Origin of the sequence: Mesorhizobium sp. M0522, assembly GCF_040321085.1 — a bacterium.
GTDB lineage: Bacteria > Pseudomonadota > Alphaproteobacteria > Rhizobiales > Rhizobiaceae > Mesorhizobium.
The window spans coordinates 1-56,656 of sequence record NZ_JAMYQW010000012.1 but is presented as its reverse complement, the minus strand read 5'-3'; the positions used below and the strand labels follow the sequence as shown (position 1 = coordinate 56,656).

General features: G+C 62.2%; 52 protein-coding genes, 1 tRNA gene, 2 pseudogenes and 1 riboswitch (1 of these 56 cut by a window edge). Of the genes and pseudogenes, 23 read left to right on the top strand and 32 right to left on the bottom strand.

Going from position 1 to position 56,656, the window contains the following annotated elements:
- The 4 genes from NKI58_RS15520 to NKI58_RS15505 all read left to right on the top strand — a co-directional run.
- Positions 1-111: the 3' portion of a hypothetical protein gene (locus NKI58_RS15520; protein ID WP_023678909.1), read on the top strand. The gene continues 411 nt to the left of window position 1, outside the view; only the last 111 of its 522 coding nucleotides appear in the window; its start codon lies off the left edge, out of view; it ends in the stop codon at positions 109-111.
- A 212-nt stretch (positions 112-323) separates the two neighbouring features.
- Positions 324-677 (top strand): c-type cytochrome, encoded by a 354-nt coding sequence (locus NKI58_RS15515; protein ID WP_502898825.1) that lies wholly within the window; start codon positions 324-326, stop codon positions 675-677.
- A gap of 146 nt (positions 678-823) precedes the next feature.
- The gene (locus NKI58_RS15510; protein WP_023678907.1) at positions 824-1,756 is read left to right on the top strand and encodes a heme o synthase; all 933 of its coding nucleotides are present in this window, start codon (positions 824-826) and stop codon (positions 1,754-1,756) included.
- Positions 1,757-2,072: 316 nt separating this feature from the next.
- A complete protein-coding gene (locus NKI58_RS15505; protein ID WP_023678906.1) occupies positions 2,073-2,885 on the top strand; it encodes a DUF2189 domain-containing protein in 813 nt (270 codons plus the stop codon).
- A gap of 66 nt (positions 2,886-2,951) precedes the next feature.
- Here the strand turns inward: NKI58_RS15505 and NKI58_RS15500 are convergent, their stop codons facing one another.
- From NKI58_RS15500 to NKI58_RS15455, 9 genes are all read right to left on the bottom strand, one after another.
- Positions 2,952-3,425, bottom strand: a complete 474-nt coding sequence (locus NKI58_RS15500) for an aminoacyl-tRNA deacylase (protein WP_023678905.1) — start codon at positions 3,423-3,425, stop codon at positions 2,952-2,954.
- Between the two features lie 144 nt (positions 3,426-3,569).
- Positions 3,570-3,974, bottom strand: a complete 405-nt coding sequence (locus NKI58_RS15495; protein ID WP_023678904.1) for a cytochrome C oxidase subunit IV family protein — start codon at positions 3,972-3,974, stop codon at positions 3,570-3,572.
- A 10-nt stretch (positions 3,975-3,984) separates the two neighbouring features.
- Entirely contained in the window at positions 3,985-4,707 is a 723-nt protein-coding gene (locus NKI58_RS15490) for a heme-copper oxidase subunit III family protein (RefSeq protein WP_023678903.1), read from the bottom strand.
- Between the two features lie 13 nt (positions 4,708-4,720).
- Positions 4,721-5,425, bottom strand: coding sequence for a cytochrome c oxidase subunit 3 (locus NKI58_RS15485; RefSeq protein ID WP_023678902.1), 705 nt, complete (start codon positions 5,423-5,425; stop codon positions 4,721-4,723).
- The gene (gene ctaD / locus NKI58_RS15480; RefSeq protein WP_023678901.1) at positions 5,422-7,191 is read right to left on the bottom strand and encodes a cytochrome c oxidase subunit I; all 1,770 of its coding nucleotides are present in this window, start codon (positions 7,189-7,191) and stop codon (positions 5,422-5,424) included. The genes NKI58_RS15485 and ctaD overlap by 4 nt, the downstream gene beginning before the upstream one ends.
- 91 nt (positions 7,192-7,282) lie before the next feature.
- Positions 7,283-8,098 carry a cytochrome c oxidase subunit II gene (gene coxB / locus NKI58_RS15475; RefSeq protein ID WP_023678900.1) on the bottom strand — a complete coding sequence of 272 codons (816 nt, stop codon included), beginning with the start codon at positions 8,096-8,098 and terminating at the stop codon, positions 7,283-7,285.
- Positions 8,099-8,464: 366 nt separating this feature from the next.
- Complete coding sequence (locus tag NKI58_RS15465) at positions 8,465-9,811, bottom strand: PQQ-dependent sugar dehydrogenase (protein ID WP_352635477.1); 1,347 nt, start codon at positions 9,809-9,811, stop codon at positions 8,465-8,467.
- Complete coding sequence (locus NKI58_RS15460; protein WP_352587915.1) at positions 9,811-10,260, bottom strand: DUF2231 domain-containing protein; 450 nt, start codon at positions 10,258-10,260, stop codon at positions 9,811-9,813. The genes NKI58_RS15465 and NKI58_RS15460 overlap by 1 nt, the downstream gene beginning before the upstream one ends.
- Positions 10,261-10,391: 131 nt before the next feature.
- Positions 10,392-10,748, bottom strand: coding sequence for an SPW repeat protein (locus NKI58_RS15455; RefSeq protein ID WP_023678896.1), 357 nt, complete (start codon positions 10,746-10,748; stop codon positions 10,392-10,394).
- A 495-nt stretch (positions 10,749-11,243) separates the two neighbouring features.
- Here NKI58_RS15455 and NKI58_RS15450 point away from each other — a divergent pair, with 495 nt between their 5' ends.
- The 3 genes from NKI58_RS15450 to NKI58_RS15440 all read left to right on the top strand — a co-directional run bounded on the left by NKI58_RS15450 (position 11,244) and on the right by NKI58_RS15440 (position 16,368).
- Positions 11,244-12,338, top strand: coding sequence for a glycosyltransferase family 4 protein (locus tag NKI58_RS15450; RefSeq protein WP_352786491.1), 1,095 nt, complete (start codon positions 11,244-11,246; stop codon positions 12,336-12,338).
- A 236-nt stretch (positions 12,339-12,574) separates the two neighbouring features.
- Complete coding sequence (locus NKI58_RS15445) at positions 12,575-13,441, top strand: class I SAM-dependent methyltransferase (protein ID WP_352697791.1); 867 nt, start codon at positions 12,575-12,577, stop codon at positions 13,439-13,441.
- A gap of 347 nt (positions 13,442-13,788) precedes the next feature.
- Positions 13,789-16,368 carry a bifunctional diguanylate cyclase/phosphodiesterase gene (locus tag NKI58_RS15440; protein WP_352697849.1) on the top strand — a complete coding sequence of 860 codons (2,580 nt, stop codon included), beginning with the start codon at positions 13,789-13,791 and terminating at the stop codon, positions 16,366-16,368.
- Between the two features lie 73 nt (positions 16,369-16,441).
- Here NKI58_RS15440 and radC read toward each other — a convergent pair whose 3' ends face one another.
- Together radC and map are read right to left on the bottom strand one after the other, a co-directional pair.
- Entirely contained in the window at positions 16,442-17,188 is a 747-nt protein-coding gene (gene radC / locus NKI58_RS15435) for a RadC family protein (protein ID WP_352786492.1), read from the bottom strand.
- A gap of 52 nt (positions 17,189-17,240) precedes the next feature.
- Positions 17,241-18,068 (bottom strand): type I methionyl aminopeptidase, encoded by an 828-nt coding sequence (gene map / locus NKI58_RS15430; RefSeq protein ID WP_352697789.1) that lies wholly within the window; start codon positions 18,066-18,068, stop codon positions 17,241-17,243.
- Between the two features lie 297 nt (positions 18,069-18,365).
- Here map and NKI58_RS15425 point away from each other — a divergent pair, with 297 nt between their 5' ends.
- The gene (locus tag NKI58_RS15425) at positions 18,366-18,662 is read left to right on the top strand and encodes a DUF982 domain-containing protein (protein WP_023678889.1); all 297 of its coding nucleotides are present in this window, start codon (positions 18,366-18,368) and stop codon (positions 18,660-18,662) included.
- A gap of 126 nt (positions 18,663-18,788) precedes the next feature.
- Here NKI58_RS15425 and NKI58_RS15420 read toward each other — a convergent pair.
- The 3 genes from NKI58_RS15420 to phaC form a co-directional block, all read right to left on the bottom strand.
- Positions 18,789-18,863, bottom strand: a tRNA-Glu gene (locus NKI58_RS15420).
- A 174-nt stretch (positions 18,864-19,037) separates the two neighbouring features.
- Positions 19,038-20,144: a YcbK family protein gene (locus tag NKI58_RS15415; protein WP_352697847.1), complete on the bottom strand. Its 1,107-nt coding sequence runs from the start codon at positions 20,142-20,144 to the stop codon at positions 19,038-19,040.
- Positions 20,145-20,471: 327 nt separating this feature from the next.
- A complete protein-coding gene (phaC, locus tag NKI58_RS15410; protein WP_352786494.1) occupies positions 20,472-22,307 on the bottom strand; it encodes a class I poly(R)-hydroxyalkanoic acid synthase in 1,836 nt (611 codons plus the stop codon).
- Between the two features lie 97 nt (positions 22,308-22,404).
- Here phaC and NKI58_RS15405 point away from each other — a divergent pair, with 97 nt between their 5' ends.
- The 5 genes from NKI58_RS15405 to recJ all read left to right on the top strand — a co-directional run bounded on the left by NKI58_RS15405 (position 22,405) and on the right by recJ (position 28,434).
- Positions 22,405-22,791 carry a hypothetical protein gene (locus NKI58_RS15405; RefSeq protein ID WP_352786495.1) on the top strand — a complete coding sequence of 129 codons (387 nt, stop codon included), beginning with the start codon at positions 22,405-22,407 and terminating at the stop codon, positions 22,789-22,791.
- Between the two features lie 40 nt (positions 22,792-22,831).
- Entirely contained in the window at positions 22,832-24,049 is a 1,218-nt protein-coding gene (locus NKI58_RS15400; RefSeq protein ID WP_352647807.1) for an LL-diaminopimelate aminotransferase, read from the top strand.
- 40 nt (positions 24,050-24,089) lie between these two features.
- The gene (locus NKI58_RS15395; RefSeq protein ID WP_352454459.1) at positions 24,090-25,403 is read left to right on the top strand and encodes a homoserine dehydrogenase; all 1,314 of its coding nucleotides are present in this window, start codon (positions 24,090-24,092) and stop codon (positions 25,401-25,403) included.
- A 202-nt stretch (positions 25,404-25,605) separates the two neighbouring features.
- The gene (glpX, locus tag NKI58_RS15390) at positions 25,606-26,589 is read left to right on the top strand and encodes a class II fructose-bisphosphatase (protein WP_352786496.1); all 984 of its coding nucleotides are present in this window, start codon (positions 25,606-25,608) and stop codon (positions 26,587-26,589) included.
- Positions 26,590-26,649: 60 nt separating this feature from the next.
- Positions 26,650-28,434, top strand: a complete 1,785-nt coding sequence (gene recJ, locus NKI58_RS15385; RefSeq protein ID WP_352697785.1) for a single-stranded-DNA-specific exonuclease RecJ — start codon at positions 26,650-26,652, stop codon at positions 28,432-28,434.
- A gap of 19 nt (positions 28,435-28,453) precedes the next feature.
- Here recJ and NKI58_RS15380 read toward each other — a convergent pair whose 3' ends face one another.
- The 3 genes from NKI58_RS15380 to folE all read right to left on the bottom strand — a co-directional run bounded on the left by NKI58_RS15380 (position 28,454) and on the right by folE (position 30,653).
- On the bottom strand, positions 28,454-29,425 hold the full coding sequence (locus NKI58_RS15380) for a patatin family protein (protein WP_023678882.1): 972 nt from the start codon (positions 29,423-29,425) through the stop codon (positions 28,454-28,456).
- Between the two features lie 84 nt (positions 29,426-29,509).
- Positions 29,510-29,980 carry a phosphoribosyl-AMP cyclohydrolase gene (gene hisI, locus NKI58_RS15375; RefSeq protein WP_352568834.1) on the bottom strand — a complete coding sequence of 157 codons (471 nt, stop codon included), beginning with the start codon at positions 29,978-29,980 and terminating at the stop codon, positions 29,510-29,512.
- A 10-nt stretch (positions 29,981-29,990) separates the two neighbouring features.
- Positions 29,991-30,653, bottom strand: a complete 663-nt coding sequence (folE, locus tag NKI58_RS15370; protein ID WP_023678880.1) for a GTP cyclohydrolase I FolE — start codon at positions 30,651-30,653, stop codon at positions 29,991-29,993.
- 240 nt (positions 30,654-30,893) lie between these two features.
- Here folE and NKI58_RS15365 point away from each other — a divergent pair, with 240 nt between their 5' ends.
- The gene (locus NKI58_RS15365; protein WP_023678879.1) at positions 30,894-31,340 is read left to right on the top strand and encodes an iron-sulfur cluster assembly scaffold protein; all 447 of its coding nucleotides are present in this window, start codon (positions 30,894-30,896) and stop codon (positions 31,338-31,340) included.
- Here the strand turns inward: NKI58_RS15365 and NKI58_RS15360 are convergent.
- Positions 31,337-32,252 (bottom strand): annotated as a pseudogene (locus NKI58_RS15360) (LysR substrate-binding domain-containing protein). The gene NKI58_RS15365 and the pseudogene NKI58_RS15360 sit on opposite strands and share 4 nt — an antisense overlap.
- A gap of 91 nt (positions 32,253-32,343) precedes the next feature.
- Between NKI58_RS15360 and NKI58_RS15355 the strand changes: the two are divergent.
- The 4 genes from NKI58_RS15355 to thrS all read left to right on the top strand — a co-directional run bounded on the left by NKI58_RS15355 (position 32,344) and on the right by thrS (position 36,069).
- On the top strand, positions 32,344-32,511 hold the full coding sequence (locus NKI58_RS15355) for a hypothetical protein (protein WP_352568832.1): 168 nt from the start codon (positions 32,344-32,346) through the stop codon (positions 32,509-32,511).
- Between the two features lie 79 nt (positions 32,512-32,590).
- On the top strand, positions 32,591-32,965 hold the full coding sequence (gene yidD / locus NKI58_RS15350; protein ID WP_352454656.1) for a membrane protein insertion efficiency factor YidD: 375 nt from the start codon (positions 32,591-32,593) through the stop codon (positions 32,963-32,965).
- A gap of 146 nt (positions 32,966-33,111) precedes the next feature.
- Positions 33,112-33,927: a class D beta-lactamase gene (gene blaOXA, locus NKI58_RS15345; protein WP_352786497.1), complete on the top strand. Its 816-nt coding sequence runs from the start codon at positions 33,112-33,114 to the stop codon at positions 33,925-33,927.
- A gap of 168 nt (positions 33,928-34,095) precedes the next feature.
- Positions 34,096-36,069 carry a threonine--tRNA ligase gene (thrS, locus tag NKI58_RS15340; RefSeq protein WP_352786498.1) on the top strand — a complete coding sequence of 658 codons (1,974 nt, stop codon included), beginning with the start codon at positions 34,096-34,098 and terminating at the stop codon, positions 36,067-36,069.
- A 151-nt stretch (positions 36,070-36,220) separates the two neighbouring features.
- Here thrS and NKI58_RS15335 read toward each other — a convergent pair whose 3' ends face one another.
- Positions 36,221-37,186 (bottom strand): RgsD C-terminal domain-containing protein, encoded by a 966-nt coding sequence (locus NKI58_RS15335; protein WP_352853554.1) that lies wholly within the window; start codon positions 37,184-37,186, stop codon positions 36,221-36,223.
- Positions 37,187-37,342: 156 nt separating this feature from the next.
- Here NKI58_RS15335 and NKI58_RS15330 point away from each other — a divergent pair, with 156 nt between their 5' ends.
- The gene (locus NKI58_RS15330; RefSeq protein WP_352786499.1) at positions 37,343-37,927 is read left to right on the top strand and encodes a nitroreductase family protein; all 585 of its coding nucleotides are present in this window, start codon (positions 37,343-37,345) and stop codon (positions 37,925-37,927) included.
- Between the two features lie 20 nt (positions 37,928-37,947).
- On the opposite strand, the gene NKI58_RS15325 is transcribed toward NKI58_RS15330, so the two are convergent.
- A complete protein-coding gene (locus NKI58_RS15325; protein ID WP_023678872.1) occupies positions 37,948-38,829 on the bottom strand; it encodes an HpcH/HpaI aldolase/citrate lyase family protein in 882 nt (293 codons plus the stop codon).
- Between the two features lie 3 nt (positions 38,830-38,832).
- On the bottom strand, positions 38,833-39,324 hold the full coding sequence (locus tag NKI58_RS15320; protein ID WP_502894602.1) for a MaoC family dehydratase: 492 nt from the start codon (positions 39,322-39,324) through the stop codon (positions 38,833-38,835).
- Positions 39,325-39,434: 110 nt separating this feature from the next.
- On the opposite strand from NKI58_RS15320, the gene NKI58_RS15315 reads away from it, so the two are divergent.
- Entirely contained in the window at positions 39,435-40,556 is a 1,122-nt protein-coding gene (locus NKI58_RS15315) for a DUF2336 domain-containing protein (RefSeq protein ID WP_023678870.1), read from the top strand.
- Here NKI58_RS15315 and NKI58_RS15310 read toward each other — a convergent pair.
- Entirely contained in the window at positions 40,553-42,619 is a 2,067-nt protein-coding gene (locus NKI58_RS15310; protein WP_352786500.1) for an FUSC family protein, read from the bottom strand. The genes NKI58_RS15315 and NKI58_RS15310 overlap by 4 nt on opposite strands.
- A 42-nt stretch (positions 42,620-42,661) precedes the next feature.
- Positions 42,662-44,713 (bottom strand): DNA topoisomerase IV subunit B, encoded by a 2,052-nt coding sequence (gene parE / locus NKI58_RS15305; RefSeq protein WP_352647821.1) that lies wholly within the window; start codon positions 44,711-44,713, stop codon positions 42,662-42,664.
- A gap of 273 nt (positions 44,714-44,986) precedes the next feature.
- Here parE and NKI58_RS15300 point away from each other — a divergent pair, with 273 nt between their 5' ends.
- Entirely contained in the window at positions 44,987-46,156 is a 1,170-nt protein-coding gene (locus tag NKI58_RS15300; protein WP_352697768.1) for a GGDEF domain-containing protein, read from the top strand.
- A gap of 72 nt (positions 46,157-46,228) precedes the next feature.
- Here the strand turns inward: NKI58_RS15300 and gcvP are convergent, their stop codons facing one another.
- From gcvP to gcvT, 3 genes are read right to left on the bottom strand one after another with little or no spacing between them, the layout of a single operon-like run.
- Positions 46,229-49,039 (bottom strand): aminomethyl-transferring glycine dehydrogenase, encoded by a 2,811-nt coding sequence (gene gcvP, locus NKI58_RS15295; protein ID WP_352824422.1) that lies wholly within the window; start codon positions 49,037-49,039, stop codon positions 46,229-46,231.
- 16 nt (positions 49,040-49,055) lie between these two features.
- Entirely contained in the window at positions 49,056-49,424 is a 369-nt protein-coding gene (gcvH, locus tag NKI58_RS15290; protein ID WP_352587970.1) for a glycine cleavage system protein GcvH, read from the bottom strand.
- 5 nt (positions 49,425-49,429) lie between these two features.
- Positions 49,430-50,548 (bottom strand): glycine cleavage system aminomethyltransferase GcvT, encoded by a 1,119-nt coding sequence (gene gcvT / locus NKI58_RS15285; RefSeq protein WP_352697764.1) that lies wholly within the window; start codon positions 50,546-50,548, stop codon positions 49,430-49,432.
- A 148-nt stretch (positions 50,549-50,696) separates the two neighbouring features.
- A riboswitch (glycine riboswitch) is annotated at positions 50,697-50,783 on the bottom strand.
- A gap of 204 nt (positions 50,784-50,987) precedes the next feature.
- Between gcvT and NKI58_RS15280 the strand changes: the two genes are divergently transcribed.
- A complete protein-coding gene (locus tag NKI58_RS15280) occupies positions 50,988-51,986 on the top strand; it encodes a hypothetical protein (RefSeq protein ID WP_352647828.1) in 999 nt (332 codons plus the stop codon).
- A 12-nt stretch (positions 51,987-51,998) separates the two neighbouring features.
- Here the strand turns inward: NKI58_RS15280 and NKI58_RS15275 are convergent, their stop codons facing one another.
- The gene (locus NKI58_RS15275; RefSeq protein ID WP_352647830.1) at positions 51,999-52,826 is read right to left on the bottom strand and encodes a transporter substrate-binding domain-containing protein; all 828 of its coding nucleotides are present in this window, start codon (positions 52,824-52,826) and stop codon (positions 51,999-52,001) included.
- An 86-nt stretch (positions 52,827-52,912) separates the two neighbouring features.
- Here NKI58_RS15275 and NKI58_RS15270 point away from each other — a divergent pair, with 86 nt between their 5' ends.
- Positions 52,913-53,515, top strand: coding sequence for a DUF3011 domain-containing protein (locus NKI58_RS15270; RefSeq protein WP_023678860.1), 603 nt, complete (start codon positions 52,913-52,915; stop codon positions 53,513-53,515).
- Between the two features lie 23 nt (positions 53,516-53,538).
- Here the strand turns inward: NKI58_RS15270 and NKI58_RS15265 are convergent, their stop codons facing one another.
- The 5 genes and pseudogenes from NKI58_RS15265 to NKI58_RS15245 form a co-directional block, all read right to left on the bottom strand.
- Positions 53,539-54,348, bottom strand: a complete 810-nt coding sequence (locus NKI58_RS15265; RefSeq protein ID WP_352786503.1) for a molybdopterin-binding protein — start codon at positions 54,346-54,348, stop codon at positions 53,539-53,541.
- A gap of 1 nt (position 54,349) precedes the next feature.
- The gene (locus NKI58_RS15260; RefSeq protein WP_352786504.1) at positions 54,350-55,228 is read right to left on the bottom strand and encodes a cytochrome b/b6 domain-containing protein; all 879 of its coding nucleotides are present in this window, start codon (positions 55,226-55,228) and stop codon (positions 54,350-54,352) included.
- A gap of 102 nt (positions 55,229-55,330) precedes the next feature.
- Positions 55,331-56,008: a DUF1345 domain-containing protein gene (locus tag NKI58_RS15255; protein WP_352620539.1), complete on the bottom strand. Its 678-nt coding sequence runs from the start codon at positions 56,006-56,008 to the stop codon at positions 55,331-55,333.
- A 5-nt stretch (positions 56,009-56,013) separates the two neighbouring features.
- On the bottom strand, positions 56,014-56,481 hold the full coding sequence (locus NKI58_RS15250) for a YaiI/YqxD family protein (protein ID WP_352786505.1): 468 nt from the start codon (positions 56,479-56,481) through the stop codon (positions 56,014-56,016).
- Between the two features lie 66 nt (positions 56,482-56,547).
- Positions 56,548-56,656 (bottom strand): annotated as a pseudogene (locus tag NKI58_RS15245) (S-(hydroxymethyl)glutathione synthase); the annotation flags it as partial.

The window sequence follows — 56,656 nt, the reverse complement described above, 5'->3', positions numbered from 1 at the left end:
TCCTGGCGGTTCGGGCTGCTGTCGGGGCGCGGCAAAGCCGAGTTTGACCTCACCGGAGTTGAAGAGGCGATCGGCCGGATCGCCGCCAGCTGCAACACCAAATTGCCTTGAGCAGATTGTCCGCATTAAACCTTTGCATGGCCGAACTCTACCTGCCGGCCGGGTTCTGTGGTATGTAGGTGCCGCAACCCCAGGCATTGGATATCCGTTCTGCCATTCAAGAGCGCATGCCAGCGGACTAAATGTCGGCCTGTGCAGGTCAGCCAGGGCAAATTGGCGATCAGGGAGGAAATGCCATGCGTGCCATTGTGTTTTTCATCATCATGTCCGTCGCCACCGTCATTGCCGGCCCCTCGCGGGCACAGGATGCCGCGGCGGGTGAGAAGGTCTTCGCCAAATGCAAGGTCTGCCATATCGCGGACAAGGATCAGAACAAGATCGGTCCGTCCTTGAACGGCGTCATCGGCCGAACGGCCGGCACGCATCCAGGGTTCAGCTATTCCAAGGCTATGACCGAGGCCGGAAAATCCGGCGTTAAATGGGACGAAGCCACGCTGACGACCTACCTTCGCGATCCCAAGGCGATGGTCAAAGGAACCAAGATGGCGTTTGTCGGCCTCAAGAAAGACGAGGACATCGCCAACGTCATTGCTTATCTGAAGCAATTCTCCACATAGCCCGGCTCTTCCGCCGGATCTTGGCATAGCAAACAGGTCGAGGCATAGCCTCGGCCGCAATCTGCCGGCAGTGTCGGTGGGAGGGCGGCTCGTTGCAAAAAAGACATTGGCCGGCTAGGCTGCCATTCCCATCGGTGGTCGTCTGAATGTCGACTGAAGAAAGCCGTCTCAAGGATACCGGCATCCGCCTCTCGGAGGCGACGGCGGGTGATTTCTTTGCGCTTTTGAAGCCACGCGTCATGGCGCTTGCCGTGTTTACTGCCTTCGTCGGCCTGATGATGGCGCCCGGCGTGATGAATCCAGTTATCGCCGTAATTGCCATCGGCGCAATCGCGGTTGGAGCGGGAGCCGCCGGCGCGCTCAATATGTGGTACGACGCAGACATAGACGCCTTGATGTCTCGCACGTCCAAGCGACCAATTCCGTCCGGTCGCGTCACGCCTGGCGAAGCTCTCAGCTTCGGTCTGGTGCTTTCCGCACTGTCGGTCATGACGCTCGGCGTGCTGGTGGGGTGGCTCGCCGCATCGTTGTTGGCGTTCACCATCTTTTTCTATGTTGTTATCTACACGATGTGGCTGAAGCGCTCGACGCCACAGAATATCGTCATAGGCGGCGCGGCAGGCGCCCTTCCTCCGGTGATCGGGTGGGCTGCTGCAACCGGCGCAATCGGCATTGAAAGTCTCATCCTGTTTCTGATCATTTTCCTCTGGACGCCGCCTCATTTCTGGGCGCTGGCCCTTTTCAAGGTCGGTGACTATGCCGCGGCGGGGGTCCCGATGATGCCGAATGTGGCCGGCCAGCACTCGACCAGAAAACAAATCTTCGCCTATTCGCTGCTCTTGGCGCCAATCGGCGTGCTTCCTTGGGGCTTCGGCTTCGCGAGCGGATATTACGGCACCGTTTCAGCCGCGTTGGGTGCAGGTTTCATTTGGCAGGCCTGGAAGGTTCTCGTCGCCGACAAGGAGATGAAGCCGGCAAAGGCACTGTTTGCGTATTCGATTGTCTATCTTTTCGCAATATTTGCGGCGTTGCTTGCCGACACCATTGTAATGCGAGTGATCGCTTCAGCCGACTATTGACCCCGGCTCAAAACATCACGTTGGCAGAGCACAAAATCCCAGCAACAGCAGAATAATGACGCCAAGGCCGAGTATGAGAACTGTCCTTCCGTCCATGACCTTCACCTTCGACTAGAAGAGCATATCGAAGAACGGCGTCCGTAGCTAGTCAGGCTACCCGGGAGCTCCTACTCCCGGGCCTTCCTACAAAGCGCGACAAGTCCCCCGCATGAGAGTATATTGATCATGGTGCAGGTCGCGGTTTGCGTGGGCCAATCATGCAGAACGGCAGCACCGTAAAACGCGACCTTACCGGACCTGGTCTGGAGGAATGGTCATGGCAAGCTTTCACGTGATAGCAGGCGCCAGCGAGACGCTGGAACACACCAGAATTCGAAAAATCGGTGTCTCCGATCTTTTTGATGCGCTCAGGCGTGGCGTCGATGATTTCATGGTCAAACCGTCGCACATCGTTTTTCTCTGCCTGATCTATCCGATTGCGGGAGTCGTGCTTGCTGTCTGGACATCAGGTAACAACACGCTGCCATTGCTGTTTCCGCTTGTATCCGGCTTTGCACTGATTGGTCCGTTCGCGGCGATCGGCCTCTATGAGATCAGCCGGCGACGGGAAGCCGGGCTCGACGCCTCGTGGAGGCACGCCTTTGAAGTCAGGAGTTCTCCGGCACTGCCGGCTATTGCAGCGGTCGGCGTCATGCTGCTTGCGATCTTTATCGCCTGGCTTTTGACGGCCCAGATATTCTACCAGACCCTGTTCGGCCCGGCGCCGCCGCAATCGCTGTCCAGCTTCATCAGTGAAATATTCGCCACGGGACGCGGCTGGACGCTCATCATCCTGGGTCACGCCATCGGCTTCGTGTTCGCCGCGGTTGTGTTGTGCACCACGGTCGTCGCATTCCCGTTGTTGCTCGACCGCGATGTCGGCGCCTACGAAGCCATCCACACCTCGGTGCGCGTTGTCCTGGCCAACCCGATCGTGATGGCCGTGTGGGGCCTTATCGTCGCCGTCGCCCTGATCGTCGGCTCGCTGCCAGTGTTCGCCGGGTTGGCAGTCGTGCTGCCGATCCTTGGTCATGCGACCTGGCATGTCTATCGGAAAGTTGTGGAATCGCCGCCGGCCACCAGACCGTGAGCTGAAAAAAACCTGCCCTGCGCGCACCGGTGAAAGTGCCGGTGCGGGCAGGGTGGGGCAGAGCTTTCAATAGGCCGGGTGGCTGAAACGGGCCTGGCGCGCGTCCTTTGTCAGGTCGCGGAAATCCTTGCCGCTCACATGCACCAGCGTCCTATGGTCACCGCCCTCGAAATAGACTTCGGGAGCGTCGCCGAGGCTTTCATCGAGGACCACTGGCACATCATAGGCAGCGCCGATCGGCGGCACAGCGCCGACATCGCAATCGCCGAACAACGAGACCACCTCGTCTTCGGAGGCAAGTCCAAGAGGCTTGTCCATGACATCCTGCAATGTCGCGAGTTCTATCCTGTGCGTGCTTGGAACCACGGCGAGCGCGTAGCCACGGTCGTGGTGAACGACCACCGATTTGGCCATTATGCTGCCAGGCACATGTGCCGCAATGGCGGATTGTCTGCTTGTCGCCGTGCGGTGATGCTCGACGGTGTCGTAGGAAATTCCTTTTCTGTCGATGAAGTCCTTCAGTCTGTTTGCGATGGTCATCTTGGGCGCCCCTTGCTGGTGTTCGCGACGCATGTGGAAACGCCGGCATTGCCTGTCGTTTCCGATACCAACAGAAATGGACCAGCCGTGGATTGTTTCAAGGCGAAGGCTCCAGGACCGGACCGCCTGGATCCGGATTGCATGTCAGGGCCCGGCCCCGAAAAACGCCATTCGGGTGAGAAGCGTGTAGTCCGCTTCGAAGACCATCATCGTCACGAACACCAGCACCAGCACCGGCGGCAGGATGATTGCATATGTCAGCGCCAGCCGTTCCCAGGCCATGTGCATGAAGATGGCGACGATCAGCCCTGCCTTGAGGATCATGAAGATCAGGATCAGCGACCATCTGAGATAGCCGTGGAGACCGAAATAGTCGACCAGATAGGAGCAGGTGCTGAGGATGAACAACCAGGCCCAGACCACCAGATAGAGCTTGATCGGGTGCTCTTGATGAACCTCCGCCGGGGTAAACCCGGTCGTCGTCGCATCATGGGTACGGGCGCTGTCCAGCGCATGCTGTCCCAGGCCGTTTGCGGTTGCTTCAGCCATGTCCTGCCTCTCACCAAAGATAGAAAAATGCGAAAATGAACACCCAGACCAGGTCGACGAAATGCCAGTAAAGCCCCATGATTTCGACGTTCTCGTAGCGGCCCCTCCGGCTGGTGAAGAAGCCGGGCCGTCCGACGTCGTAGTCTCCGCGCCAGACCTTTCGCGCCACGATGATCAGGAAGATCACCCCGATCGTCACGTGCGTGCCGTGAAAGCCGGTAATCATGAAAAAGGATGCGCCGAACTGGGCAGCGCCCCAAGGATTGCCCCAAGGCCGCACGCCCTCGGTGATCAGCTTGGTCCATTCGAAGGCCTGCATGCCGACGAAGGTCGCGCCGAGTGCTGCGGTCAAGAGCATCAGCACTGCCGTCTTGCGGCGGTCGCGGCGGTAGCCGAAATTGACCGCCATGGCCATCGTTCCGCTGCTCGAGATCAGCACGAAGGTCATGATGGCGATAAGGATCAGTGGAATGTCGGAGCCGCCGATGCGCAGGGCGAAGACCTCGCTCGGATTGGGCCACGGCACGCGTGTTGAGATACGCGCGGTCATGTAGGAGAGCAGGAAGCAGCCGAAGATGAACGTGTCGCTGAGCAGGAAGATCCACATCATGGCCTTGCCCCAGGACACGTTTTTGAACGCCCGCTGATCCGAGGACCAGTCGGCGGCGATGCCTTGCCAGCCTGCGGGCCGCGGCTCTGTTCGGCCGATGTGGGCCAGTGTCGTCTCTGCCATCCGCCCGTTCCTCCTAGGTCAGCAACCCTCGGCAAATGTCGATTAAAGTCGAAGCCCAGCCGGCCAGAAGCGCAAAGATGGCGAGCCAGACGAAAAGCAGGAAATGCCAGTACATGGCGCACAGCTCGACACTGAGGCGAAGCCGCTGCGGCTGCGCTCCGTTCCAGGCGCCGACGCTCGTTCTGCCCAGCCCGACCAGTCCTCCCAGTATATGCAGGCCATGCATTCCCGTTAGCAGGTAGAAGAAGCTGTTGGCCGGATTGGATGCCAGAAAATAGCCGTCCGCACTCAGTTCCCGCCATGCCACAAGCTGTCCAATCAGGAAGACGAGCGCCGTGAGTCCAGCGGTGGCGAGGCCAAGCCTGACCATATCCACTTGACCCTTGCGCGCCGCGAGCGAAGCGCACTGTATCGCAATGCTGCTCAAGACCAGTACGCCGGTGTTAAGCCAGAGCAGGGGCGGGATGGGCAGCGGCCGCCAATCCGACAGCGCCATGCGCATGAAGTAAGCACTGGTGAACAGCGCGAACAGGCAGCCGACGACGGCAAGGAAGACGCCGAGACCGATCTTTGCGGTCGGCAGCGCCGATCGGTCCAGAGCGACAAAATCCCCGATCATACCTTGCTCGAGCCACGGTTTCGTCATTAGCCGCTGATGGGAAAGCCACCACCCGGCAATACCGGCGATCACGAGCAGGAAGACCAGGATTACGCTCATGCCGGCTCCCTGGAGGGCGCGAAGGAGCCCGGAACGTTTTGCGGTATGAAGTCCTCCTTGGCTCCCGGTACGCTGTAGTCATAGGCCCAGCGATAGACGATCGGCAGATCCTTGCCGAAATTGCCGTGGGCGGGCGGTGTTTCGGGCGTCTGCCACTCGAGCGTCGTTGCCCGCCACGGATTGCCGCCAGCCTCACGGCCATGGCGGATGCTCCAGATGAGATTGAACAGAAACACAATCTGAGCAAAACCGACTATAAAAGCCATGATGCTGATAAACGAGTTCAGGTGATGGGCCGATTCCGTCATGATCGTCATGTCGGTCAATTCGTTGTACCGCCGCGGCACGCCCATCAAGCCGAGATAGTGCATGGGAAAGAAGATCAGATAGGCGCCGAGGAAGGTGACCCAGAAATGGAACCGGCCCAGTGTCTCGTTCAGCATCCGGCCGGTGACCTTCGGATACCAGTGATAGATCGCGCCGAAGATTACGATGATCGGGGCAACCCCCATGACCATATGGAAATGGGCGACGACGAACATCGTGTCCGATAGCGGAACGTCGACGACGACATTGCCAAGAAATAGCCCAGTCAACCCGCCATTGACGAAGGTGACGATGAAGGCCAAGGCAAAAAGCATCGGTATGGTGAGGTGGATGTCGCCGCGCCACAGCGTCAGCACCCAATTGTAGACCTTGATGGCTGTTGGGACGGCGATGATCAATGTCGTTGTGGCGAAGAAAAAGCCGAAATAGGGATGCATGCCACTGACATACATGTGGTGCGCCCAGACCACGAAGCTCAGCGCGCCGATGCCGACGATGGCCCAGACCATCATGCGGTAGCCGAAGATGTTCTTGCGCGCGTGGGTGCTGATCAGGTCGGATACGATGCCGAAGGCCGGAAGCGCCACGATGTAGACCTCCGGATGGCCGAAGAACCAGAACAGATGCTGGAACAGGATCGGGCTGCCGCCGCCGTGCTGCAACTGTTCGCCCATCTCGACGATCGCCGGCATGAAGAAGCTGGTGCCGAGCGCCCGGTCGAGCAGCATCATCACGCAGGCGACGAACAGCGCCGGGAAGGCGAGCAGCGCCATGATGGTGGCGGTGAAAATACCCCAGACAGTAAGCGGAAGGCGCATCAGCGTCATGCCGCGCGTGCGCCCCTGCAGCACCGTCACGACATAGTTCAAGCCGCCCATGGTAAAGCCGACGATGAACAGGATCAGCGAGACAAGCATCAGGATGATGCCCCAGTCCTGGCCGCCTGGCGTACCGGTCATGATCGCCTGCGGCGGATAGAGCGTCCAGCCGGCACCCGTCGGTCCGCCGGGCGCAAAGAAGCTCGACACCAGGACCAGCACGGCGAGCAGATAGATCCAGTAGCTCAGCATGTTGACATAGGGAAAGACCATGTCGCGAGCACCAACCATCAACGGGATCAGATAGTTGCCGAAGCCGCCCAGGAAGAGTGCCGTGAGCAGGTAGATCACCATGATCATGCCGTGCATGGTGATGAACTGGTAGTAGGCTTCCGGGGTGATGAAGTCGAATGTGCCGGGGAAGCCGAGTTGCAGCCGCATCAGCCAGGATAGCACCAGCGCGACCATGCCGATCGCTGTCGCCGTCGCCGAATACTGGATGGCGATGACCTTGGCGTCCTGCGAGAAAACGTATTTCGTCCACCAGCTGTGCGGATGGTAGAGTTCCATTTCCGCGACTTCGGCCGGCGGTACCGCATCTGCAGGTGTGATATCGACCATAGGAACACCTCCGTGCCCTTTTCGGCCAGCCCGACAGTTCGGGCTTGCCACACTAATTTCAATCCCGACGGCGCGCCGTCGTTCCGGTTTCCTACTCTGCCGAGCCCATCTGCTGGGGGGCGGACAGCTGCGCAAAAGTCTGCTGCTGGCCAAGCCACGCCAGATAGTCTTCCTGAGTATCGACCATGACCACGCCATGCATCATCGGATGTCCCTGGCCGCAGAGTTCGGCACACAGGACCTGGAAGGTCCCCGTCTTGGTCGGAGTGAACCAGAAATAGGTGACCGAGCCCGGGATCATGTCCATCTTGGCGCGGAATTCCGGCACGTAGAAATCGTGCAGCACATCGACCGAGCGGAGCAGCATCTTGACCGGTTTGCCTACCGGGAGGTGCAGGTCGGCCGCTTCCACTACGACATCGTCCTGGCCGTTGGCATCGGTGGCGATGACGCCGAGTGGATTTTCAGCGTTGACGTCGCGAGTGTCGGATGTGCCGAGCTTGCCGTCCTTGCCGGGGAGGCGGAAACTCCATTGCCACTGCTGGCCGACGACTTCGACCTCGGTTGCGTCGCTTGGAACGTTAACGAACCGGCTCCAGACGAACAGGCCTGGAACGAGCAAAGCGGTGACGCCAACCGCGGTGACGACCGTCAGCCAGGATTCGAGCCGCCTGTTCTCAGGTTCATATGCCGCCTGATTGCCTTCCCGATGACGGAAGCGGAAGACGCAATAGGCCATGAAAAGAACCACGGCGGCGAAGACGACACCGGTGATCCAGAAAGTTATGATGATGGTGTTGTCGATATAGTCCCAGTTCGAGGCAATCGGCGTCCACCACCATGGGCTCAGGAAGTGGAACAACACCGAGCCCACGACTATCAGAACGAGTACAAGCGCAACGGCCATGTCCCGGTTCCTCCCGGTATTCCAAGCGGCGCAAGCCGTCCCGGGAAATACCAAGTGCATCATAACTTGATTTGCGATGAAAATTCTAGAGCCGGCTGTGGGAAGGGCGAAAATACCATTTCGGGGCTGGCGGTCCTTCGGTTCGGCGGTGATCAGCGGCAGCGCGTGGCAAACATCGTCAGCGTCGAGTAACCGACAAGGGCGGGCACGCCGAATGTGCCCGGCAGAGTCACCGGAACGGCGATCGTCGGGGATCGTCGCGCGCAGGTTCTGCAGGAACAGCAGCATGACGAAGCACGTCAGCACGATTGCTTCGACCAGTGTCCGTTCACCTGCTCGACGCTCGACGAAGGGAGTGGAGCCACTTTATTGGCCGGCAGATGTCACCCGCCAAACTGTGTTGCCGACGTCGTCGGCGATGAGCAGGGCCCCGGTTTTGTCGACAGCCAGGCCGACAGGCCGGCCGCGCGCCTTGTTGTCCTTGTCCAGGAAGTCAGTCACCACGTCGGTAGCGACGCCGCTCGGACGGCCGCCGCTGAATGGTACGAACACTACCTTGTAGCCATTGAAGCGCGTGCGGTTCCAGCTGCCATGCTCGCCAACGAAGGCGCCGCCGCGATATGCCTCGGGAAGGCTGGTTGCCGTATAGAAGGCCAGTCCCAGAGGGGCGACGTGGGAACTCAGTGCATAATCCGGAACGATCGCTTTTGCGACCAGGTCCGGACGTTGGGGCATGACGCGGGGATCGAGATGCTGGCCGTAATAGCTGTATGGCCATCCGTAGAAGCCGCCATCCTTTACCGAGGTCAGATAATCCGGCACGAGATTGGGGCCGAGCTCGTCGCGCTCATTGATCACTGCCCAGAGCGCCCCGGTCTGCGGCTCCCAGCTCAGGCCGTTTGGATTGCGCAAACCGCTGGCGAAAATGCGCGACCGGCCGGTGGCCCTGTCTACCTGCCAGATGGCGGCGCGGTTCTTCTCCGCCTCGATGCCGTTTTCGGCGACGTTGCTGTTCGAGCCGATGCCGACATAGAGCAGCGAGCCGTCGGGGCTTGCCACCAGACTCTTCGTCCAATGGTGGTCGATCGGGCCGCCGGGCAGGGCGGTTAGCGGCGTTCCGGGCACGGTGATCTTTGTGTCACCGGTGTTGTAGGGATAGCGGACGATGGAGTCGGTATTGGCGACGTAGAGATCGCTTCCCACCAGCGCCACGCCAAAGGGGGAGCTCAGGTGGTCGAGGAATACGCTGGTCAGCTCCGGCTTGCCATCGCCATCGGTGTCGCGCAGCAGCGTAATGCGGTTGCTTGGGCCGCTGTCGCCGCCCGAGGTGACCCAGGATTCGATCCAGCCCATCACCAAATCCTTGGGCCGTTTGATCGGTTCGCCACCCGGCGCCTTGGACTCGACCACCAGGACGTCGCCATTGGGCAGCACGTAAAGCGACCGCGGATGCTGCAAGCCGTGGGCATAAGCCTGGATCTGCAGCCCCTGCGCGACGGTCGGCTTTTCGTCGTTCTTCCATCCGACCACGGAAGCGAGATGCATGGGCGGGAAGAAATATTGGATCGGCTCCGGCAGGTTTGGATTCGGCCCTATCTGACTGCTGGGATCCGGGTCGTTGCCGCTGCACGCTGCAAGAGTGATCGCCGCAGTGCAAATGAGGACGGACACCGCGATGCGCCTGGTCTGACCGATGGAGCTTGCTATGCGCATCAATCCGCCACTCCGACGTGATGCCGGTACACCATGGACCAGCCCAGCCAACCAGTGAAGATGAGGATGAGCACGACAACCGCCGAGAGGATCAAGCCGGTAGGCACGATGGAGGTCCATGCATCGCGGGTGTGCACGAGCATGTTGATGATGGATAACGCCAGCGCCAGAAGATTGCCGAGCACGTGCGGCCAGGCGGGGGGCTGTGCCCTTATCAGCGGATTGGCCAGGAAATCGATCAGCCCCGCGATCGCTGCTAGGCAGCCCATGATCACGCCGACGGTAACCAGCCAAGCGGAGAAGTCAGCCCACATCATCTCCGCTGTTCGCCAATAGGCTAGATCCGTCAGCAGGATGCCGACGAAGCAGGCGATCGGAAATGGCACGAGCATCGGATGAATAGGATGTCCCGCAATCCTGGCCGTCGAACGCGGATTGTCACCGACCATAATGCGCCATCCTTCCTATTCTCGTCCAAACAAACGCCGCCTGCCCGGCCTCCGGCGGCTGTTGCCGAGAGACCGGCAGACGACCGATAGATCCGTCAGGCCCAAAAAAGGGCGCTGGCTGGCTGCGCCTGTTAGGCGGCGGACTGGGTCGGCGGGTTCTGATACATCATCCAGAGCTCGATCGCCGCCAGCACGGCGACCAGAATGCCGATCACGACATGCACGGTCATCGCCGTGGTCGCCTGGAATCCAAGCACCCAAGGCGATGCGAGAACCCACAGTCCGACGACCAGGTTCACCCACTCTTCCCACACGGCAAATGCTGCGAGGGCGGCAACCGAAAGCACGACGATCAAGATTCCGCTGCCGAGGGCGTTCTGCGTCTGCGGGCCTGCCGCAAATGCGAAGATCCAGGGAGAGAAGAACAGAATTGCCCCAAGGATCAGGTTGGCTACGTCACAGAGCCTGGCGTTTGTCCACTGGTTCATGGCATCCTCCATAAGGAGCGTTTATGGCTCCTGAGTTCGGCAAGGTGGTGCCTGAGTTCGGCGAGATGCGCCCGAAGCCGCTCACTCCGTGTCACGGTAGTGCCCTGCCCGGCTGGAATTCCGCATCTGGCGGTACTCCAGCCAAATCCAGCTATCTAACTGAATTCCGGGCTTTATGTTCCATTCGGCACCGGCACGCCTGGATCAATTGGTGGTGATCGAACAAATCCAAACCTGCCTGTCAGGGGGCGGCGGGGCGGCGGCGCGTAGCTCATTCTGTCTTTTTATCGAGCCGGTGAAACATTTCTCATGGATCTCAGTTCTTGGATGCAGAGGAGTTGAATAAGGGAAACCTGATTGCACGGGAGGAGCACGGACGGCACAACTATAAATACGCTCTGCATAGAATACTTCGCAACGGGAAGCTCTCGCTTGTCTTGGTTGCCGCCGAAGCTTGTTTGAAAGACGGCGATCGCCGCCGAAAAGATTTTCTAAATGAAAATAGCCCAGATCGCACCGCTAACCGAATCCGTGCCGCCCCGAACCTACGGTGGAACCGAGCGAATTGTTTCGTATCTGACCGAAGAACTTGTCCGACAGGGCCACGAGGTGACGCTGTTCGCCAGCGCCGATTCTCGTACCTCAGCCGAGCTGGTGCGGTGTTGCGACGTCGCGCTGCGCCTGAACCCCAGGGTCCAGGACGGTGGTCCGCACCATGTTATGATGCTTGAACGGGTGCGCCGGCGAGCCGATGAATTCGACGTTTTACATTTCCACGTCGATGTCCTGCACTTCCCCATAATTCGGGATTTTGCCAGACGAACGGTTACCACGCTTCACGGCAGGCTCGACCTGCCCGATCTGGCGCAGCTTTATGCGATGTTCGACGACGTTCCCCTGGTCTCGATCTCCTTCGACCAGCGCCGGCCCATGCCGCCCGTCAATTGGGTTGGAACCGTGCATCACGGCCTGCCCCCCGATCTTCTACCATTCCACCCGAACACCTCTGGCTATCTTGCGTTTCTCGGTCGCATCTCGCCGGAAAAGGGGCCGGAAGCGGCCATAGAAATAGCAGCGCGGGCCGGGTTTCCCCTGAAGATCGCCGCCAAGATCGACAAGGTGGACCAGTCGTTCTGGAAGGAAAGGGTCGAGCCGCAAGTGCTGCGGCATTCGAACGTGGAGTTCATTGGCGAGATCGATGAGCGGCAAAAGGCGGATTTTCTGGGCAATGCGATAGCGCTTTTGTTTCCGATCGACTGGCCGGAACCCTTCGGGCTCGTAACGATCGAAGCAATGGCCTGCGGTACGCCGGTGGTTGCGTTCCGGCGTGGCGCCGTCCCGGAGATCATCGATGACGGTGTGTCCGGATGGATCGTGGATACGGTGGAGGAAGCCGTGGGCGCGCTCCGGCGCATAGAGAGCCTCGATCGCGCACGAGTGCGGCAGACGTTCGAGAAGCGGTTCACGGTCGAGCGCATGTGCAGCGATTATGTGGCACTCTACCGAGCACTCACGAGCGGCACGGCAGACGCAGTTGCCCCCACAAACGAGCTCTCCAGAAATATCGCGATGGTGGCTGTGCCGGGCTGAGGAACCGACTAATCCACATACAGACCACGACGGCGGAGTCCGGGAGCGCCTGCGGGGTCTTGTCGCCGGGCGCGGCGACCGCGCCAGAAGCCTTTGATCAGCAGCAAGCCTTCCCGGGGCTGATGCTTTCGCGAGCGGCGGCGCACTGCCGCCGGTCCGGATTGACGCGCGCTACTTTCGCTGCAAAGGTGCTTTAACGACTTGTTTACCATGCGTCAGTCAGGGGTGGGGGGAATTTGGAACGCTTTCTGGGCGCGAACCGCCTTAATTGGGATGATCGGGCCGAACTGCACTCGACCGACACAACGGGCAGCTACCACATCGAGAATGTGCTGGCCGGCGGATCCAATCTCTATGAGCTGGAAACACGCGAGCTCGGCGATATCGCCGGCAAGGATATCGTCCACCTGCAGTGTCACATCGGTCTTGACACGATCAGCCTGAAGAATCTCGGCGCAGGCAGCGTGACCGGGCTCGACTTTTCACCGACGGCGATCGTGGCGGCGCGGGATTTTGCTGCGAAGGCAGGCACCGACGTGCGCTTCGTGGAAGCGCCACTGTTCGAGGCGGTGGAAGCGCTCGGCCGGACCTTTGACATCGCTTACGTTACTTGGGGCTCGGTAAACTGGCTGGACGACGTGTTCCGTTGGGCGCGGGTGGTTGCCGATCTCCTGCGACCCGGCGGCCGCCTCTACATGGCCGAGGGCCATCCATTGATGTTTCAGTGCGATCGAAAGGCCGCGGCCCTGGAATTGAAGCACGACTGGCGAACGCCGATAGCTCGGCCGCTCGCCTGGAACGAGGAACTGACCTACACCGGCGATGATCGCATCTTGAAGCATCCTCGCTATTATGAATGGATCCACCCGATCAGTGACGTGGTGAATGCGCTGATTTCAGCTGGTCTGACGCTCGATTTTCTCAATGAGCATGACACGGTTTCGTGGCAGCACTTTTCATTTGCCGTGCGAGCCGGCAAGGATATGCACGGCTTGCCGGAGAACTCTCCCAAGATACCGATGGCCTATTCCATTGGCGCGACGAAGCGCAGCGTCGGCAAGATACCATACCTTGTGTCTCCCAAGCCGATCGAGGGCCACTAGTCCAGGTCAACGCCAGAGTACTCGGGTCGGAGCGTCGACTTGTGCAATCGCGCTCGCGCTCCTCGATCTTCCGAGCAAGCCAGGTCTAGCTGGCGTTTCATGTTGGTCCGCATCGTGCAGCCCGCCTTCAGCATCGCTGTCGGTATCGCAGCCGGCGTCAGCCGTCGGAAAATGAAATTTCTCAGGAGTATGAAGGTCAAATTAAACATTGAAAGCTAATGTTCCTCATCGGGTCGACCCCGAGAACCTGAAAATGGCACTTGAGGAATCGCCTATTGGCTTTTTTCCGCGCTAGGTTCAACGGCATCAAGGAGGCCGTCTTTTCGTCGGCAAATATTCCGGCGGCGATCGCGTTTGTCGTCATCCTTGTCAGCGCAGCGTTCGCGGAGCACCAGAACAAAATCGTCTCGGACCAGGCCGTCCGTGCGGACGTGCTGACCAAGGTCAATCTCATCCGCGCCAAGCTCGAAGGCAATATCAACGGAAACCTTCAACTCGTGCGTGGACTGGTCGCCGCGGTCGTGACCGAGCCCTATATGGGACAGCAACGCTTCGCCTCGCTCGCGAGCAATCTGTTTGGCGCCGACTCGCAATTGAACGATATTGCCGGCGCGCCCGATCTGGTCGTTTCCCTTATGTATCCGATGGAGGGTAACGAGCAGGCGATGGGTCTGGACTACCGCAAGAACGAGCGGCAGCGTGCGGCTGCGCTAAGGGCGCGAGACGAACGCAAGCTGGTGCTTGCCGGTCCCGTCGACCTGAAACAGGGAGGACAAGGCTTCATCGGCCGCTTTCCGGTCTTCGTGCCGAGCGCTGGCAATACGGAAAGGTTCTGGGGTATCATTTCCGCCGTTGTCGACGTGCAGCGCCTTTACAGAGCGAGCGGCTTGCTTGACGACGATCTCGGGATCGACGTAGCGCTGATCGGCAGGGACGCCCTCGGTCACCGAGGTGGTCAATTCTACGGCAATGAGGAGATCAGCAAAAGCGATCCGGTGACGGCTGACGTTTTGCTTCCTTCCGGCTCGTGGCAGCTCGCGGCCATTCCCAAAAATGGCTGGCCTTCGACGCCAAGCAACGCATGGTTGCTGCGCGCGATCATGGCGACGGCCGGAGCCTTGGTTGTGTTCCCTTTCCTGGTCACAGGCCGCCTGATTGGCGAAAGACAGCGCAATTATGCGGAATTGCGCCGATTGTCACGACGCCTTGAACTCGCTCTGGAAGCTTCGGCTATTGGGGTTTGGGAACACGATCTCGCGACCAACGAGCTTACGTGGGATGATCGCGTCAACGAAATATATGGCAAACCAACCGGCGAGCACCGGGGCTACCCAGACTGGGCGGGAGCAATCCACCCAGATGATTTGGCTGGCGCCAACGCGGACTTCGACAGGGCGGTGGCCAGCGGACGACCATATTTGTCGGAGTACCGGATTGTGCGTCAGGATGGCGAGATCCGTCATGTCCGGTCCAAGGCGATCCTTTACCGGGTCGCAAACGACACCCCAAAAATGATCGGCGCGGAATGGGACGTGACTGCCGACGTCCTGCTGAACAAGGATCTGGTTCGTGCAAAACAGCTGTCCGAGTCGAAAAATGCAGAACTCGAGTCGGCCAAAGCGCGCATAGAGCACATCGCGCTTCATGATTCGCTGACCGGCTTGCCCAACCGGCGTTACCTCGACCAGGTACTGGAACATTACGCGGCAAACGCCAGGCGCTCAGGCGGGCACGCGGCACTGCTTCACATAGATCTGGATCGGTTCAAGCACATCAACGATACGCTGGGCCACGCCGCCGGTGACGCGATGTTGGTTCACGCGTCAACCGTGCTCAGGTCGAAGGTCGGCGACGAGGGATTCGTCGCCCGTATCGGGGGAGACGAATTCATCGTTCTGTGCGTGGTGCGCGACGATACCAAGCAACTGGCGCTGCTCGCCGACCGCATCATCAGCCAGATGCGCGAACCCGTCTACTATCAGGGTCATCGATGCCGTTTTGGGGTCAGCGTGGGAATCGCTGTCGATAACGCAAAAGATGTCGAAGCCAAACACCTGCTGGTGAACGCCGATATCGCGCTTTACCGAGCAAAGGGGCGGGGCCGCAATCGATACGAATTCTTCACCGACGCGATGCAAAGCGAAATCGTCGATACTAAGCGGATTGCCGACGAAATTCTCGGCGGCCTCGAGCGCAACGAGTTCATCCCCTTCTACCAGCCCCAATTTGACGCAAAGACGCTCGAAATCGTTGGGGTTGAGGCGCTGGCGAGGTGGAAACATCCAACAAAGGGTATTTTGGCGCCCGACGTCTTCCTGAGAATTGCAGAAGAACTGAACGTCGTCTCGATCATCGACCAAGCCATATTGAAGCAATCGCTTTCGGATTTCGAAGAGTGGTCCGCTGCAAAACTTCACATTCCGCGGGTGTCGGTCAATGTCTCGGCCAGGCGCCTTCAAGACGAGGAGCTCATCAAGAGCCTGCGAGAACAAAATATCAAGAAAGGAACAGTTTCGTTCGAGCTTGTTGAGTCGATTTTCCTGGACGAGAACGACGACCTTGTCACCTGGAATATCGAGCAGATAAAAGAGCTGGGGATTGACGTCGAAATAGACGATTTTGGTACCGGCTACGCTTCGATGGTCAGTTTGCTGAAGTTGCAGCCGCGCCGGCTGAAGATAGATCGGCAGCTGGTCACACCAATCGTCAAATCGCCGCAGAGAAGGCAGGTTGTCTCGTCGATCATTGAAATCGGCAAGTCGCTGGGTATCGAGGTCGTGGCGGAAGGCGTCGAGACGATGCAGCATGCACGGCTACTCGAGGGCCTGGGCTGCGACATATTGCAGGGTTATGCCTTCGGCCACGCATTCGATTCCGAGGGACTTAAGACCTTTGTCCGATCGCGACGCCTGCGCACGGCCAGCTGAGCCTCGGCGCCAGAATTTATCACGTTGCGGTACAGAGGCGCACAGCGGACAAAGCTGAAAACAACGCCAAACCTCAGATCAGCAGCAGGCCCTTCATGCTGGAGTGGCCTTTCCTGCCGATGATGATGTGGTCGTGAACGGCAATGCCAAGCGGTTTGGCCGTCTCTATGATCAGCTTGGTCATCTCGATGTCGGCGCGCGACGGCGTCGGGTCTCCCGACGGATGGTTATGCGCCAGAATGATCGCCGTGGCGGAGAGCTCCAAGGCGCGCCTGACCACCTCGCGCGGATAGACCGGTGTGTGGTCGACTGTGCCGACCTGCTGGACTTCGTCGGCGATCAGCGCGTTTTTCTTGTCGAGGAACAGGATGCGGAACTGCTCGCGCTCCTCGAAGGCCATCACCGACCGGCAGTATTCGAGAACCTGCGTCCAGGTCGACAACAGCTCGCGGCCGACGATCTCGCTGCGCGCCATGCGCTGCGCCGTTGCCGCAACCACCTTGAGGTCGAGCGCCACCGCCGGGCCGATGCCCTTCACCTCCTGCAGGCGCTCGACGGGCGCACCGAGGACCTCGGCCAATGTACCGAAGCGTGCCAGCAATGCCTTGGCGACCGGCTTGGTGTCGGCGCGCGGGATCAGCCGAAACAATAAAAGCTCGAGCAGTTCGTAGTCGGGGAGGGTGTTGGTACCGGCGGCGAAGCGCTCGCGCAGGCGGTCGCGATGGCCGAGATAATGCGGCTTGTCTGCGGCCACCGCCTTCGCGGGCGATCGCACTGGCCTTTCGGGAAAGAAGGCCCGCTCGTCGTCGTCACCGTTCATGGCTGCCCCACCCAGCATTTGCCGGGCAAGGTAACGCCCGATCTGCCAGACACTAGGCCCGCAGGCCGGGGCGGTCGAGGTTTTTTGGCGACAGCGTGAAGATCTCGCAGCCGGTCTCGGTGACGCCGATCGTGTGCTCGTACTGCGCCGACAGCGAACGGTCGCGCGTCACCGCGGTCCAGCCGTCCGACAGCACTTTCACATGCGGCCGGCCGAGATTGATCATCGGCTCGACGGTGAAGATCATGCCCGGCCGCATCTCGACGCCTTCGCTGGCGCTGCCGTAATGCAGGATATTCGGCGCGTCGTGAAACAGCCGGCCAACCCCGTGGCCGCAGAAATCGCGCACCACCGAGCAACGCTCGGCTTCGGCATAGGTCTGGATGGCGGCGCCGATGGCGCCGGTTCGGGCGCCCGGCTCGATTGCCGCGATGCCACGCATCAGGCACTCATACGTGACTTCGAGCAGCCGCTCCGCGGCACGCTTGATCGTGCCCACCGGATACATGCGCGAGGAGTCGCCATGCCAGCCGTCGAGGATATAGGTGACGTCGATATTGACGATGTCGCCATCCTTCAACGGCTTGCTGTCGGGTATGCCGTGACAGACGACGTGGTTGATCGAGGTGCAGGATGATTTCGTGTAGCCACGGTAGTTGAGCGTCGCCGGAAGCGCGCCATGGTCCATCCCGAACTCGAAGACGAAGCGATCAATCGCTTCGGTGGTGACGCCGGGCGCCACAATCGGTACCAGTTCGTCGAGGCAGCGCGCGGTGAGATCGCAAGCCTTGCGCATGCCGACAAAACCTTCCTCGTCGTAAAGACGGATCTGGCCGGTGTTTCTGAGCGGTGCCGTGGCTGCGTCGAGATAGGTGACCATTTTTATGCGTCTTGCAGGGATGCGGGGCTGGATGAGCCTCCGCGAGAGAAACCTTCCCAGATTTGGCACTGGAAAGCGCAAGGTTCAAGGACGAACTGCCGGCGACGGCCGAAGACCGGCGATATTCATGCCTGGGAGCATTCTCCTTGCCTGCAGCGGCTCATGCTTCCGCCGGGTTCATCTGGCTACCGCAGTGACGACACATTTCTAGGCGAGAAGTCGGCCCAAGCGTTAGCCGCCACGGCAACTTTTTGCGACGAACGGCGCTGCTGCGGGGGTCGGTTCGGGAGAGATCGAATGGACAGACTGCAATTCGAGGTGCCGGTGCGGATCGCGCCTGTGCCCGGCCAGCCGGTCGAGGAAATCTACAGTGTCGAGCAGGCGCTCGATTTCCTGCAAACGTGGCCGGTTCGCCGGAAGGGACCAACCTACCAGGCCGCGTTCAATGCCTGTTTTGGCGCCACGGTGGACATCGTCGAGACCGAAGACGCATGGCGGGCCTTCATGGCCTTTTGCCGGGTGAGCGGCCTGCTTGCCAGGGACATGATGGTTCCGCGCAAGCGCGGCGGCGAGGCGAGGGGACTGCGGGCGTAGGAAGCCGTCGACACAATCCCCAGTCTGTCTTCGCCGCCTTTGCTGACATCCCCATCAGAGTGGGTAGGGTCCAGCAAAGCTTGCCAGCATCACGCTGGCGATAGACATATGCCAAGTTGAAATTGCTGGTACGCCCAAGGGGAATCGAACCCCTGTTACCGCCGTGAAAGGGCGGTGTCCTGACCGCTAGACGATGGGCGCGCTCAGATGTGAGCGCTTATAGTTGCGTCGCGACAAACCGGCAACCCGTCTGCCGCCGGCTGCGACAACTTTTTTCCTTTGGCTCCAAACCGCGTCTTTCCGACAGCCAAGCTGGTTTTTGCGGCATGATGCAACGCCGCCGAAGGGCCTTCGCGGTGACGGAAGATCCTCGCCCTAGCCGCGCCTGCGGCAACGCCAGTTCCAGTCGCGCTCCGGTCCGACATCGACGTGAACGGATTCGGTGTGGCAGTAGGTGCCGACGCCGCCGCGGCCCGGCATGGTGCGGATGTAGCTCGCCAGTTCCCACTTCGAGACGCCGGGGACCTGGATGTCGGCGGCAGCGCAGTACATGTGCAGCGAATTCTTGGCGCCGTTGGCGCGGCGGTTGCGGGCCGGATCGCGATAGCCGGAGGTGACCGTCATCTTGCGGCCATAGTGGCCTTCGATCGTCTTCAGCACGCGAACCAGCGACGGCTTCAAGCAGGCGACATCGACGCTTTCGTTCTGTTTCAGGAGGCCGTTGGGCGCCAGCCGGGCGAGGCCGGCGGCGGAGGCGACCTGGTAAGCGCCACCCGAACCTTCGTCTTCGTTGAGATCGACGTCACTCTCATCGTCGAGGCCGGATTTGCGCTTGATCTCGAACAGCGCCGTCTGGCGCACGCCGGGCAGCGCATCGGCCGTGAAGTGGCTGGTATCGCCCGTCGACACCAGCTGCACCGGCTTTTCAGCCGGATTGGCCGAGGCCAGGGTAACGGTGGGTTTTGCCGCAGGCGTCGCCTGCACGACCGTTGGCTGCCCGCCCGATCTGCTGTTGGCCGGCGATGCTGCCGAAGCGGGGGTGGCGCTGAACAGCGAGGCCAGGAAGTTTTTCTTCGGTGCGTAGGCCTGTGGCTGCGGCATCTCGCCGGCGGTCACATAGACCGGGTTGTTCATCGCCGGCGCGGCGGCCTTGGCGTCGGGCTTCGATGCATCAGCACTGTTCTGTGCCACGGCCTGTTCAGCCGCCTGCGCGTTCGCTTGCAGCGGCTGCGGCGTGTGTCCCGCGATCGTCTCGGCTGCCGTGGGAACGGCGATCGGGAAGCCGGCATCGGGCTTGGCCCCTGGCTTGGCCACTGGCACATAGGCCACCTGCTCGGGAAGGTTGGCGTCAGCGTCGGCATTCATCGTCATTTGTGCGGTCGTCATCTGCGACGATGATGCGGCCGTGCTGGCCTGGGGCGCACCGGCGGCCGTGCTGATTTCGGTAGCCGAGGTATTATAGCCTGGCATGCCGACCGACATGGTCGGGTCGCCGGCCGAGGTGCAGGACGCCAGGAGCACCGAGAAAAGCGCCGCCACAATGGCGCGGCTTTCTCCCTTCGCGAGGCGCGATCCTGCTGATCTCAAAACAAAATTCCCCCTCGATATCCGACCGGTTCGTCATTGGCGCGGCGTCGAAACGTCTCGTCGAAATGACCCTTGTTCCCCGAACCGGAAACGAGACCTGTGTCAAATCTGCAAGCCTCAAAGTAATTTGGCGGCTAGAGGATGAATCAAGGCTGCTCAGGGTTGACGGCACCATTTCGCCCGCTTTTGGCGGCGCGTCAACTCACCACACATTACAGATGGTTACACGCGCACCTTGACATAGGTGCCGGGGGCTTCGCCTAGAACTTGCATATGCTCGCCCGGTTTGCGGGCCGGTACGCGGGTATTGTCCTTGGCTTCGATCCAGCGTTGCCAGTGCGGCCACCAGGAACCGGGATGGTCGGTGGCCCCGGCGAGCCACTGGTCGAAGTCGCCGGCCGGCTTGCCGCCGGTCCAGTAGTGATATTTCTGCGCCGCCGGCGGATTGACGACCCCGGCGATGTGGCCGGAGCCGGCCATGACGTAATCGACCTCGCCGCCGAAATATTTCGAGCCGAGGAATACCGACAGCGCCGGCGCGATATGGTCCTCCTTAGAGGCGAGGTTGTAGACCGGCATGGTAACGTCCTTCAGCGAAACCGTGCGGCCCGCCAGTTCCATCATGCCTTGCGAAAGTCTGTTCTCGAGATAGCAATTGCGCAAATAGAAGGAATGGTTGGCAGCGCCCATGCGGGTCGAATCGGCATTCCAGTAGAGCAGGTCGAAGGGCAGGGGATCCTTGCCGCGCATGTAGTTGTTGACGACATAGGGCCAGATCAGGTCGCCCGAGCGCAGCATGTTGAATGCAGTCGCCATCTTGGTGCCGTCGAGATAGCCTTTTTCGTTCATCGCCTTTTCGACGGCCGCGACCTGTTCCTCGTCGACGAACACTTTTAGATCGCCGGCATAGGTGAAATCGACCTGGGTGGTGAAGAAGGTCGCCGATTTGATGCGGTGGTCGCCTTCCTGCGCCATCAAGGCCAGCGCTGCCGCCAACAGCGTGCCGCCGACGCAATAGCCGATGGCGTTGACTTGCCTTTCGCCGGTGGCCTTCTCGATCGTGTCGAGGCCGTATTGCAGGCCCTCCCTGATATAGGCCTCCCAGCTCTTGGCGCCGTGCCGCTCATCCGGGTTGATCCAGGAGATGACGAAGACCGTGTGGCCTTGCTCGACCGCCCAACGAATGAAGGATTTTTGCGGGTTGAGGTCGAGGATGTAGTATTTGTTGATCCATGGCGGGCAGATCAGCAGCGGCCGCTTGAGCACGGTCTCGGTCGCCGGCTCGTATTGCAGGATTTCGGCGACGTCGCTGCGGCCGACCACCTTGCCGGGCGTGGTGGCGAGATTCTTGCCGATCTCGAAAGGCGAATAATCGGCCTGCCGCAGCTTCAGGTCGCCCTTGCCGGCGGCAATGTCCTCGGCCAGCATCTTCATGCCGCGCACCAGGTTTTCGCCGTTGGAGGCGACAGTCTCGCGAAACAATTCCGGATTGGTCAGGATGAAATTCGACGGCGAGATGGCATTGGACACCTGCTTGACATAAAAGCCGGCCTTGTGGCGGGTGTGCTCGTCCAGGCCGTCGGCGTGCTCGACCAGTTCGGCCGCCCAGCGCGAGGTGACCAGATACGCCTGTTTGAGGAAATCGAAGAAGGCGTTGCGGCCCCATTCCGGGTCCTGGAAACGCTTGTCACCGCGCTCGGGCTTGACCGCGTCCTCGGCGTCCTCGGCGCCGGCGCCGATGCGCTGGACGGCGTTGGCCCAGACGGTCATGTAGCCGGAAAACAGCCGCGTTTGCGCCTCCAGCGCGCGCTGCGGGTCGGAGAGCCAGTACTCGGTGAGCTTGGAGAACGTCTTCACCATATCGACGACCGGCTCGGCGACGTGATCGCGCACCTCGCCCTTTTCCCGCGGCTCGGCCCATGCCGAGGCGGCCTTGCCGGCCTGCTCGATCATGCGGGCCATGTTCAAGGCGAAGCGTTCCGGGTCCTTCACCAGATATTGCTCGACGGTCGAAGGTTGGTCATCTTCCGCTTTGCCCGAATCGGGTGTTTTGGACATGGTTCGCGGGGTTCCTCCCGAAGCGTTTTGTTGACATATTACCATGGGATATCGAACAGGGTCCAATGTGCTCTAACCCGGCCGCCAGGAAAACAATATGACGATTAATATTGGCAAGAACGTTTTTTCCGGCACTGGTCGTTTTTGCCGCATGGCGCTCGTCCTGTTGGCGATGGCCGGTTGCACGAGCAGCAACATAGAAGGTGCGGCGCCCGCCACCGGCCTTGTCGGCGCGAAGGACACCGGTTCCTATCCGAACCTGAACATCCGGCCGCAGGTGGCGGCCGAGCAATTCACCGACGAGGAAAAGAACGCCAAGCTCGCCCAACTGAAGGCCGAGGAGCAGAGCCAGGCCGCCAAGGGCGGCGGCGTCAAGGTTACGGACCAGGCAGCGTTGGACCAGCTGGCAAAAAAACACGGCGCCGAGGCGCTGAAGCAGATCGAAGGCAAATGCGACCCCGCTCTCGACCCTAGTTGCAAATAAGCTTATACGCGCGACCGCAACCTCACTGTCTGGAACTGCCATGGAAGAATTTCACAAGGTCCGCCGGCTTCCGCCCTATGTCTTCGAACAGGTCAACCGGCTGAAGGCCAGCGCGCGTTCGCGCGGCGCCGACATCATCGACCTTGGCATGGGCAATCCGGACCTGCCGACGCCCAAGGCCATCGTCGACAAACTCTGCGAGGTGGTACGCGATCCGCGCACGCACCGCTATTCGTCGTCGCGCGGCATTCCGGGCCTGCGTCGTGCCCAGGCCAACTACTATGCCCGCCGCTTCGGTGTGAAGCTCGACCCGGACAGCCAGGTGGTGGCGACGCTCGGCTCGAAGGAGGGCTTTGCCAATATGGCGCAGGCGATCACCGCCCCCGGCGATGTGATCCTGTGCCCCAACCCGACCTATCCGATCCACGCCTTCGGCTTCATTATGTCAGGCGGCGTCATCCGCTCGCTGCAGGTCGAGCCGGACGACGGCTTCATCCCGGCGTTGGAGCGCGGCATCCGCCATTCGATCCCGAAGCCGCTGGCACTGATCCTCAATTATCCGTCCAACCCGACGGCACTGGTCGCTTCGCTCGATTTCTACAAGGAGGTGGTGGCCTTCGCCAGGAAGAACGACATCATCATCCTGTCGGATCTTGCCTATTCGGAGATCTATTTCGACGGCAATCCGCCGCCTTCGGTGCTGCAGGTGCCGGGCGCCATAGACGTCGCCGTCGAGTTCACCTCGATGTCGAAGACCTTTTCGATGCCGGGCTGGCGCATGGGTTTTGCGGTCGGCAATGAACGGCTGATCTCGGCGCTGACGCGAGTGAAATCCTATCTCGACTACGGCGCCTTCACGCCAATCCAGGTGGCGGCGGCGCATGCACTCAACGGCGACGGCGCCGACATCGCCGAAGTGCGCGACGTCTACCGCAAACGCCGCGATGTCATGGTCGACGCTTTCAGCCGCGCCGGCTGGATCATTCCCGCACCGGCGGCTTCGATGTTCGCCTGGGCGCCGATCCCGGAGCCGTTCAAGCACCTGGGCTCGCTTGAATTCTCCAAGCTCCTGATCGAGCACGCCGACGTCGCGGTGGCGCCGGGCGTCGGCTTCGGCGAGCATGGCGACGATCACGTACGCATCGCGCTGGTCGAAAACGAGCACCGGATCCGGCAAGCGGCGCGCAACATCAAGCGCTTCCTCGCATCCAGCGCCAAGCAGCCGAATAACGTCGTGCCGCTCGCCGCGCATCGCTGATTTTCTACACATCAACCGACTGAATGGGGCGTCGCCGGACATGGCTGAAGCGTTGCGTGTTGGAATTGCCGGGCTCGGCACCGTCGGTGCGTCGGTGGCCCGCGTGCTACGCGACAAGGCGGCCGAACTGACGCGGCAGTGCGGGCGCGACATCGTCGTGTCGGCGGTTTCGGCCCGCGATCCCAAACGCGACCGCGGCGTTGATCTTGGCACAGCACAGTGGTTCGACGACGCCGTCAAGATGGCGCAGACCGCCGAGATCGACGTGTTCGTCGAGCTGATCGGCGGCGACGAAGGCCCATCACGCTCGTCCGTCAAAGCGGCGCTCGAGGCCGGCCGACATGTCGTCACCGCAAACAAGGCGTTGCTTGCCAAACACGGGGTGGCATTGGCCGAGATCGCCGAGAGGAAAGGCGTGCTGCTCAATTACGAGGCGGCGGTGGCCGGCGGCATTCCGGTCATCAAGACAATGCGCGAGGCGATGGCCGGTAATTCGGTGACCCGCGTTTTCGGCATCCTCAACGGTACCTGCAACTACATTCTGACGCGCATGGAAGCCGAGGGCCTGTCTTTCGATGCCTGCCTGAAGGATGCGCAACGGCTGGGCTATGCCGAAGCCGACCCGACCTTCGACATCGAGGGTCACGACACCGCGCACAAGCTGTCGATCCTGACCAGCCTTGCCTTCGGCACGAAGATCGCCGCCAACGATATCTACATGGAAGGCATCTCCAACATCAGCCAGGCCGACATCCGCGCGGCCGGCGATCTCGGCTACCGGATCAAGCTGCTTGGCGTCGCCCAACGCACCGAAAGCGGCATCGAGCAGCGCGTGCACCCGACCATGGTGCCGACGGCCTCGGTCATCGCGCAGGTGCACGGCGTCACCAATGCGGTGGCGATCGAAACCGACATCCTCGGCGAATTGCTGCTTTCCGGCCCTGGCGCCGGCGGCAACGCCACCGCGTCGGCGGTGATCGGCGACATTGCCGACATCGCCAAGAGCCGGCCTGGCTTCCAGCATGGTCCGGTCTTCGGCCGGCCGGCGAAGGAATTGAAGCCTTACAAGAAAGCGCAGATGCGCAGCCATGCTGGCGGTTATTTCATCCGGCTGACCGTACACGACCGCCTCGGCGTCTTCGCGGCAATAGCCAAGCGCATGGCCGACAACGACATTTCGCTGGAATCGATCGTCCAGCATGCCGCCGGGCCGGAAACCGAGGCACAGAAGACCGTCATCCTAGTGACCCACGAGACAACCGAGGCGGCGGTGCGCAAGGCCGTCGACGGCATCACCAGGGACAGCCTTCTGACCGACAAGCCGCAAGTCATCCGCATCGAGCGGGCCGGATAGCAGTCTCACATTTTGCGTTTAATCGATTGATATTGCTGCGCTTTCAAAAAGGTCCAGCGCAGGTCTTGCTGTTGTCACGGGGCTTTGACACAAGAAGCGCGTCTCTGGCGGGAGGCTAATGCATGTCGCCCAAAAGTGTGCAGCGGTTTTGGGACAACGACATGCATAATAAAAACAAACTGCCAACGAGGATTGTCCATCGATGAATGTGGCCCAGAACATTGTCGCCGGCCTCGACCGGATACTGACCATGGAATTGGTGCGCGTCACCGAACGCGCCGCGGTCGCGGCCGCCAGATTGCGCGGACGTGGCGACGAGAAAGCCGCCGACCAGGTCGCGGTCGATGCCATGCGGCAGGAGCTCAACCGTCTTGCCATCAACGGCGCGGTGGTGATCGGCGAGGGCGAGCGCGACGAGGCGCCGATGCTCTATATCGGCGAGGAGGTCGGCACCGGCAAAGGCCCGGCTGTCGACATAGCGCTCGATCCGCTCGAAGGCACGACGATCTGCGCCAAGAACCTGCCCAACGCATTGGCCGTTATCGCCATTGCCGAAAAAGGCAGCCTTTTGTTCGCGCCGGACGTCTATATGGACAAGATCGCGATCGGCCCGGGCTATGCCGACGGCATCATCGACATCGATGCCTCGCCGGCCGAAAACATCGCCAGCCTCGCCAGGGCCAAGGGCGTGCCGGTGGCGGAGATCACCGCCTGTATTCTCGACCGGCCGCGCCATGGCGCCTTGATCGAAGCCGTGCGGGCGACCGGAGCCGCAATTCGTCTGATCGGCGATGGTGATGTCGCCGGGGTCATCCATACCACCGACCCGGACGAGACCGGCATCGACATCTATCTCGGCACCGGCGGCGCGCCGGAAGGCGTGCTCGCAGCTGCCGCCTTGCGCTGCACCGGTGGCCAGATGCAGGGCAAGTTGATCCTCGATACGCCGGAAAAGCTGGCGCGCGCCGCCAAGATGGGCATCTCCGACCCTAAACGGATCTACCACACGCAAGACATGGCACGCGGCGACGTGCTGTTTGCCGCGACCGGCGTCACCGACGGCAATATGCTGGCCGGCGTCAAGTTCGGCCGCAATTTCATCACCACGCACACGATCGTCCTGCGATCGTCATCGCGGACCGTGCGCGAAATCAAGGCCAGGCACCAGGATCTGGAAAAGTTTTGATTTCGACTCAGTTAGCCGTTGCATACTGTGCGCAATGACAAATTGCAGACGGCGCGTCACGTGACGGGGGAAAGACGCTTTTTCCTCGATGTCAGGCAGTCGGCCACCGGCGTTTCCTGGGAACACCGGCTGACCGAGCGTCAGGACATGGCCGCGCTCGCCATCGCGCAAGGGTATGGCGTGCCCGATATCGTGGCACGCGTGCTGGCCGGGCGTGGCGTCACCGCCGAGCAGACCGAGCAGTTTCTGGATCCGACCATCCGCAACCTGCTGCCCGACCCGGCATCGCTGACCGACATGGACAAGGCCGCCTCTCGCATCGCCCAGGCGGTGATGGCCAGGGAAAAGGTGGCGATCTTTGGCGACTACGATGTCGACGGCGCCGCCTCATCGGCGCTGCTCAAGCGCTTTCTCGCGCATTTCTCGGTGCCGTCGGAGATCTACATACCGGACCGCATCTTCGAGGGCTACGGCCCCAATCCGGAAGCGATGCGCGAACTCGTTTCGCGCGGCGCGACGCTGATCGTCACCGTCGATTGCGGCACCAATAGTGCTGCTTCCATCGACGCGGCGAAGGCCGTCGGCGCCGACGTCGTGGTGCTCGATCACCATCAGGTCGGCGGGCCGTTGCCGGCGGCGACTGCGGTCGTCAACCCCAATCGCGAGGACGACCTTTCCGGCCAAGGTCATCTTTGTGCCGCCGGTGTCGTCTTCCTTTGCCTGGTGCAGACCGCGAAGATTCTGCGCAGCCGCCTGCCGGATGCCGCACCGCCGGACCTGCTTGGCCTGCTCGATCTGGTAGCGCTTGGCACCGTCTGCGACGTGGTGCCGCTCACCGGCATCAACCGCGCCTTCGTTGTCAAGGGGCTGCAGGTTGCGCGGCAGCAGAGGAACGAAGGGCTGGCGGCGTTGGCGCGGGTCTCGCGTATCGGCGAGCCGATCAACACGTTCCATCTGGCCTTTCTGATCGGTCCGCGCATCAACGCCGGCGGGCGCATCGGCGACGCAGCACTTGGCAGCCGCCTGCTTGCAACCGACGACCCGGTCGAAGCCCGCACCATCGCCGAGACGCTGGATCGGCTCAACCAGGAGCGGCAGTCGATGGAGCAGGAGATGCTGGCCGCGGCGCGCTCAGAGGCCGACGCCGAGCTTGCCGGCGGCAATGGTCCGGCCATCGTGGTCACAGCCAGCAGCAACTGGCACCCGGGCATTGTCGGCCTGCTTGCCTCGCGGCTCAAGGACCATGCGCGCCGGCCCGCATTTGCCATTGCCTTCAACGTCAATGGTGTCGGTACCGGTTCAGGCCGTTCAGTGTCTGGCTTCGACCTCGGCCGGCTGGTGCGCGAGGCTGCCGATGCCGGACTTATCGTCAAGGGCGGCGGCCACGGAATGGCGGCCGGCATCACTGTCGAGCGGGCGAAGCTCGGCGAACTCAGGGCTTTCTTCGAAGAGCGCGCGGCGGTGGATGTGTTCCGCCTGCAAGGCGAGGAGAGCCTGGCGATCGACGGCGCGCTTGCCGCCGAGGGCGCCACGCTTGCGCTGCTCGATGCGCTTGAGAGGGCAGGGCCGTTCGGCGCCGGGCATGTTGCGCCGGTGTTCGCGCTGCCGCGCCACCGGCTTGTCGATGCGCGGGCGGTCGGCAGCAACCACATCCGCGCCGACCTGCAGTCGGAAAGCGGCGGCCGCATCCAGGCGATCGCCTTTCGCGCCGTCGACACCGCTCTTGGCGAATTCCTGTTCAAGAACAGGGGTAAGCCGGTGCATGTCGCCGGCTCGCTGTCGGGCAACCACTGGAACGGCAACCGCACGGTGCAATTTCGTATCGTCGACGCGGCGCTTGCCTGAGAGCTCGCTGCCGCCCTGCCTAAGCGAGGACGGTCTGCAGCCGGGTCAGGTCGCCGATCTGCGCCATCGTTGCCTGGTAGCCGATACGGATCGCTTCGTCGGCGCGGTGGAATTCGGTCAGGCCGATATGGCTGAGCTTCGGCTGCAGCGATATGTCCGGCGGGTCGCCGGCCAGCCTGGCGCGCGAAATGCGGTCCTGGATGATGTTGAAGGCCTCGACCATGACGCCGGTAATGCCGAGCCGCGTCTCGCGCGACTGGCGTTCGGGATCGGCGTGGCCGGCCCTCGGCGCGTCTTTCTCGATGACCAGCTCGCCGGCATTGTGCTTGATCACCGCGGCGCGGCCGAACAGATCGTAGTGAAGGTTCACCGCAACCACGAGCGGCTGCTCGTAGGCACGGCAGACCGAGACCGGCACCGGATTGACCAGTGCGCCGTCAACCAGCACACGCCCATTGCAGGCGACCGGCTCGAACACGCCGGGTAGCGCGTAGGAGGCGCGCATTGCGGTGCTCAACGAGCCGCTCGACAGCCAGATCTCATGGCCGGTGCGGATTTCCGAAGCGACGCAGACGAATGGTTTTGGCAGGTCCTCGAAGCGGATGCCGGCTATGTGCTCGCGCAGCCGCGCATCGAGCTTCATGCCACCGAACAGGCCGCTGCCGCGTAGATTGAGGTCGAGAAGGCCAAAAATGCGCCGCCTGGTCAGGCTGCGCGCGAATTCTTCCAGCTCGTCAAGCTTGCCGGCAACATAGCAGCCGCCGACCAGCGCGCCGATCGAGGTGCCGGCGATCATCGACACTTCGATGCCGGCTTCGTCAAGCGCGCGCAGCACGCCGATATGCGCCCAGCCGCGCGCACAGCCGCCGCCCAATGCCAGCGAAATCCCTGTTTTGCCCGGAGATTTGGTTTCGGATGCGCCCGCGGCCGAGGAGAGGCCATTGGCCTCCCGAACGTCAGGTCTGTTGCGCAATGACGCCCAGTCGAGCATCACAATCTCCCTTGTCCCACGGCCATCCTATAGGCGGGCCGTATCGAAATCATGAATATACGTGGCTGAAGTGCTGCGAATGGTTCATATTGATGGTGTATTGCGCTTTCGATACGTTTTTTCCGCATCGAACAGTGGCTTGCTGCCGTCGCTGGCAAGTGTCCCTTTGCCATCGCTCAGCCCCACCGTCCGATAAAAGCATGAACGTCGGCCGGTGTGACAAGTTGCTTGGTGACCCAGCACTTTGACGCGCAACCATATCGCGTCCTGGTCACAATCCGTGAGCATCTCGACAACCTCCTGGACATTGCCCGAGGTTTCGCCCTTCTTCCACAGCGCGTTGCGCGAACGCGACCAGTAGTGCGCGATGCCGGTCTCGAGCGTCAGCGCCAGCGCCTCGGCATTCATGTGCGCGACCATCAGCAGCATGCCGTCTTCGGCATCGGTGACGACGGCGGTGACGAGGCCGCCGGCATCGAAGCGCGGCGAAAGGACCGTGCCTTCCTCAAGCGCCTTCTTGTCTGAGGGAGCTTTCGGGAACTCCAATGCCGACATTCGCCGGTCCTTATTTAACTAAGGTGGGGCGGGTCTGATCAGTTCCGCCGCCGCGCACCATGGTGACGAAGCGGACCTGCTCTTCGGGTGTATCCTTGAAGACGCCGGTGAAGGTCGAGGTCAGCGTGGTGGAGCCCTGTTTGCGGATACCGCGCATGGCCATGCACATATGCTCGGCCTCGAGCATGACGGCGACGCCACGCGGATTGAGCACGTCCTGGATGACCCCGGCAATCTGCGCCGTCATCGCTTCCTGGGTCTGCAGACGATGGGCGAAGATGTCGACGACGCGGGCGATCTTGGACAGGCCGACGACCTTGCCGTCCGGCAGATAGCCGACATGTGCCTTGCCGATGATCGGCACCATGTGGTGCTCGCAATGCGAGTGGAACGTGATGTCCTTGACGATCACGAGGTCATCGTAGCCGGCGACTTCCTCGAAGGTGCGGCCGAGTTCCTCGGCCGGACACATGTCGTAGCCGTTGAACATTTCGCGGAACGCCTTAGTGACGCGCTTCGGCGTGTCGATCAGACCCTCGCGGTCAGGGTTGTCGCCGGTCCAGCGCAGCAAGGTGCGCACCGCGGCTTCGACTTCGGCCTCGCTTGGCCGGTCGGTGACCGGCTTTTCCATATAGGCCGACTGCGGCATGAGTTTCTTGATAACGGCGTCCATAAAGGCGTCTCCCGTAGTTCCTCTCTCAGGAGGAACGAGTTGAACGGACCACGACCTTTCGGGTGTCAGAAACTCGCCCGGTTTCCAGCCCGTAAGTGGCGTGAACAGATTTGGGCATGACGAGGTTTGTGGTCGCCTTGTCGATACCCGACTACCGCCATTATATATGTTCGTGCCGAGCGAAAGGAAGACGCCAGAGCGGCAATCGCTGTTCGCTGGGCGGCGACGGATTGGAAAAATATGATCGACGATGTCTACAATGCGAAAATTCTGGGTTTTGCCGGAAACATCGCACGGATCGGCCGGCTCGACCGGCCCGACGCAACCGCACGAGCACATTCCAAGCTGTGCGGCTCGACGGTGACCGTCGATCTGAAGATGGATGATGGCGTCGTCAGCGATTTCGCGCATGACGTGAAGGCCTGTGCGCTTGGCCAGGCGTCGTCGTCGATCATGGCGCAGCATGTCGTCGGCGCCAGCGCCGAAGAATTGCGCAGCGTGCGCGAGACGATGCTGAAGATGCTGAAGGAAAATGGCCCGCCGCCCGAAGGTCGTTTCGCCGACCTGAAATACCTGGAACCGGTGCGCGACTACAAGGCGCGCCACGCCTCGACCATGCTGACCTTCGACGCAGTGGTCGATGCCATCGGCCAGATCGAGAAGAAGCGGGCGGAAGAGGCAGCTTAAACTTTGGCGAGAAAACGCCGGCTTTCGGCGAATTCCGCCCGGACCCAGTCGGCAAAAGCCCTGGCCGGCTCGGAAAGGTCATTCAGCCTTCTGGCCACTAGCCAATAGGCGCCCGACGCGACGTCGATGTCGAAAGGCTTGATCAGCGCGCCGGACGCAAGTTCTTCGCCGATCTGCAAAAGATCGCCCAGCGCGACACCATGTCCAAGCAAGGCTGCCTGCTTTGAAAGCGAAGCATCGGCCAGCATCGGGCCGCGCGCAGGCACGGCATCAGCCGTCACGCCCGCCGCTTCGAACCAGCGCGCCCAAGCCTGACGGTTTTCTTCGTGCAGCAATGTATAGCGACCAAGGTCGATCGGCTTTTCCAGAGCTGGGCCGGATGCAAGAAGTGCCGGCGACAGAACTGGGGAATCGACGACCGCGGCAAGCTGTTCGGCTTCGCTGCGTGGCCATGAGTTGGCGTGCGCACTGAAACGTAGGGCAAGTTCGGGCTGATCGCTGCGAAACTCTATCAACCTCGGGTCGACCTCAAGGGAAACGTCGATGTCGGGTCGCAACTCGCGAAACCGGTTGAGCCGCGGTACCAAGCCATACGGATGCAAGCGATGGCTCGACGCTGACACGTACCACGGACTGCGTCGGGGCCGCCGTCAATTCCGAAAGCAGCCTGTCGATGCCCTCGAAACTTCTGACCAACTGGTCGAGCAGCCGCCGGCCGGTGTCGGTCAACTCGACGCGGCGATGATGGCGGAAGAACAAAGGTTGGCGCAGGAAGGTTTCGAGCTCGCGGATCTGTCGGCTGATCGCCGCCTGCGAAACATAAAGCTCCTCGGCCGCACGGCTGAAGCTCAGGTGACGACCGGCTGCTTCGAAGCTTCTGAGAGCCGTCAGGGGGAGGTGTCCGCGCTTCATTCGCATAACTCAGAGTTATCTGACGTGGACGTTATACTCGTTTGAAGAGCAAGGCCAGCGGCGCTCTAATCGGTGCTCAAGGAGTGCCGCCATGATCCAGTTTCTCAACATTCTAGGCGATGTCGTGCGGATCGCGACGTTTCAGTGGTACGACGAGAAACCGCATAGGGATTGGTGCGAGGAGAGGCCGCCGACCAGCGTCGCCGTATGTCGAAGGCCGACGCCCGACCACTACCCGGTTCGCCGTACCAGGCCATGACCGGATTGCCGGAACGGCATTGCGTTCCTGGCCCGATGCGCACATCTATCGCGTAGGGAAACGCGATGTGGAGACTGCGGTGGTCGGCCAACATCGGCAAGCGCACGGCGCCAGACCGATTCGACAAGGACGCAATTGGCCCGGCCCGTGGCGCAAGACGCCGGGCCGCGTCTTCGGCACGTCGCTTGTCCGACTCTACCAGCTGACGCTGTCCGGCTTCGTCGGCAATTCCTGCCGGCATCTGCCGACCTGTTCCGAATACGCGCACGAAGCGATCGCCCGCCACGGGCTGTGGGCCGGCGGCTGGATGGGGTTTTTCCGGGTGCTGCGCTGCGGACCGTTCGGCACGCACGGCATCGACCGGGTGCCTGAGGCACTGGCTGATCGCTACCTCTGGTTCACGCCATGGCGGTACTGGCGGATCGGGAAAAAACGTGGCGACCTGGACAGTTGACCGCAGCTGTGCGGTGCACAAAGGGATCGCTTTTTACGATCTGTTAGGGTTAACCGCAGCTTGCGCTGACATAGCGCATTTGAGACAAAATCGAGACAAGACACCTCGCTAAGCCGCTCCTGACACCCTTCAGGAGAGATTACCAAATGCGCCGGATAGATCGTCTTCCCTTCGTTTTCGCCGTGGTTCTCTATGTCCTGGCGTGGCTGATGGGTTTTCCGATCCGTGCGCAATCGGCGCCGCTCGGGGACGTCGAATGCACGCTGATCGTCGACGCCGCAAGCGGCGAGACGCTGTATCGCCAAGGGACCTGCGATCAGCGCTTCAGCCCCGCCTCGACATTCAAGGTTCCGCTGGCGCTGATCGGCTATGATGCTGGAATCCTGAGCGACGAGCATACGCCAAGCTGGGAGTACAAGGCAGAGTTCAATGCTCCGAAACGGGACCGCAAGACCGTCGACCCGACGATCTGGGAAAGGGATTCGGTCCTTTGGTTCTCACGCGAGATTACGCGCCGGCTCGGCAGCAAACAGTTTGCCGGCTATGTGTCCAGATTGGACTATGGTAACACCGAAGTCTCCGGCACTGCCGGCAAGAATGACGGCCTCACCCATTCCTGGGTGAATTCTTCGCTCAAGATATCGCCGGTCGAGCAGGTCGATTTCCTGCGCAAGCTGCTGGCGCGGAAACTGCCGGTCTCGGACAAGGCCCATGCGATGACCAGCGCGATTGTCCCGACCTTCCGGGCAGGCGGCTGGACGGTGCAGGGTAAGACCGGAACGACCAGGCTCGGCGACAGCGCCGACAAGCGCTCGCTTGGCTGCTTTGTCGGCTGTGCGCAGACCGATGCTCGCAAGATCGTCTTTGCCCGCCTGGTAGTCGATACGAAACGTTCCGACACGCCAAAGGGGCTCAAGACGCGGGCGATGTTCCTGAAAGATCTGCCGAATCTCCTCAGGTGAACCTACATCCGGCTTTACGGCGCCGAAAACTGCCCATAAAAGACCGCTCGCCGCCGGACGCATCCGGCTCTTACTGATGCATGTCGTAGCCCCAAAACCGCTAAGCAGTCTTGGGTGACATGCATTTCACCACCCGCGCTCGTTTGCGGGACTGGATAGGAGAATCTTATGCTGAATTCCGTTTCCCTGACATTTCCCGATGGTTCCGTTCGCGATTACGACGCGGCGATGACCGGCGCCGGCCTGGCGGAATCGATCTCGAAGTCGCTGGCCAAGAAGGCCGTTGCCTATTCGATCGACGGCACAGTGCGCGATCTTTCCGACCCGATCGGCAGATCGGGCAAAGTCGAGATCATCACCCGCGAGGACCCGCGTGCGCTGGAGCTCATCCGCCACGATGCAGCCCATGTGCTGGCCGAAGCCGTGCAGGAACTTTGGCCGGGAACGCAGGTGACCATCGGGCCGGTGATCGAAAACGGATTCTACTACGATTTTGCCCGCAACGAGCCGTTCACGCCCGACGATTTTCCGGTGATCGAGAAGAAGATGCGCGAGATCATTGCGCGCAACAAGCCGTTCACCAAAGAGGTCTGGTCGCGCGAAAAGGCGAAAAGGATCTTTGCCGACAAGGGCGAGCGCTACAAGCTCGAGTTGATCGACGCCATCCCCGAGGATCAGGACCTCAAGATCTATGCACAGGGCGACTGGTTCGATCTTTGCCGCGGCCCGCATATGGCCTCGACTGGCCAGATCGGCAACGCCTTCAAGCTGATGAAGGTCGCCGGCGCCTATTGGCGCGGCGACAGCAACAACCCGATGCTGACCCGCATCTACGGCACGGCCTGGGCCGACCAGGCGCAGCTCGAAGCGTATCAGACGATGCTGGAGGAGGCCGAGAAGCGCGACCACAGGAAGCTCGGCCGTGAGATGGACCTGTTCCACTTCCAGGAGGAGGGCCCCGGGGTCGTGTTCTGGCACGCCAAGGGCTGGAGGATGTTCCAGAACCTGGTCAATTACATGCGTCGCCGCCTCGACGAGCAGGGCTATCAGGAGGTCAACGCGCCGCAGGTGCTCGACAAGAGCCTGTGGGAGACGTCAGGCCACTGGGGCTGGTACCGGGACAACATGTTCAAGGTGACGGTTGCTGGCGACGACACCGACGACGACCGGGTGTTTGCGCTGAAGCCGATGAACTGCCCCGGTCACGTCCAAATCTTCAAGCACGGGCTGAAATCCTACCGCGATCTGCCGGTAAAACTTGCGGAATTCGGCAATGTGCATCGCTATGAGCCGTCCGGCGCGCTGCACGGGCTGATGCGCGTGCGCGGCTTTACCCAGGACGATGCGCACATCTTCTGCACCGAGGAACAGCTCGCCGACGAGTGCATCAAGATCAACGATCTGATCCTCTCGACCTATGCCGATTTCGGCTTCGACGAAATCACCGTCAAGCTGGCGACCCGCCCCGAAAAACGGGTCGGCACCGACGCGATGTGGGATCATGCTGAGGGCGTGCTGCAGGACGTGCTCGACAAGATCGCGGCGCGGTCGGGCAACCGGATCAAGACGGGCGTCAATCCGGGTGAGGGCACGTTCTACGGGCCGAAGTTCGAATATGTGCTGAAGGACGCCATCGGCCGCGACTGGCAATGCGGCACCACGCAGGTTGATTTCAACCTGCCGGAACGGTTCGGCGCCTTCTACATCGGCTCGGATTCGGAAAAGAAGCAGCCGGTGATGGTGCATCGCGCCATCTGCGGCTCGATGGAGCGTTTTCTCGGCATCCTGATCGAGAATTATTCCGGCCATTTCCCGCTCTGGTTCGCGCCGCTGCAGGTGGTGGTGGCGACGATCACTTCCGATGCCGACGATTACGCCCAAAAGGTCGTTGCGCAGCTGAAGGCGGCGGGGCTGATCGCCGAAGCCGATCTGCGCAACGAGAAGATCAACTACAAGGTCCGCGAGCATTCGCTGGCCAAGGTCCCGGTCATCCTCGTCTGCGGCAAGCGCGAGGCCGAGGAAGAAACGGTCAATATCCGTCGTCTCGGGTCGCGCGACCAGGAATCACTCGGCCTCGCAGCCGCCGTGAAGCTGCTTGCCGATGAGGCGGTGACACCCGACCGCAAGCGCCGCGCGGCCTGAACCAGCCGACCAGCAACGAATGGCGGTGGAGCGATCCACCGCCATTTTCATATGCCTGTCACGCCGCGCGCCTATCTGGCAAATCGATCGACGTGCGCGTCGGCGATGCGCTGGCGCGACGCATGCGCAAGGCAGCTTAGAGGGGCGCGCCTCAGTCGGCGCCTTCCTCGGAATCGATGGCCGAAGCCTCGGTGGCCAGAACCTCGATGTCCTGGTTGTGCCCAGCCACCACCGTAAAATCCTTCTGGTAGATGCGGTCGCGGTTCTTGGCGATGATGGTGTAGTCGCCCTCGGCCAGCACCATCGAGGCAAAGGCGCCGACGGTTTCCTTGATCGGATCGCCGGATTCATTGAGCAACGACCAGGAGGTGTCGGCGATAGCCTCGCCGCCTGGTTCGCGCACCAGCTTCATGGTCATCTCGGCGGCACGGTGCTCGACCGTCGCTTCGGTGAGCTTGCCGGCCTCGACGCGGATGTCGGAGCGGATGACCGCGTTCACCGCGCCATAGGTCGACACGACGTGGTAGGTGCCGGCATTGAGCCGCACGACGCTGTTCGGCTCGACATCGGGTATGATGAGGGCGCGATCGCCATCGGCCGCGGCGTGGCTCTCATAGATCGAGAAGCGCAGCTTCTTCGGCGGTATGCGTACCCCGCCGGACAGCACGGCATCGAGCTTGAGGCCACCGGCATCGAGCACGAGGCTCTCGCGCTTGGCTTCCTTGCCGACGGTGATGCGCTTGGTGGCGCCGGCCCGCCCGTAGGAGGCGTGGACCAGATACGAACCCGGCTCGAGCTGGAATATGGCGGTGCCGCCATGAGCGGAGGCGACCATCGGCAGCTTGCCGTCGCTGGCCGATTCGGGTTTGAAGACGCGCCAGACGATGCCGCGCGTGATGTCGGCGCCCTTGTCGGTCAATTGCGCCGACAGCGTGATCGCCCCGCTGCTGCCCAATGCCAGCGATGTCTCGCTTTTCGGATGCGCATAGCCCGAAATTCCGGGAAGCTTCAGCTCGCCGAGGCCGTCCACATCCTGGGCGACGGCAAGCGAAACCGGCACCATCAACAGTGCGGCAGCGAGCCATATCAGGAAAAGACGCAATGTCCCCTCAAACATGCCTTGCGTTGAAGCCCAAGGCGGTGGCAATTTCAAGGCTTAAGAGTCCGGTCGGCTTCTGCTACAGGGCTCTTTGTTCGGCGCGCCGCGCCAATGCCCAAGCCGCCCGATGTCCCGATGGTGCGCTTCAGCTCAAATTCCAGGAGACTTGCGCCCATGGCGTCGCCGATCATCGATTTTCTGCTGAGCCGAAATTCCGCGCCGATCCCGGATTTGAAAGAACCGGCACCGGGCGATGCGGAGATCGCGACGATGATCGCCGCCGCCTCGCGGGTGCCGGACCATGGCCGGCTGGAGCCTTGGCGTTTCATCCTTTATCGCGGCGAGGCCCGCATCGAGATCGGCAAGAAGCTGGCAGAACTTGCCGAACAGCGCGAAGGGCCGCTGCCGGAAGGCCGGCGCAACCAGGAATTGGCGCGCTTTTCGCGGGCACCGCTGGTCATCGGCGTGATTTCTATCCCCAGGGAAAATCCAAAGATCCCGCAATGGGAGATGTTCCTGTCCGGCGGCATGGCGGCGATGAACCTGATGCTTGCCGCCAATGCGCTGGGCTACGGCACCAACATGATCAGCAACTGGTATTCCGACGTGCCCGAGGGCAGGGCGATCCTCGGCCTGGCGCCGCATGAGCGGGTCGTCGGCTTCGTCCATATCGGCTCCTACCAGGGGCCAGCACCGGAACGACCGCGGCCCGATCCGGCAAAGCTCTATGCCGACTATTCAGGGCCGTGGGTGGGATAATTTCGGCGCGGAACAGACCCCTAAGGATCAAGCTCCGATGCCTTGGCTCGCGCCAGGAGCCGCTCTGCGAGCTTGAGATGCGGCCGGTCGTACATCTTGCCATCCATGCCAACGACGCCGGGATTTCCTGCCGCCTCGAACGCCTCGACGATCGCCAGGGCGCTTTTCACCGCTTGCGCCGAAGGCGTGAAGGCGGCGTTGATGACCGGCACCTGCGCCGGATGGATCGCCATCTTGCCGGTGAAACCGTCGCGCTCGGCCTCGGCGCATTCGGCCTCGAAGCCGGCCATGTCGCGAAAATCCGGAAAGACGGTGTCGATTGCCGCGACTTCCGCGGCACTTGCGGCAAGCATGGTCATGGTGCGGGCGAGGCGGAACACATCCGTGTAGCGGCCATTCGCGTCGCGCGTCGCGCGTGCGCCGATTGCCGCCGACAGATCTTCCGCGCCCCAGGTGACGCCGACAAGCCGCGCGCTTGCACGGGCGTAGGTCGCTGCGGCCAAGACGCCTGCGGCCGTTTCTGTGATGATCGGCAGGATCCTTATCGCTCCATCCGGCAGGCCGCCTTCGGCTTCGTGCACCCTGAGCTTGGCCGAGAGATGCTGGACATCCAGTCCGCTGTTCGACTTAGGCAGCATGATGCCGTCTGGTTTCACCGGCACGAGCGCCGCCAGATCGTCGTCGGTCAGTCCGGTCGAAAGATCGTTGACCCGAACATAGATCGCGGAGCTGGTCCGGTGCCTGTGCTCGGCGATAAAACGCGCCGCTGTGTCGCGCGCCAGACCTTTGTTCTGCGCGGCAATCGAATCCTCGAGGTCGATGATGACCACGTCGGCGCCTACGCCAAAGCCCTTCTCCAGCTTCTTTTCCGAATCGCCGGGAACGAAGAGCAGAGAACGCATCGGCTATGCCTTTTTCATCATCATGGCTTGCCTCGTGCATTTGGCAACCAGCACGTCGTTCTGGTTATAGGCGCGGTGCTCGAACTCGACGATACCGCGGTCCGGTTTCGACCTGGAATCGCGCACCGAAACCACCGTGGTCTCGACGCGAATGGTGTCGCCATGGAAGACGGGGTGCGGAAACACTGTCTCCTTCATGCCGAGATTGGCGATGGTGGTGCCGACGGTGATGTCATTGACCGAGATGCCGATCATCAGGCCCAGCGTGAACAGCGAATTGACCAGCGGTTTGCCCCATTCGCTCTTCGCCGCGAAGTCGAAATCGATGTGCAGCGGTTGCGGGTTCAGCGTCATCACCGAAAACAGCATGTTGTCGCTTTCGGTCACGGTCTTGCGCAGCGTGTGCTTGAACACATGGCCGACAACGAACTCCTCAAGATAAAGCCCGGCCATGGTCGATCTCCTCCGCTGCTTCAGGGTTGATAGGCGTTGCATATCGCGCTCGCAAGCCAGTTAACGAACATGGTGAACCGTTCGTAAACCATTTGTGCCTACGGTCTCCACCAGGGTCAGAAGCGTTCTGGCAAGGGGCGTAAGCAGGCGACATGGTCGTTTCGCATTTCCTGAAATGGATCCATACGGCGAAGGTGTCGGAGCGTGCTGCGGCGGCAAGCGCGCTGGCTCGCGCCTATGTCGACTCGGAGCTGCCTTTCGAGGACCGCTGCGCTGCCGAGGCGGCGCTGACGCTGCTGCTCGATGACGCATCGTCGAAGGTGCGGCTGGCGATCGCCGACGCGCTTTCCATGAGCCATCATGCGCCGCCGCAGATCGTCAGCGCGCTGGCCTCGGACCAGCCGGAAGTCGCAGCCTTGGTGCTGGCGCGCTCGCCGCTGCTCACCGATGCCGACCTGATCGATCGGGTTGCCGGCGGCCAGAAAGCGACGCAGAAGGTGATCGCCGACCGGCCACGCGTCTCGATGTCGGTTGCGGCGGCGATCGCCGAGATCGGCGAGCCGGAAGCCTGCGCCACGCTGCTCGCCAACAGCGGCGCCGATATCGCATCGATCAGCTTTCGGCGCATGGCCGAGCGGCACGGCCACCTGCCTCTGGTGCGCGAAGCGCTGATTGCCGACGCGCGCCTGCCCGCCGATTGCCGGCATTTGCTGCTGGTCAAAGTGGGCGAGACGCTCAAGGGCTCGCCGCTGGTGCTGGCGCTGATGGGCGCCGCCAGGGCCGAGCGCGTCATGCGCGATGCTTGCGTCAAAGCCTCCGTGACACTGATCGAAGGCACGCGTGCAGAGGAACATACCGCACTTGTCGAACATCTGCGCCTGCGCGGCGACCTGACCGCAAGCTTCGTCATCCGCACCATTGCGCACGGCAAGGTCGACTTCTTTGGCTCGGCGCTGGTCGCGCTCAGCCAACAGTCCGAGCAACGGGTGAGGGCACTGCTGGCCGGCGGGCATGACGTGGCTCTGCAGGCACTGTTCCGCAGCGCCGGGCTTACCGCCGCCACCCACGCCATCATTCTGCGCGCGCTGAAGGTCTGGCGCGAGGTCGCCAATGGCAAACGCCTCGCCGGCGTCCAGGAAGTCAGTTGGCTGATGCTGAAGGAATTGGGCGGACAGTCCGCCGAAGGCGATCTCGCCGGGCTGGTCAAATCGATCCATCTCGACGCGCTGCGCGAGAACGCACGCGGGCACGCGCTGGCGATCGCTGCTGCCTAAACCCGGTCTTTCGCGAAAAAGTCCGGAAAATCCTCAATCGCGGCGGCGATGATGCGCAGCGAGGCGGCGGTCTGCAGCATTTCGGCTGCGACGCTGCGCTCCGCGATGCCAGCTGCATACTGCCTGGCGACCGCGACGGTCGCCGTCTGCGGCTCGCCGGGCCGCCTGAACAGCAGTTCGCGTGCCAGCCCGCGCAGGAAATTGGTGATGGAAAGTGCTGTTTCAGGCGGGATCGCGGAACTTTGCTGCGCGTTGCGCAGCCGCAGGATTTCGAGGCCGACGGTAACCGCAGCTATGCCGCCGCCGAGAACCGCGTCGCCTTTCTTGCCGGCGTTCTGCAGCAGTGGCATCAACTGGTTGATCCGGTCGTAGGCAAGGCTTTCGAAGGCCGATCGCCGCGGCAGGCGGTCGTGCAGGCAAAGGCGTGCAAGATCTTCGCGCATGGTTTGCAGGATGCGGTTGACTGTAACCCAGGGGTCGGCGGGCAGCACGACGGCGAAGACGCCGATCGCCAGAAGAATGCCGACAAGGACCGCTGCCGAATTGGCGAGGAACGGCTCCGGATCGTAGGTCATGACCTGATGTGGGCTGAGGAAGGCGAGGAAATTGATCGCAAAGGCCGTTGCCACGCCGACGTAGCGCGGATTGGCCATGGCCAGTGCCGCTGGCACCAGGATCGGGACGACGAAAACCGCGAACCAGCCAAAGCCCGGCAGCGCTGGAAGTGCCATCTGCCCGACCACAAACGCGAACGGCAGGGCGAGCAACGTGCCCTCGAAGAAGTTCCATGCCGACCGGATCGGATCGGCGCGCGCGGCGAACAAGCTGGAGACAACGGCGACCAGAATGACCGTGCCCGTCGCGTCCGACCATTTCGTCGCCAGCCAGAAGCCGGCGACCAGGAGCGTGGCGATTGCTGCGCGCACGGCATTGCGCGATGCCGCACGGTAATCGCGGTGCACCACCAGCGCTGGCTGCCGGCGTTCGCGACTGGCATGAGACGGGGGAGAGCGCAGTGCATCCAGGCCGCGCAGCACTTGCTGCATTGCCTCGGCGAAGTCGGCGGCAATGGTTAGGCGGGTGACAGTGCCAGCCCAGTCAATGTCTTGCCCGGCCGCGATGTCAGGCATCTGCCGTGCCTTGCCGGCGATTGCGTCGAGCCGCGCCACCCAGGGCGCCGTATCGTCCAGCGCGCCCGGCTTGGCTACCAGTTCGCCGACAACGGCCTGCAACTCGGCGCGAACGGGGATGAGGGCTGCATTCTTCGGCGCGGCGTGGGCATGCAGCGCACGCGCCGCTGACAGGGCCGACAGAAGCTGGCCGATGGTACGCCGGACCGGATAGGCGCGGGTGGCGAGGCTCGGCCCCTCCAGCCTTGCGTAAGTGCGCATCTCGCCGAGCGTCTGGACGTCGCCGATCAGCTTGCGGTGCAGCCCGGCAAGCTTTTCCGCATCGCCGCCGGAAAAAGCGCCGTCCGCATAGGCCGCCAGGTCGAGAATGCTGCGTTTCAGTCTTGAGATGATGGCGTCGGCGGCCAGTTTCGGCAGGATCAGCCGGCTGGTCAGCGCAGCGCAGACGATACCAAGCACGATTTCCGCGCAGCGCGCCACGGCGAGATCGATGACGAGGTGCGGCTGGCCGAAAGCCGGCAGGCCTATGATCATCGCGGTGTAGCCGGCAAGCGCCGCGCCATAGGCTTCCGGATTGCGTAGCAGCGACGAGACCAGCGAGCAGATGCCGGTCCAGACGGCAAGAACTGCAACCAGCAACCACGGGTTGGCATCGAAAACAGTGGTAATGCCGATCGCCGCCAGCGCGCCGGCAAGCGTGCCGAGGAGACGATAAAACCCCTTCGCCAGCACCATGCCGGCGACCGGCTGTGCGACGATGAACACCGTCATCATCGCCCATTGCGGGTGGTCGAGCTTCAGCGCATAGGCGGCCAAAATCGCGATGAGGCCGGCCGAAACGGTGCGCAGGGCAAAGATCCAGTCCGAGCGCGTCGGCCGCGTCAGGCCATCGATCCGCGTGCCGATATCGTCCTTCAGCCGCGCCCAGGTCAAGTGCTCGTCTCCAGCTCAGAAGGCCAAGCTAGCGGCGGGAGCTCAGATATCCAGCACTTCCGTCTCGGCGAATTCCGCGCGTTCCTGGATGAACCGGAAACGGGCCTCGGGCTTGGTCCCCATCAATGCGTCGACCGCATCCTTGGTCGCCGCCTCGGCATCGATAACGTCGACCCGCAGCAGCGTGCGCTTTTTCGGGTCCATGGTGGTTTCCTTGAGCTGGGCGGCCATCATTTCGCCCAGCCCCTTGAAGCGGCCGATTTCGACCTTGCCGCGCCCGGTGAATTCGGTGCGCAGGAGTTCGTCCTTGTGCGCGTCGTTGCGGGCATAGGCGACCTTGCCGCCTTGCCGGATCGAATAGAGCGGCGGCACCGCCAGATAGAGATGGCCGCCGCGGACCAGGCTTGGCATCTCCTGGTAGAAAAAGGTGATCAGCAGCGAGGCGATATGGGCGCCGTCGACGTCGGCATCGGTCATGATGATGACCCGGTCGTAGCGCAGGTCTTCGTCGCGGTATCTCGAGCGCGTGCCGCAGCCAAGCGCCTGGATGAGGTCGGATATCTGCTGGTTGGCGGCAAGCTTGTCGTTGCCGGCGCTGGCGACGTTGAGGATCTTGCCGCGCAGGGGCAGCACCGCCTGGCTGGCGCGGTCGCGCGCCTGCTTTGCCGAACCGCCGGCCGAATCGCCCTCGACGATGAACAGCTCGGCACCGGCGGCGGCATTCTGCGTGCAGTCGGCGAGCTTGCCGGGCAGGCGCAGCTTGCGCACCGCACTCTTGCGCGACACTTCCTTTTCCTGGCGGCGGCGCACCCGCTCGTCGGCGCGCGCGATCACCCATTCGAGCAGTTTCGAAGCTTCCTGCGGATTGTCGGCCAGCCAATGGTCGAACGGGTCGCGGATAGCGCTTTCGACGATGCGGATCGCCTCGATCGTCGCCAACCTGTCCTTGGTCTGGCCGACGAATTCCGGTTCGCGGATGAACACCGACAGCATGCCCGCCGCCGAGATCATCACATCCTCGGAAGTGACGATCGAGGCGCGCTTGTTGCCGACCAGGTCGGCATAAGCGCGCAAGCCGCGCGTCAGGACGTTGCGGAAGCCGGCCTCATGCGTGCCGCCCTCCGCGGTCGGGATGGTGTTGCAATAGGAATTGATAAAACCGTCGCCGCCGAACCAGGTCACCGCCCATTCGAGCGAACCGTGACCGCCCTGCTTCTCGCTCTTGCCGGCAAACATTTCACGGGTCACCTGGAATTCGTCGCCGAGCGAGGCTTTCAGATAATCCTTGAGGCCGCCCGGAAAATGGAATTCTGCCTTGGCCGGCGTCGTGTCCTTTTCCTTGATCAGCGAGGGATCGCAGGTCCAGCGGATTTCGACACCGCCGAACAGGTAGGCCTTTGACCGCGCCATGCGGTAGAGCCGCGCCGGCTCGAAAGCAGCACCCTTGCCGAAAATCTGCTCGTCTGGATGGAAGCGGATCTTCGTGCCGCGGCGGTTGTGCACCTCGCCGAGCTGCTCCAGGCCGGTCACCGGAACGCCTCGCGAGAAGCGCTGGCGATAGAGCTTGCGCCCAATCGCGACCTCGACCTCGAGATGGTCGGACAGCGCGTTGACCACGGAAACGCCGACACCGTGCAGGCCGCCGGACGTCTCGTAAACCTTGCTGTCGAACTTGCCGCCTGAATGCAGCGTCGTCATGATGAGTTCGAGCGCCGGCTTCTTGAATTTCGGGTGCGGATCGACCGGAATGCCGCGGCCGTTGTCGGTTACGGACAGGTATCCGTCGGCGGAAAGCTCGACATCGATGAAGGTCGCATGGCCGGCGACCGCCTCGTCCATCGAATTGTCGATGACCTCGGCGAACAGATGGTGCATCGCCTTGTCGTCGGTGCCGCCAATGTACATGCCTGGGCGGCGGCGCACCGGCTCCAGCCCCTCCAGCACTTCGATATCGGCGGCACTGTAGCTCTCGCTGGCGTCGCGGGGCGCCGGCCGCTTCGCCGCCTGCACCAGCGGGTCGGCCGGGCGCGCGGCGGCGCGAGCCGGTTGCGGCTGCTTGTCGAATTTGGCGAAAAGATCGTTATTGTCGTCCATGCCGATCCTGGATTCCGATGCTGCGAATCACCATCCGATACTGCCACGCTTTTCGCGGGCAGGCGACGGAGGTTCCTGTTACGTTCGAGGATAGAGCCTCTTACTGCAAAACCATTCGACAGCCAAGCGGCGGAAATGGGGTCGAAGCCTGGAGCATCGACGCTTTGTAAACCTTGTCCGAAGGTTACGCCGCAAGGTTGGCTGAAAAACGATATCCGCGAACTGTCGCTGACCTAGAATGCAGTGGAACCCTCAAGAGGCTGTCGCTTAAGCATGTTGGATTACAGTTCGCTCTTGCTCGCGGCGGCGCTGTCGGGCACGTGCCTTAGCATCACCATGTTTGCGATCTGGTTCAGCGCGCCACAGGCACGCTTTGTGCTGACGGTGGCCTGCGGCATTCTCGTGCTGGTCGCACATGTCGTGTTGTTCTGGCATTACACCAGGGATCCAAGCGCCTGGCTTTGCCAGATCGTGCTTGTGCTTCTCAGCCTCGGCTTCCTGATTCTCTGCCTGTCGGCCATGCAATATCTCAGCATGCGCGACTACAGGCGGGCCATCTTGCCGACCTTGGCTGCGATGGCTGTTTGCGCGGGTGCGACGTATCTCGGGTTTGATGGTGTCGGCTTCATTGTCACCTACGCGACGGTAACGGCGCTGCTCTCGCTTATCGGGGCGATGTTCTGGATTGAGGGTGGTCACGATCGCCGGATATTGCTGGTCGTCTCGTTCCTGAGCGGCGTCTGTGCGCTGTCGTTCGGACTTTGCGGCGCGGTCCTGCTGGTCACGGGCCAATGGGTGCTGGGTGTTGCGCCCGACAATTGGGCCGAGCGGGTGAATTCCGTCGTGGCCGTCGCCTGCATGACCGGGCTCGGCGCATTGACGCTCTCCCTGCACCATTTGCAGGCGCAGATCGAACTGAAGGCCGAGACGATGACCGATCCATTGACCGGGCTGATGAATCGGCGGGCGTTGACGGCACTCTACGGCGAGCGGGTCTTCGGTCCGTTCATGTCCGTTGCCATGTTCGACCTTGACCATTTCAAGAGGACGAACGACGTATTCGGTCACCCGGTCGGCGACCAGGTTCTGTGCCGCTTTGCCGCCGTCATCAGGAAATACGCCCGGACCGGCGTCGACGCCTTCCGGTTGGGCGGCGAGGAATTCGTGCTCGTCATGTCGCGGATGACGGAAGAGAAGGCCTATGACATTGCGAGCAAGATCAGCGTTGCCTTCGGCACGGAAGTCGTGGCCACCCAACTTGGTCCGTTGCGAAGCACAGTCAGCGGCGGCATCGGCTTTGGTGGAACAAACGGCACCGGTCTCGACGATGTGCTGGCCGAAGCCGACGCAGCACTCTATGCGGCAAAGCGCGCCGGGCGAAATCGCGTCGTCCTTCGGGACCGGGCGAGCAAGGCCGACGGGCCGGCCTTGCGTTCTGCCTGATTGAAGTTTCTATCTTCTTGTTAGACCCATGATCTTGTCCGAAAACCGGATTCCACTTTTCGGGATCATGATCTATTCCGCCGCACCCAGATATTCCGACAGCGGCGGGCAGGAGCAGACAAGGTTGCGGTCGCCGGCGACATTGTCGATGCGTGACACCGGCGGCCAGTATTTTGCCGTCGTGTCGGCATCGCCGGCGGGGTAGGCCGCCTCCAGGCGCGAATAGGGATGGGTCCACTGGCCGGCCAACGCCTCGGCGGCGGTGTGCGGCGCGTTGACCAGAGGATTGTCGCCCAACGGCCATTCGCCCTTCGCCACCTTGGCTGCCTCGCCGGCTATGGCGATCATGGCCTCGCAGAAGCGATCCAGCTCGCGCTTGGGCTCGGACTCGGTCGGCTCCACCATCAGTGTGCCGGCCACCGGGAACGACATGGTCGGTGCATGGAAGCCATAGTCGATCAGCCGCTTGGCGATATCGTCGACGCTGATGCCGGCGCTGTCTTTGAGCACGCGGGTGTCGAGGATGCATTCATGCGCAACGCGTCCGTTGCGCCCTTTGTAAAGCAGGGGGAAATGCTCGCCGAGCCGCGTCGCCACATAGTTGGCGGAGATGATCGCCGTCTCGGTCGCCTGCTTCAGGCCGGAAGCGCCCATCATACGAATATACATCCAGGTGATCGGCAGGATGGAGGCACTGCCGAACGGTGCCGCCGCCACGGCATGGGCCGAGCCTTCGGTGACGTGGCCGGGCAGATATGGCTTCAGGTGCGCCTTGACGCCGATCGGGCCGACACCGGGGCCGCCGCCGCCATGCGGGATGCAGAAGGTCTTGTGCAGGTTCATGTGGCAGACATCGGCGCCGATATCGCCGGGACGGGCGAGGCCGACCAGCGCGTTGAGGTTGGCGCCGTCGAAATAGACCTGGCCGCCATGGCTGTGGACGAGGGCACAAAGGTCGCGCGCGCCTTCCTCGAAGACGCCATGCGTCGAAGGATAGGTGAACATCAGCGCCGCAAGGTTGTTCGCATGCTCGGCTGCCTTGGCCTGCAGGTCGGCCATGTCGATATTGCCGTCCTCGGTGCAGCGCACGACGACGACGCTCATGCCGGCCATGGCCGCACTTGCCGGATTGGTGCCATGCGCCGAGGACGGGATCAGGCAGACGGTGCGATGGCCCTCGCCGCGCGACAGATGATAGCCGCGAATGGCGAGCAGCCCGGCATATTCGCCCTGGCTGCCGGCATTGGGCTGCAGGGTCACCGCGTCGAAGCCGGTGATCTCGGCCAGCCAGCCTTCCAGCTCGTCGATCATGGCGCGATAGCCTATCGAATGGTTTGCCGGCGCGAAGGGATGCAGGTTGGCGACATCAGGCCAGCTCACCGGCATCATTTCGGCGGCGGCGTTGAGCTTCATGGTGCAGGAGCCGAGCGGGATCATGGCGCGGTCGAGCGCCAGGTCCTTGTCGGCCAGCCGGCGCAGGAAGCGCATCATGTCGGTTTCCGAGTGGTTTTCGCGGAAGACGGGCTGGGTGAGGAACTCCTTGCCGCGCGGTGTTCCTGGCATGGAACTGCCGGCGGCAACGTCGGCCTTGGCGCCGAAAAGCGCTGCGATTGCCTCCAGATCGGCTTCAGTGGAGGTCTCGTCGAAGCTGATGCCGACATGGTCGGCGTCGATGACGCGCAGCAGCCGGCCGGTCTTTTCTGCGGCGGCGGCAATCGCGCCGGCTCTGCCCTTCACTTCCACGGTCACAGTGTCGAAGCGGCTGTCGCCGAGCACCGAAACGCCCGCTGCCTTGAGGCCGGCAGCCAGGCGGTTGGCCAGCGTGTGGACGCGGCCGGCAATCGCCTGCAGCCCGGCAGGGCCATGCCAGATCGCGTAGGCCGTCGCCATATTGGCGAGCAGCGCCTGTGCGGTGCAGATGTTGGACGTCGCCTTGTCGCGGCGGATATGCTGTTCGCGTGTCTGCAAAGCGAGGCGATAACCGGGACGGCCCTTGCTATCCGTCGACTGGCCAACGAGCCGGCCGGGCATCAGCCGCGTCAGCCTGTCGGAGACGGCGCAATAGGCGGCGTGCGGCCCGCCAAAGCCCATCGGCACGCCAAAACGCTGCATCGGGCCGACGGCGATGTCGGCGCCAAGCCTGGCCGGCGCATCGGTCAGCGTCAGGCCAAGCGGGTCGGCGATGAAGACGACCAGCGCGCCGGCAGCACGGGCCCTGTCGATCGCTGCCTTGTGGTCGCCGTAGACGCCGAATGTATCGGGCCAGGAGACCAGCAGGGCGGCGGTGTTGTCGTCGATCACCTCGCCGTCGACCTCGATGCCGAGCGGCTCGGCGCGGGTGCGCACGACGTCCAGCGTCTGCGGGTGCGGCGTGCCGGCCAGTGCCACCTTGGTGCGCTTGTCGCGATGATGGCGCAGCGCAATGCCGACAGCTTCGGCCACCGCCGTCGCCTCGTCGAGCAGCGAGGCCGACGCCACCGGCAGGCCGGTCAGTTCTGTCACCAGCGTCTGGAAGTTGAACAGCATTTCCAGCCGGCCCTGGCTGATCTCGGCTTGGTAAGGCGTGTAAGCCGTATACCAGGCCGGGTTCTCGAACAGGTTGCGCTGGATCACCGGCGGCACGTGGACGCCATGATACCCGGCACCGATGAAGCTCTTCAGCACCGTGTTCTTTGCCATCGTCGCCGCGAGCTCGGTCAGCGCTTCCGCTTCGCTTGCGGGGGCGGGCAGGGCCAGCGGCCGGTCGAGCCGGATCGACTTCGGCACTGCCTGACTGATCAGGGTCTCGACCGAAGGAACGCCGATCGTCGCCAGCATGGCTCTGACGTCATGGAGGCCCGGGCCGATATGGCGAGCCGAGAAGGGGTAGGGTGCTGCGGTCATCTTCCTCGTCCTGCTATCAACCAATATGGGCTTTGTAAGCGGCTTCATCGAGGAGTCCGTCGAGCTGGCTTTCATTGGCCAGCTTCATCTTCCACAACCACCCGTCGCTGGTTGCCGCCGAATTGACGAGTGAAGGATCCGATGACAGCGAGGTGTTGGCCTCGGTGATCTCGCCGTCGACGGGCGCGTAGACATCCGATGCGGCCTTGACCGATTCGACCACCACGGCGGTGTCGCCCTTGGCCAGTTTTCTGCCCAGTTCCGGCAGCTCGACGAAGACGAGATCGCCGAGCTGCTGCTGTGCGTAGTCGGTGATGCCGACCGTGGCGATGCCGCCCTCGACGCGCAGCCATTCGTGATCTTCGGTGAAATAGGTCTTTGCCATTGAAATCATCCTTTGCGGTAGCGATGGGGCGTGAAGGGCAGGGGGTGGATGTCGACCGGGATTTTCGTCCCGCGGACATCGGCGAACAGTTTTGCGCCGGATTTGGCAAGCGGCGTCTGAACGTAGCCCATGGCGACCGGATGACCGGCCGAGGGGCCGAAGCCGCCTGAGGTGACATGGCCGGCAGGGTTGCCGTCAGCATCGAAAAGGGCAGCACCGGCGCGCACCGGCTGGCGGCCTTCCGGCTTCAGGCCGACGCGTTTTTGCGCCGGACCGCGCTCCAGGATGGCGCGCAGCGCATCGGCGCCGATGAAGGCGCCAGAGGCGCGAACCTCCTTGGGGATGGCCCACATCAGCCCGGCGCTGGCCGGATCGATCTCCGGCGTGATGTCCAGCCCGTGCAGGCACAGTCCGGCTTCGAGCCGCAGGCTGTCGCGGGCGGCAAGGCCGACCCACATCACCCGCTCGTCCTCGAGCAGCCTGGCGACGAGGTTTCTTGCATCCGCTTCCGGCAGGCCGATCTCGAAGCCGTCTTCGCCGGTATAGCCGGACCGGCTCATGAACCATTTTTCGCGCGGCTCGATGCCGTGCATGAACACCAGCGAACCGGTCTCGATGCCGGCGCGGGAAAGGGCAGCCCACGCCTCGGGGCCCTGGATGGCCAGGAAGACGCGGTCGAGCGCATCCACTTTTACATCGAAATCGCCCTCTGCATCGAAATTTTTGGCCAGTGCGCGCAGATGCTTTTCGTCGGCGGCGGCGTTGCCGGCATTGGCGACCATCATGAAGCGCTCGGCGCCGAGCCTGGTGACGATCAGATCGTCCAGAATGCCGGCCGCCTCATTGAGGAAGAACGTGTATTTGGACTGGGAAACCTCAAGCGCGCCGGCATCGAACGGGCAGGCGCGGTTCAGAAGCGCTGCTGGCCCCGTACCGCTGATTTCGAACAGCTTCATGTGCGAGATGTCGAACAGGCCGGCATACTCACGGCTGTGCAGGTGCTCCTTCATCACGCCGGCCGGATAGGTCAGCGGCATCGACCAGCCGGCGAAGGCGCCAAAGCGCGCACCAGCTGCCATGTGCAGATCTTCGAGGGGAAGGTGTTTGGTGTCGTCGCCCGTCATGTCATCTCCAGAGTCGCACGCAAGCGGCCGCGAATGGCGACCAGTCCGTGCCCCTCTGTCTGAAGCCTGAGAGACTCGCGCCCCGTAACTCTGTCGGCAGCGCTTACACCTTCGGCGCGGGGGCAAGCCCCGACTTTCCAGAGTGTCTTTCCCGTCTACGGTTCTTTTGCCTGAGAGATTTCGGGCGATTTCCCCTTCGGCGGCAGCTCTCGCTGCTCTCTCCCGCAAACAGGTAGGACTCGGTCAAGAGCCCTCGACTCGTCATCCATAGCCCGTGGACGACACCTTGTCACCTGCCGGCGACATTTTTACTGCCAAGTCTTCTGCGGGCCTTCTTTACAGGCAAGCCTTCGCTAACCACGCCGCTTGCCGGTTTCTCAAGACCTTGCCGATATACCGCATAAGGGCGGGCAATTACCGGCGGCGGGCGGGGAAGAAAATGGGCGAATTGATCATGAGCGCGCCGGTGGCCGGGCTGACCTCGAAAAATCGGATCACGGCGGAAGACGTGGTCATGCTGCGCGGCGAAGTGTTCGGCGACGGCGTGGTAACGCGCGGCGAGGCCGAGGCGCTGTTTGCGCTGGATGCAACGGCGAGGGACAAATGCACGGAATGGCTCGAGTTTTTCGTCGAGGCCGTCACCGATTTCATCGTCCACCAGGAAAAGCCGGCGGGCTATGTTTCGCAGGACAATGCCGACTGGCTGATCCGGACGATTTCGCGCGACGGCATGGTCGACAGCCAGACCGAACTCGAGCTGCTGGTGCATGTGCTGGAAGTTGCCAAATCATCGCCGAGCACGCTTTCCAGCTATGCGCTGGAGCAGGTCGCTCATGCGGTTGTGGACGGCAAGGGGCCGCTGATGACCGGCGGCAGGCTTATCCCTGGGTCGATTGCCAAGGCTGAGGTCGAGCTGTTGCGCCGCATCCTTTACGCCTACGGCGGCGATGGCAACATCGCCATCAGCCGCGCCGAGGCCGAGGTGCTGTTCGAGATCAACGAGCGGACAGCGGCGGGCGACAACGATCCGTCCTGGAACGATCTATTCGTCAAGGCGATCGCCAATTTCGTCATGTGTTCGGCCGGCTACGAACCGCCGGTGCGCGACGTGGCGCTGCGCCGGGATGCTTTTTTCGAACAGGCCGATCCGGAGATCGGCGGGTTCTTCAGCCGCATGGTATCGGGCGGCCTGTCCGGCATCATGGAAGCCTATCGCTCACCGGGCGATATCGAAGCCGAATGGGAGTCCAAGAACAAGGCAGCCGAGGCACTGGCCCGCCGGGCCGAGACGGTCGATGCCGGCGAAGCGAAGTGGCTTGCTGAACACATCGGCGACCGGCCGCTGCAGGAGAACGAGCGTGCGCTGCTGACGCTGATCAAGCACGCCTCGCCGGAAATCCATCCGGCGCTGAAGCCGCTAATCGACAAGGTTGCATAACAGGTCACGACCCTATTGCTTGGCGGGCTCGGACTTAGCTGTCTGGAAGCGCGACATCCATTTGAAGCTGCCGAACCAGTAGCGGCGCACGCCGCCTATGGTGCCGTCGGCGGTGCGCGCGCCGATCCAGTTGTTGACGTATTGGATGAGGCGGACATCGTCCGGGCGCATCGCAAACGCTTCCGGCGTCCGCAACAGCGGGCCGCCCACCATCGTCAACTTCGCGTCATAGAGCCTGGCGGCCATTTGGGGCGTTGGCGATGTCGCGACCATCGCCTGTGCGTCGCCGCCGATGATCGCGGCGAAAACATCGGAGGTATTGTCGAAAGACAGGATGGTCGCCTTGGGAAAAGCTTCCTTCGCGGCGGCTTCATCGGTGGAATTGGACAGCACGGCAATCTTGTATCCCGGCGCCGCCACTGCCTTTCCCGGCCTTTTCCCAAGACTGGCGATCGTCGCAACCATACGGATATCGGCGGTACCGGTCTGGTTGGAGAACACCACCTCGCGTGCGCGTTCCGGCGTGCTGGCGTAGCCCGCCGCGATCATGTCGAAATCACCCTTGAGCAGTCTTGTCTTGAGGTCGTTCCAGGGCACCTCGACCAGCTTCAGGTCGACGCCGAGATCAGACGCCAGCGCACTGGTCAGGTCGACATCATAGCCGGCGAACTTCCCGTCGGCCTTCTTGAGGATCCATGGCGGGTTGAGCGCCACGCCGATCGTCAGTGTCTTCTGGTCGATGATGCGCTTGAGGCTGTCGTCCGCCCGGGCTGGCAGCAGCGACAAAGCCAACCAGGCAGAAAGGGCAAGTATAGTTGTGGCGATCATCTTAGCGCGCATTAATATAACCTCGCTGAGCCCGTCCGGTTGTCAGATTTACACAGAGGTGCCATTCTGTCGATAGCGGACCCTGATGGAGAGTTGCGATGTCGACACGGATGACGGTTACCGGTTCGATGATGTTCCTGGTTTGCATCCTGGGCAATCCGGCGAAGCTTTCGCTGCTGCCGGCGGCAGCGCAGGCTGCGGGGGCAAAACGCGTGGTCTGCTCCAGCGCCGATTACCGCTATTCCTATTGCGGGGTCGATACGCGCCGCGGCGTGCAGTTGACCTCCAGGCTTTCGAAGGCGCGTTGCGTATACGGTAGAAGCTGGGGCTATGACGGCGGCGGCATCTGGGTCGACAATGGTTGCTCGGCCGAATTCGCAGTCGCCGGCCCCAACCGCAATCCCTCTGCTGGCGACGTCGCCGCAGCCATTATCGTCGGCGGCGTGGTAGGCGCCATTCTCGACAACGGCAATTCGCATCGCCATCATTCCGATAATTACTATCCGAAGCCGCGCCCGCGCCGTTACGACCAATCGATCGATCCGACGCCGCAATTCGACAATCAGGGCAACCCCAACTTCGATACCCACGGCAACTACCAGGGACCGCACGGGCTGGGCAAGCTTGTCACCCCTGACGATAATCCTGACCTGAATCCGGCCCTGCGCAGCGACGGCGACGACAGCGACGACGACAGTTAGATGAAGCTTGGGTCAGGTTTCGGTCAGATGCCGCCGTACCAGTCGTAGCCATTGTCCTCCCAATAGCCGCCTCTGCCGCCGCCGAGATTGGCGAAGCCGTCGACCAGCTCGATCTTGTAGAGGTATTTCGGCATCTTGTAGCCGAGCTGGCGCTCGACGCGGACGCGTAGCGGCGCGCCGTTTTCGACCGGCAACGGTTTGCCGTTGAGGCCATAGGCAAGGATCGTCTGCGGATGACGGGCATCGATCAGGTCGATCGAGCCGTAATATTTGATATCGCCGGCAAGGCTGCGGTCGATCGTGTCGAGGCAGTGGAACATGACGTAGCGCGCCTGCGGCTTGACCACTGCCTGGTCGAGCACCAGCGACAGCGGCGTGCCGGTCCATTTGGCAATGCAGCTCCAGCCTTCGACGCAGTCGTGGCGGGTGATCTGGGTGCGGCTCGGCATGTTCATCAGCTGCTCGCGGCTCAGCGACAGCGGCTTTTCGACGAGGCCTGAAACCTCGAGCCGCCAGTCGGCGAAATCGTTGGCGAGCAGGCCCTTGTAGAAATCGTCGTCCGGTGCGGTGACGCCGTTCGGCCGCTGCGGCTGGCGAATGTCGGCCTCGGTGAACTCCGGCGCCAGCGCATCAGCGCCGGCAAGCAGTCGCTGCGCCCGCCAGGTCAGGCCATTAGCGCTTTCGAGGAAGCTGCGCAGGCTGTCGCCGACGCCAAGCTGGTTGTCGAAGGCGTCGCAGCCCGACAGCATGATGCCGGAAAGGCCGAGGCTGGCCGAGGTCAGGAACTTTCTTCGGCTTATCTGTAGCTTGGGGCTGATCTCGAATTTCGCCATGTCAGGCACTCCTCTCTGGCGCATTGTCGCCATGCGCCGGCGGGTCGGTTCGGTACCACCCGGTGATGATGGAGCGCAGCTCGTTGATTGGGCCGGCGGCCAGGATCATCAGGATGTGGATAATGAAGAAGGCGACGAGCAGCAGCATCACCGTGAAATGAATGGTGCGCGCCGTCTGTCGGCCACCGAGCAGATCATTCAGGAATGGCAGCACCGAATCCATGCTCGGCGACATGGCAAGGCCGGTGATGATCATCAGCGGCAACAGCACGAACAGCACGCCGCCATAGGCCATCTTCTGCAGCGTGTTGTAGTCGCGCGTGTGATGGAACCTGAGCTTGGCGTGCTCGACAATGTCTCGCGGCAGGCGCCTGAAATCATCGAGGCGCGGGGCAAGATCGCGGCGCAAATGGCCGTTGATCAGGCTGGCGACCAGCCAGACCAGCAGCGTGATGGTCAGCACCCAGGCAAAGAAGAAATGAACGACGCGCGCGGTGCCGAGATCGTAATAGGAAGGGATCGTCGCCCAGGACGGGAAGGCACGGGAGGTCTCCTGGCCGGCCGGACCCGACCAGCCGAGCACGCCAGTGGTATCGAAGCGCTTGCCGAAGATTTCGGTATAGCCGCGCGGGCCAGTCGCCGTATTCTCGGCGCCAATGGCGAAGACGGTGTTGTTGTAGCCAAAACCCGACTCCTTGCCGATGTAGAGCTGTGGGCGGGCGTTAAATATTTGCAGACCGGAAAGCAGCATGAAGAACAGCGCGATCGCCCACAGCCAATGCGTCAGCCGCGTCCAGCGCGACTGCCGATAGATCAGCGTCGCATCACTCGGCGCGGCGGTATCTGCTCCGGCGGCTTGGTTTCTGGCAAGCGATTCCATTTGTTGTTCCCTCCGGCCGCGCGTTCGTCGCGGCCTCGTCAGATCTCTTCTCCTCCCAATACGTCGCCAGCCTAAGCGATGTTTCACCCGATCACGGATTTATTACGGACTGCCGAGGCTGACGGCGAGGTTGACCGCGGCTGCCACGATGACCGTGTTGAAGAAGAACGACAGGATCGAGTGCACAAGCACGACACGGCGCATTTGCGAGGTCGTGATGTTGGTGTCGGCGGTTTGCGCCGTCATGCCGATCACCGTGGCGAAATAGAGGAAATCCGAGCCTTCCGGCCGCTTGCCGCCCGGGAAGTCGAGGCCGCCGACCGGAATTTTCTTTTTTGTGTCGCCATCCATCGCATCGCCATCCAACCAGTAGATATGCGCGTAGTGAAGTGCGGCCATCGCATGGATGGTCAACCAGCCAAGCGGGATAGACAGCAGCGCCACCGTAAGCTCGACGGTGTCCGCGCTCTTCTCCCTGTTGATCAATTGAAACAACGAAATGATGGCAATAGCGACGACAATCAGCGTGACCGCGAAGATGGCCAGTACCGGCAGGTCCGTGTCGCCTGCATTCTTGCGCAGATAGCTGCCGGTAAGCCGCGGCATATGGGCGATGACAAGAACGAGATAGGCGGCAAAGAACACATTGGCGCCGATCGAATAGGCAAGCGGCGCACGCCAGACCAGCGCGGCGCCAAAGGCTGCCACGCCGATGCAAGCCGACACCGCGAACGGCGTGTGGCGTCGCATGGGCATCTTGGTCGGGGTACCAGTCGCCATGGCCTTCAGTCCGCTGACACGGATTTCAGCGCCCGCCGTAGGATGCGGTCAAGCTCGCCTAGGAACCGCGAGCGATCCTGCGGCGCGAAGCTCGAATTGTAGCCCTTGCTTTCGCCGGTTTCGCGCAGATGCTGCTTGAGATCGCGCATTGCCACCGCCATGCCGATCGTTTCGGGCGTAAACGGGCGTCCGGTCGGACCAAGTACGTGGGCGCCAAGCGCCACCGCGCGCGCGGCAAGCGGGATATCGGCGGTCACCACAATGTCGTTGGACCGGGCATTTTCGACGATCCAGTCGTCGGCGGCATCGGCGCCCTTGGAGACGACGACATTGCGGATCATCGGATCGCGCGACGGACGCAAGCCGCCATTGGAGACGAAGGTGACGACGATGCCGTGCCGCTCGGCGACTTTTTCGACCTCGGCCTTCACCGGGCAAGCGTCGGCATCGACGAGAATAGCAGGTGCGTGCATCGTTGTTCCAAATGTGAAAGAGCCGGGCGGCGTCGCCCGGCTCGATCGATGATAGTCGAGCGGCTACTAGGCCGGCAACGCACCGGATCTCTTGGCCGTCCAGGTGGCGATATAGTCCATCAGTCCTGGATTGAGGCAATCATAAGGTTCGAGCCCGATCGACTTCAGCTGTGAC

Coding starts and splice junctions, on each gene's coding strand:
- NKI58_RS15515 (WP_502898825.1), top strand. CDS start 324: ATGTCCGTCGCCACCGTCATTGCCGGCCCCTCGCGGGCACAGGATGCC.
- NKI58_RS15510 (WP_023678907.1), top strand. CDS start 824: ATGTCGACTGAAGAAAGCCGTCTCAAGGATACCGGCATCCGCCTCTCG.
- NKI58_RS15505 (WP_023678906.1), top strand. CDS start 2,073: ATGGCAAGCTTTCACGTGATAGCAGGCGCCAGCGAGACGCTGGAACAC.
- NKI58_RS15500 (WP_023678905.1), bottom strand. CDS start 3,425: ATGACCATCGCAAACAGACTGAAGGACTTCATCGACAGAAAAGGAATT.
- NKI58_RS15495 (WP_023678904.1), bottom strand. CDS start 3,974: ATGGCTGAAGCAACCGCAAACGGCCTGGGACAGCATGCGCTGGACAGC.
- NKI58_RS15490 (WP_023678903.1), bottom strand. CDS start 4,707: ATGGCAGAGACGACACTGGCCCACATCGGCCGAACAGAGCCGCGGCCC.
- NKI58_RS15485 (WP_023678902.1), bottom strand. CDS start 5,425: ATGAGCGTAATCCTGGTCTTCCTGCTCGTGATCGCCGGTATTGCCGGG.
- ctaD (WP_023678901.1), bottom strand. CDS start 7,191: ATGGTCGATATCACACCTGCAGATGCGGTACCGCCGGCCGAAGTCGCG.
- coxB (WP_023678900.1), bottom strand. CDS start 8,098: ATGGCCGTTGCGCTTGTACTCGTTCTGATAGTCGTGGGCTCGGTGTTG.
- NKI58_RS15465 (WP_352635477.1), bottom strand. CDS start 9,811: ATGCGCATAGCAAGCTCCATCGGTCAGACCAGGCGCATCGCGGTGTCC.
- NKI58_RS15460 (WP_352587915.1), bottom strand. CDS start 10,260: ATGGTCGGTGACAATCCGCGTTCGACGGCCAGGATTGCGGGACATCCT.
- NKI58_RS15455 (WP_023678896.1), bottom strand. CDS start 10,748: ATGAACCAGTGGACAAACGCCAGGCTCTGTGACGTAGCCAACCTGATC.
- NKI58_RS15450 (WP_352786491.1), top strand. CDS start 11,244: ATGAAAATAGCCCAGATCGCACCGCTAACCGAATCCGTGCCGCCCCGA.
- radC (WP_352786492.1), bottom strand. CDS start 17,188: ATGAACGGTGACGACGACGAGCGGGCCTTCTTTCCCGAAAGGCCAGTG.
- map (WP_352697789.1), bottom strand. CDS start 18,068: ATGGTCACCTATCTCGACGCAGCCACGGCACCGCTCAGAAACACCGGC.
- NKI58_RS15425 (WP_023678889.1), top strand. CDS start 18,366: ATGGACAGACTGCAATTCGAGGTGCCGGTGCGGATCGCGCCTGTGCCC.
- NKI58_RS15415 (WP_352697847.1), bottom strand. CDS start 20,144: ATGTCGGTCGGCATGCCAGGCTATAATACCTCGGCTACCGAAATCAGC.
- phaC (WP_352786494.1), bottom strand. CDS start 22,307: ATGTCCAAAACACCCGATTCGGGCAAAGCGGAAGATGACCAACCTTCG.
- NKI58_RS15405 (WP_352786495.1), top strand. CDS start 22,405: ATGACGATTAATATTGGCAAGAACGTTTTTTCCGGCACTGGTCGTTTT.
- NKI58_RS15400 (WP_352647807.1), top strand. CDS start 22,832: ATGGAAGAATTTCACAAGGTCCGCCGGCTTCCGCCCTATGTCTTCGAA.
- NKI58_RS15395 (WP_352454459.1), top strand. CDS start 24,090: ATGGCTGAAGCGTTGCGTGTTGGAATTGCCGGGCTCGGCACCGTCGGT.
- glpX (WP_352786496.1), top strand. CDS start 25,606: ATGAATGTGGCCCAGAACATTGTCGCCGGCCTCGACCGGATACTGACC.
- NKI58_RS15380 (WP_023678882.1), bottom strand. CDS start 29,425: ATGCTCGACTGGGCGTCATTGCGCAACAGACCTGACGTTCGGGAGGCC.
- hisI (WP_352568834.1), bottom strand. CDS start 29,980: ATGTCGGCATTGGAGTTCCCGAAAGCTCCCTCAGACAAGAAGGCGCTT.
- folE (WP_023678880.1), bottom strand. CDS start 30,653: ATGGACGCCGTTATCAAGAAACTCATGCCGCAGTCGGCCTATATGGAA.
- NKI58_RS15365 (WP_023678879.1), top strand. CDS start 30,894: ATGATCGACGATGTCTACAATGCGAAAATTCTGGGTTTTGCCGGAAAC.
- NKI58_RS15355 (WP_352568832.1), top strand. CDS start 32,344: ATGATCCAGTTTCTCAACATTCTAGGCGATGTCGTGCGGATCGCGACG.
- blaOXA (WP_352786497.1), top strand. CDS start 33,112: ATGCGCCGGATAGATCGTCTTCCCTTCGTTTTCGCCGTGGTTCTCTAT.
- thrS (WP_352786498.1), top strand. CDS start 34,096: ATGCTGAATTCCGTTTCCCTGACATTTCCCGATGGTTCCGTTCGCGAT.
- NKI58_RS15335 (WP_352853554.1), bottom strand. CDS start 37,186: ATGTTTGAGGGGACATTGCGTCTTTTCCTGATATGGCTCGCTGCCGCA.
- NKI58_RS15330 (WP_352786499.1), top strand. CDS start 37,343: ATGGCGTCGCCGATCATCGATTTTCTGCTGAGCCGAAATTCCGCGCCG.
- NKI58_RS15325 (WP_023678872.1), bottom strand. CDS start 38,829: ATGCGTTCTCTGCTCTTCGTTCCCGGCGATTCGGAAAAGAAGCTGGAG.
- NKI58_RS15320 (WP_502894602.1), bottom strand. CDS start 39,324: ATGCAACGCCTATCAACCCTGAAGCAGCGGAGGAGATCGACCATGGCC.
- NKI58_RS15315 (WP_023678870.1), top strand. CDS start 39,435: ATGGTCGTTTCGCATTTCCTGAAATGGATCCATACGGCGAAGGTGTCG.
- parE (WP_352647821.1), bottom strand. CDS start 44,713: ATGGACGACAATAACGATCTTTTCGCCAAATTCGACAAGCAGCCGCAA.
- NKI58_RS15300 (WP_352697768.1), top strand. CDS start 44,987: ATGTTGGATTACAGTTCGCTCTTGCTCGCGGCGGCGCTGTCGGGCACG.
- gcvP (WP_352824422.1), bottom strand. CDS start 49,039: ATGACCGCAGCACCCTACCCCTTCTCGGCTCGCCATATCGGCCCGGGC.
- gcvH (WP_352587970.1), bottom strand. CDS start 49,424: ATGGCAAAGACCTATTTCACCGAAGATCACGAATGGCTGCGCGTCGAG.
- gcvT (WP_352697764.1), bottom strand. CDS start 50,548: ATGACGGGCGACGACACCAAACACCTTCCCCTCGAAGATCTGCACATG.
- NKI58_RS15280 (WP_352647828.1), top strand. CDS start 50,988: ATGGGCGAATTGATCATGAGCGCGCCGGTGGCCGGGCTGACCTCGAAA.
- NKI58_RS15275 (WP_352647830.1), bottom strand. CDS start 52,826: ATGCGCGCTAAGATGATCGCCACAACTATACTTGCCCTTTCTGCCTGG.
- NKI58_RS15270 (WP_023678860.1), top strand. CDS start 52,913: ATGTCGACACGGATGACGGTTACCGGTTCGATGATGTTCCTGGTTTGC.
- NKI58_RS15265 (WP_352786503.1), bottom strand. CDS start 54,348: ATGGCGAAATTCGAGATCAGCCCCAAGCTACAGATAAGCCGAAGAAAG.
- NKI58_RS15260 (WP_352786504.1), bottom strand. CDS start 55,228: ATGGAATCGCTTGCCAGAAACCAAGCCGCCGGAGCAGATACCGCCGCG.
- NKI58_RS15255 (WP_352620539.1), bottom strand. CDS start 56,008: ATGGCGACTGGTACCCCGACCAAGATGCCCATGCGACGCCACACGCCG.
- NKI58_RS15250 (WP_352786505.1), bottom strand. CDS start 56,481: ATGCACGCACCTGCTATTCTCGTCGATGCCGACGCTTGCCCGGTGAAG.